The 56600-nt window shown below is 69.1% G+C and carries 50 protein-coding genes and 1 pseudogene (2 of these 51 cut by a window edge); 23 read left to right on the top strand and 28 right to left on the bottom strand.

Annotated elements, in window-relative coordinates; translation table 11 throughout:
• The 10 genes from BXA03_RS16515 to BXA03_RS16470 all read right to left on the bottom strand — a co-directional run.
• Positions 1-1013 carry the 5' portion of an MmgE/PrpD family protein gene (locus BXA03_RS16515; protein WP_076509764.1) on the bottom strand. 439 nt of this gene lie to the left of the window's left edge, so the window shows 1013 of its 1452 coding nt (coding positions 1-1013); the start codon lies at positions 1011-1013; its stop codon lies off the left edge, out of view.
• Positions 1010-2671 carry a 3-(methylthio)propionyl-CoA ligase gene (locus BXA03_RS16510; RefSeq protein ID WP_076509885.1) on the bottom strand — a complete coding sequence of 554 codons (1662 nt, stop codon included), beginning with the start codon at positions 2669-2671 and terminating at the stop codon, positions 1010-1012. Before BXA03_RS16510 ends, BXA03_RS16515 begins: the two co-directional genes overlap by 4 nt.
• 23 nt (positions 2672-2694) lie before the next feature.
• Positions 2695-3705, bottom strand: a complete 1011-nt coding sequence (locus tag BXA03_RS16505) for a Bug family tripartite tricarboxylate transporter substrate binding protein (RefSeq protein ID WP_159444727.1) — start codon at positions 3703-3705, stop codon at positions 2695-2697.
• Positions 3702-4436: a Sua5/YciO/YrdC/YwlC family protein gene (locus BXA03_RS16500; RefSeq protein WP_076509762.1), complete on the bottom strand. Its 735-nt coding sequence runs from the start codon at positions 4434-4436 to the stop codon at positions 3702-3704. The genes BXA03_RS16505 and BXA03_RS16500 overlap by 4 nt, the downstream gene beginning before the upstream one ends.
• Positions 4437-4482: 46 nt before the next feature.
• Positions 4483-5460, bottom strand: a complete 978-nt coding sequence (locus BXA03_RS16495) for a Bug family tripartite tricarboxylate transporter substrate binding protein (protein WP_076509760.1) — start codon at positions 5458-5460, stop codon at positions 4483-4485.
• Positions 5461-5505: 45 nt separating this feature from the next.
• Complete coding sequence (locus BXA03_RS16490; protein WP_076509758.1) at positions 5506-6681, bottom strand: 2-methylaconitate cis-trans isomerase PrpF family protein; 1176 nt, start codon at positions 6679-6681, stop codon at positions 5506-5508.
• A 22-nt stretch (positions 6682-6703) separates the two neighbouring features.
• Positions 6704-7693, bottom strand: coding sequence for a tripartite tricarboxylate transporter substrate binding protein (locus BXA03_RS16485; RefSeq protein ID WP_076509756.1), 990 nt, complete (start codon positions 7691-7693; stop codon positions 6704-6706).
• A 61-nt stretch (positions 7694-7754) separates the two neighbouring features.
• Positions 7755-8381 carry a 3-isopropylmalate dehydratase small subunit gene (leuD, locus tag BXA03_RS16480; protein WP_143476338.1) on the bottom strand — a complete coding sequence of 209 codons (627 nt, stop codon included), beginning with the start codon at positions 8379-8381 and terminating at the stop codon, positions 7755-7757.
• Positions 8378-9823 (bottom strand): 3-isopropylmalate dehydratase large subunit, encoded by a 1446-nt coding sequence (gene leuC / locus BXA03_RS16475; RefSeq protein ID WP_076509754.1) that lies wholly within the window; start codon positions 9821-9823, stop codon positions 8378-8380. The genes leuD and leuC overlap by 4 nt, the downstream gene beginning before the upstream one ends.
• 1 nt (position 9824) lies before the next feature.
• Positions 9825-10730: an isocitrate lyase/PEP mutase family protein gene (locus BXA03_RS16470; protein WP_076509752.1), complete on the bottom strand. Its 906-nt coding sequence runs from the start codon at positions 10728-10730 to the stop codon at positions 9825-9827.
• Positions 10731-10864: 134 nt separating this feature from the next.
• Here BXA03_RS16470 and BXA03_RS16465 point away from each other — a divergent pair, with 134 nt between their 5' ends.
• Positions 10865-11683 carry a GntR family transcriptional regulator gene (locus BXA03_RS16465; RefSeq protein ID WP_076509750.1) on the top strand — a complete coding sequence of 273 codons (819 nt, stop codon included), beginning with the start codon at positions 10865-10867 and terminating at the stop codon, positions 11681-11683.
• A 23-nt stretch (positions 11684-11706) separates the two neighbouring features.
• On the opposite strand, the gene BXA03_RS16460 is transcribed toward BXA03_RS16465, so the two are convergent.
• Positions 11707-12606, bottom strand: a complete 900-nt coding sequence (locus BXA03_RS16460) for a 5'-nucleotidase (protein ID WP_076509748.1) — start codon at positions 12604-12606, stop codon at positions 11707-11709.
• A 101-nt stretch (positions 12607-12707) separates the two neighbouring features.
• Between BXA03_RS16460 and BXA03_RS16455 the strand changes: the two genes are divergently transcribed.
• A complete protein-coding gene (locus tag BXA03_RS16455) occupies positions 12708-13667 on the top strand; it encodes a hypothetical protein (protein ID WP_076509746.1) in 960 nt (319 codons plus the stop codon).
• Between the two features lie 42 nt (positions 13668-13709).
• Positions 13710-14537, top strand: a complete 828-nt coding sequence (locus BXA03_RS16450) for an enoyl-CoA hydratase-related protein (RefSeq protein ID WP_076509745.1) — start codon at positions 13710-13712, stop codon at positions 14535-14537.
• Between the two features lie 46 nt (positions 14538-14583).
• Here the strand turns inward: BXA03_RS16450 and BXA03_RS16445 are convergent, their stop codons facing one another.
• A complete protein-coding gene (locus BXA03_RS16445) occupies positions 14584-15468 on the bottom strand; it encodes a LysR family transcriptional regulator (RefSeq protein WP_076509879.1) in 885 nt (294 codons plus the stop codon).
• Positions 15469-15657: 189 nt separating this feature from the next.
• Between BXA03_RS16445 and BXA03_RS16440 the strand changes: the two genes are divergently transcribed.
• Both BXA03_RS16440 and BXA03_RS16435 read left to right on the top strand, forming a co-directional pair.
• Positions 15658-16992 carry an amidohydrolase gene (locus tag BXA03_RS16440; protein WP_076509743.1) on the top strand — a complete coding sequence of 445 codons (1335 nt, stop codon included), beginning with the start codon at positions 15658-15660 and terminating at the stop codon, positions 16990-16992.
• A 10-nt stretch (positions 16993-17002) separates the two neighbouring features.
• Positions 17003-17269 (top strand): annotated as a pseudogene (locus BXA03_RS16435) (DUF4172 domain-containing protein); the annotation flags it as partial.
• Here BXA03_RS16435 and gspF read toward each other — a convergent pair.
• The 12 genes from gspF to gspG form a co-directional block, all read right to left on the bottom strand.
• A complete protein-coding gene (gene gspF, locus BXA03_RS16430) occupies positions 17250-18482 on the bottom strand; it encodes a type II secretion system inner membrane protein GspF (RefSeq protein WP_076509741.1) in 1233 nt (410 codons plus the stop codon). The pseudogene BXA03_RS16435 and the gene gspF sit on opposite strands and share 20 nt — an antisense overlap.
• Before the next feature lie 26 nt (positions 18483-18508).
• Positions 18509-18985, bottom strand: coding sequence for a hypothetical protein (locus BXA03_RS16425; protein WP_143476337.1), 477 nt, complete (start codon positions 18983-18985; stop codon positions 18509-18511).
• Between the two features lie 20 nt (positions 18986-19005).
• Positions 19006-20424 carry a type II secretion system ATPase GspE gene (gspE, locus tag BXA03_RS16420; RefSeq protein WP_076509877.1) on the bottom strand — a complete coding sequence of 473 codons (1419 nt, stop codon included), beginning with the start codon at positions 20422-20424 and terminating at the stop codon, positions 19006-19008.
• Between the two features lie 8 nt (positions 20425-20432).
• Positions 20433-22769: a type II secretion system secretin GspD gene (gene gspD / locus BXA03_RS16415; RefSeq protein WP_076509736.1), complete on the bottom strand. Its 2337-nt coding sequence runs from the start codon at positions 22767-22769 to the stop codon at positions 20433-20435.
• 2 nt (positions 22770-22771) lie between these two features.
• Entirely contained in the window at positions 22772-23578 is an 807-nt protein-coding gene (gspN, locus tag BXA03_RS16410; RefSeq protein WP_076509734.1) for a type II secretion system protein N, read from the bottom strand.
• A gap of 2 nt (positions 23579-23580) precedes the next feature.
• On the bottom strand, positions 23581-24141 hold the full coding sequence (gene gspM / locus BXA03_RS16405) for a type II secretion system protein GspM (RefSeq protein WP_076509732.1): 561 nt from the start codon (positions 24139-24141) through the stop codon (positions 23581-23583).
• A gap of 109 nt (positions 24142-24250) precedes the next feature.
• Positions 24251-25459: a type II secretion system protein GspL gene (gene gspL / locus BXA03_RS16400; RefSeq protein WP_076509730.1), complete on the bottom strand. Its 1209-nt coding sequence runs from the start codon at positions 25457-25459 to the stop codon at positions 24251-24253.
• Between the two features lie 173 nt (positions 25460-25632).
• The gene (gene gspK, locus BXA03_RS16395) at positions 25633-26754 is read right to left on the bottom strand and encodes a type II secretion system minor pseudopilin GspK (RefSeq protein ID WP_143476336.1); all 1122 of its coding nucleotides are present in this window, start codon (positions 26752-26754) and stop codon (positions 25633-25635) included.
• The gene (locus tag BXA03_RS16390) at positions 26751-27422 is read right to left on the bottom strand and encodes a PulJ/GspJ family protein (RefSeq protein ID WP_076509728.1); all 672 of its coding nucleotides are present in this window, start codon (positions 27420-27422) and stop codon (positions 26751-26753) included. The genes gspK and BXA03_RS16390 overlap by 4 nt, the downstream gene beginning before the upstream one ends.
• A complete protein-coding gene (gene gspI / locus BXA03_RS16385; RefSeq protein ID WP_076509726.1) occupies positions 27422-27856 on the bottom strand; it encodes a type II secretion system minor pseudopilin GspI in 435 nt (144 codons plus the stop codon). The genes BXA03_RS16390 and gspI overlap by 1 nt, the downstream gene beginning before the upstream one ends.
• Complete coding sequence (locus BXA03_RS16380) at positions 27853-28335, bottom strand: pilus assembly FimT family protein (RefSeq protein ID WP_076509724.1); 483 nt, start codon at positions 28333-28335, stop codon at positions 27853-27855. The genes gspI and BXA03_RS16380 overlap by 4 nt, the downstream gene beginning before the upstream one ends.
• Positions 28310-28753 carry a type II secretion system major pseudopilin GspG gene (gene gspG / locus BXA03_RS16375; protein WP_076509722.1) on the bottom strand — a complete coding sequence of 148 codons (444 nt, stop codon included), beginning with the start codon at positions 28751-28753 and terminating at the stop codon, positions 28310-28312. The genes BXA03_RS16380 and gspG overlap by 26 nt, the downstream gene beginning before the upstream one ends.
• Positions 28754-28814: 61 nt before the next feature.
• Here gspG and BXA03_RS16370 point away from each other — a divergent pair, with 61 nt between their 5' ends.
• Positions 28815-29264, top strand: coding sequence for a type II secretion system protein N (locus BXA03_RS16370; protein ID WP_159444726.1), 450 nt, complete (start codon positions 28815-28817; stop codon positions 29262-29264).
• Positions 29265-29276: 12 nt separating this feature from the next.
• On the opposite strand, the gene ilvA is transcribed toward BXA03_RS16370, so the two are convergent.
• Positions 29277-30833 (bottom strand): threonine ammonia-lyase, biosynthetic, encoded by a 1557-nt coding sequence (gene ilvA, locus BXA03_RS16365; protein ID WP_076509718.1) that lies wholly within the window; start codon positions 30831-30833, stop codon positions 29277-29279.
• Between the two features lie 326 nt (positions 30834-31159).
• On the opposite strand from ilvA, the gene BXA03_RS16360 reads away from it, so the two are divergent.
• Positions 31160-31621 (top strand): OsmC family protein, encoded by a 462-nt coding sequence (locus tag BXA03_RS16360; RefSeq protein ID WP_076509716.1) that lies wholly within the window; start codon positions 31160-31162, stop codon positions 31619-31621.
• 101 nt (positions 31622-31722) lie between these two features.
• On the opposite strand, the gene coq7 is transcribed toward BXA03_RS16360, so the two are convergent.
• Entirely contained in the window at positions 31723-32358 is a 636-nt protein-coding gene (gene coq7, locus BXA03_RS16355; RefSeq protein WP_076509714.1) for a 2-polyprenyl-3-methyl-6-methoxy-1,4-benzoquinone monooxygenase, read from the bottom strand.
• Between the two features lie 306 nt (positions 32359-32664).
• Between coq7 and BXA03_RS16350 the strand changes: the two genes are divergently transcribed.
• The 12 genes from BXA03_RS16350 (at position 32665) to BXA03_RS16295 (ending at position 49613) form a co-directional block, all read left to right on the top strand.
• The gene (locus BXA03_RS16350; protein ID WP_076509712.1) at positions 32665-33948 is read left to right on the top strand and encodes a porin; all 1284 of its coding nucleotides are present in this window, start codon (positions 32665-32667) and stop codon (positions 33946-33948) included.
• Positions 33949-34231: 283 nt separating this feature from the next.
• A complete protein-coding gene (locus BXA03_RS16345; protein ID WP_143476343.1) occupies positions 34232-35767 on the top strand; it encodes an ABC transporter substrate-binding protein in 1536 nt (511 codons plus the stop codon).
• A 252-nt stretch (positions 35768-36019) separates the two neighbouring features.
• Entirely contained in the window at positions 36020-37000 is a 981-nt protein-coding gene (locus BXA03_RS16340) for an ABC transporter permease (RefSeq protein ID WP_076509709.1), read from the top strand.
• A gap of 43 nt (positions 37001-37043) precedes the next feature.
• Positions 37044-38327 (top strand): M20 aminoacylase family protein, encoded by a 1284-nt coding sequence (locus BXA03_RS16335; protein ID WP_076509874.1) that lies wholly within the window; start codon positions 37044-37046, stop codon positions 38325-38327.
• 40 nt (positions 38328-38367) lie between these two features.
• Positions 38368-39942 carry an ABC transporter substrate-binding protein gene (locus BXA03_RS16330; protein WP_076509707.1) on the top strand — a complete coding sequence of 525 codons (1575 nt, stop codon included), beginning with the start codon at positions 38368-38370 and terminating at the stop codon, positions 39940-39942.
• A 145-nt stretch (positions 39943-40087) separates the two neighbouring features.
• Positions 40088-40999, top strand: coding sequence for an ABC transporter permease (locus tag BXA03_RS16325; RefSeq protein ID WP_076509705.1), 912 nt, complete (start codon positions 40088-40090; stop codon positions 40997-40999).
• A gap of 17 nt (positions 41000-41016) precedes the next feature.
• Positions 41017-42087, top strand: coding sequence for an ABC transporter ATP-binding protein (locus BXA03_RS16320; RefSeq protein WP_076509703.1), 1071 nt, complete (start codon positions 41017-41019; stop codon positions 42085-42087).
• Positions 42084-43124, top strand: coding sequence for an ABC transporter ATP-binding protein (locus tag BXA03_RS16315; protein WP_076509701.1), 1041 nt, complete (start codon positions 42084-42086; stop codon positions 43122-43124). Before BXA03_RS16320 ends, BXA03_RS16315 begins: the two co-directional genes overlap by 4 nt.
• Positions 43125-43241: 117 nt before the next feature.
• A complete protein-coding gene (locus tag BXA03_RS16310) occupies positions 43242-44273 on the top strand; it encodes an ABC transporter substrate-binding protein (RefSeq protein ID WP_076509699.1) in 1032 nt (343 codons plus the stop codon).
• The gene (locus tag BXA03_RS16305) at positions 44274-46472 is read left to right on the top strand and encodes an ABC transporter permease (protein WP_076509697.1); all 2199 of its coding nucleotides are present in this window, start codon (positions 44274-44276) and stop codon (positions 46470-46472) included.
• A 31-nt stretch (positions 46473-46503) separates the two neighbouring features.
• The gene (locus BXA03_RS16300; RefSeq protein ID WP_076509695.1) at positions 46504-47553 is read left to right on the top strand and encodes an ABC transporter ATP-binding protein; all 1050 of its coding nucleotides are present in this window, start codon (positions 46504-46506) and stop codon (positions 47551-47553) included.
• Positions 47554-47642: 89 nt separating this feature from the next.
• On the top strand, positions 47643-49613 hold the full coding sequence (locus BXA03_RS16295; protein ID WP_143476335.1) for a bifunctional metallophosphatase/5'-nucleotidase: 1971 nt from the start codon (positions 47643-47645) through the stop codon (positions 49611-49613).
• Positions 49614-49818: 205 nt separating this feature from the next.
• On the opposite strand, the gene zwf is transcribed toward BXA03_RS16295, so the two are convergent.
• A complete protein-coding gene (zwf, locus tag BXA03_RS16290) occupies positions 49819-51285 on the bottom strand; it encodes a glucose-6-phosphate dehydrogenase (protein ID WP_076509872.1) in 1467 nt (488 codons plus the stop codon).
• Between the two features lie 104 nt (positions 51286-51389).
• Here zwf and BXA03_RS16285 point away from each other — a divergent pair, with 104 nt between their 5' ends.
• The gene (locus BXA03_RS16285) at positions 51390-52028 is read left to right on the top strand and encodes an HAD family hydrolase (RefSeq protein WP_076509693.1); all 639 of its coding nucleotides are present in this window, start codon (positions 51390-51392) and stop codon (positions 52026-52028) included.
• A 19-nt stretch (positions 52029-52047) separates the two neighbouring features.
• Here BXA03_RS16285 and BXA03_RS16280 read toward each other — a convergent pair whose 3' ends face one another.
• Positions 52048-52728 carry a lipocalin family protein gene (locus tag BXA03_RS16280; RefSeq protein ID WP_076509691.1) on the bottom strand — a complete coding sequence of 227 codons (681 nt, stop codon included), beginning with the start codon at positions 52726-52728 and terminating at the stop codon, positions 52048-52050.
• A 129-nt stretch (positions 52729-52857) separates the two neighbouring features.
• On the opposite strand from BXA03_RS16280, the gene tal reads away from it, so the two are divergent.
• From tal to BXA03_RS16265, 3 genes are all read left to right on the top strand, one after another.
• Complete coding sequence (tal, locus tag BXA03_RS16275) at positions 52858-53811, top strand: transaldolase (protein ID WP_076509689.1); 954 nt, start codon at positions 52858-52860, stop codon at positions 53809-53811.
• The gene (gene pgi, locus BXA03_RS16270; RefSeq protein WP_076509687.1) at positions 53811-55361 is read left to right on the top strand and encodes a glucose-6-phosphate isomerase; all 1551 of its coding nucleotides are present in this window, start codon (positions 53811-53813) and stop codon (positions 55359-55361) included. The genes tal and pgi overlap by 1 nt, the downstream gene beginning before the upstream one ends.
• Positions 55362-55496: 135 nt before the next feature.
• Positions 55497-56600 carry the start of an NADP-dependent isocitrate dehydrogenase gene (locus BXA03_RS16265; protein WP_076509685.1) on the top strand. 1134 nt of this gene lie beyond the right edge of the window, so 1104 of the gene's 2238 nt are visible here — the first part of the coding sequence; it begins with the start codon at positions 55497-55499; the stop codon falls past the right edge of the window.

Here is a 56600-nt window from a genome sequence, read left to right as displayed (position 1 = left end):
CGCTGCGGCGTCCACCATCCGTGGTGGTAGACCGCATGCGACACGTCGCATTCGATGCGTGCAATCTCGCTGGCGCGCAGCGGACGTTGACGGCCGATGTCGAACAGTGCGTCGAGCGGCGAGTGGATGCCGCCCATCGCTGCATAGGGCTTGATGACGATGCGCTCCACCTCCCAGCGGGTGCCCAGGCCATCGGTGATCTGCGAGGCGTCGGGGTCATGCCCTTCGCCGAAAGTGGAGAGGAAACCGCCGTACTCCCGCTCGAACACCCGCTTGATGCCGGTGTAGCCGCCTTCGGCCAGCACCGCCGCATACAGGCCGTTGCGTGCGGAGAAGCCATGGTGCATGCGCTTGCACATTGCTTCGTACTGCGCGGCCATGAGCCCGGCAGACTGGGTCCCGGCCAGGCCCAGCGCGTCCTCGAAGCGGGCGGCGTCCAAGCCGAGCAGCTTGCCCACGGCCGCGGCGGCTGCATGCGTGCCGAAGACCGATCCCGAATGCCAGCCGCGCGACAGCATCTGCGCGCCGTGCAGTGCCATGCCGACGCGTGGTCCGACCTCGTAGCCGACCATCGCGGCCTCCAGGAATCGGCGTCCTGTGACGGGCGCCGTCGAGCTTTCCACAGCGGCCCACAATGCGGGCAGCACGATGGAGGCGCTGTGCAGCGGTCCCAGCGGGTGGTAGTCGTCCAGCTCGAAGCCCTGGATGAAGGTGCCGTTGAGCAGCGCCGCCGCAGGCGCATTGGTGCCTGCGCCCCAGCCGACGATCGTGTGCGTGCCGGCGCCTTCGAAACGGCGCACGATGTCGACCGCTGTGCGCGACCACGGAAGCTGGGCGCCCACGATTGCACAGGCGATGCCGTCGAGCGTGAGCATGCGCGCGCGCTCGCGGGCCGACTCGGGTGCATCGTCCAGCGTGAAGCCGGCGAGCCAATCGCACAGCAGGCCGGTGGGCGCGGCCGGGTCGGTGGGACGCGCCGGGGTGGCGCCGCCAGCAGGTCGGGTGTCGGTCATGGGTGCACCATCAGGCCCGGGCCGTCCCGGGCCGTCCCGGGCAGGGTATGGCCGCGCAGGTCCTCGCGCAGCCGGGTCTTGAGGATCTTGCCGGTGGCGCCGAGCGGAATGGCGTCCACGAAGACGACGTCGTCGGGCACCTGCCAGCGCGCCGTCTTGCCTTCGTAGAAGGCCAGCAGCTCCTCGCGTTCGAGGCGGGCGCCGGGCTTGCGGGCGACGACGACGATGGGGCGTTCGTCCCACTTCGGGTGAGGAATGCCGATGCAGGCCGCCAGCGCCACAGCCGGGTGCGCCATGGCGATGTTCTCGATGTCGATGGAGCTGATCCATTCGCCGCCCGATTTGATGACGTCCTTGCTGCGGTCGGTGATCTGCAGGTAACCCTCGGCGTCGAGGGTGGCCACATCGCCGGTGGGGAACCAGCCGTCTACCAGCGGGTTGCCGCCCTCGCCCTTGAAGTAGGCCCGCACGATCCACGGACCGCGCACCAGCAGGTCGCCGGCGGCGCGGCCGTCCCAGGGCAGGGCCCGGCCCTGTGCATCGACGATCTTCATGTCGACGCCGTAGACCGCGCGGCCCTGCTTCTCAAGCACACGAAGCTGCGCCTCGCGTGGCAAGCAGTCGTGGGCCTTCTTGAGCGAGCACACCGTGCCCAGCGGGCTCATCTCGGTCATGCCCCAGCCGTGGAGCACGCGCACATCATGCTGCTGCTCGAATTCGCGCAGCATCGCCGGCGGGCAGGCCGCGCCGCCGATCACCGTGCGACGCAGCGTGGAGAAGCCGAGATCGCCGGCCTGCGTGTGCGCCAGCAGCATCTGCCACACGGTGGGCACGCCGGCTGCGAAGCTGACCTTTTCGGCCTCGATGAGCTCGTAGACCGACTTGCCGTCGAGCGCCGGCCCCGGAAAGACGAGCTTGCAGCCCACCAGGGCCGCCGAGTACGGAATGCCCCAGGCATTGACGTGGAACATCGGCACCACAGGCAGCACCGAGTCGCGCGCCGACAGGGCCATCATGTCCGGCAGTACAGAGCCGTAGGCATGCAGCACGGTGGAGCGGTGGCTGTAGAGCGCGCCCTTGGGATTACCGGTGGTCCCGCTCGTGTAGCACAGGCTCGACGCCGCGTTCTCGTCGAACACCGGCCAGTCATAGGTGTTGGCCTGTCCGCCGATCCAGGCTTCATAGCTCGCCAGGCCGGGAACGCCGCTGTCGGCCGGCAGCCGGTCGATGTCGCACAGGGCGACCCACTTCCGGACCGTCGTGCACTTTGCATGCACCGCCTGCACCACCGGCAGGAAGCTCAGGTCGAAGCACAGCACCTGGTCTTCGGCATGGTTCACGATCCAGGCGATCTGGTCCGGGTGCAGCCGCGGGTTGATGGTGTGCAGCACGCGGCCCGAGCCGCTGACGCCGTAGTACAGCTCCAGGTGGCGGTAGCCGTTCCAGGCCAGCGTCGCGACGCGGTCGGAGACTTGCAGCTGCTCGTCATCGAGCGCGTTGGCCACCTGGCGGGCACGCCGTGCGCAAGCCGCCCAGGTGTAGCGGTGGATGTCGCCCTCCACGCGACGCGAGACGATCTCGGCATCGCCGTTGTGGCGCTCGACGAACTCGATCAGGTTGGAGATCAGCAGGGGGCGGTCCTGCATCAGGCCTTGCAACATGGCAGTTTCTTTCACACTTCTCAGCCTTCGATGACGAGCTTGCGTTCGGCGACGAGCTGCCTCCAGGTGGCGAGCTCCGCCGTGATCACGCCGCGCACGTCCTGGCCTGCGGGCGGCAGGGTCTGGCCCAGCGCTTCGAGCCGGCTGACGGTCGCAGGCGTGGCAAGCACTTGAGCCACCGAGCGGCGCAGGGTCGAGACGACCGGCTCGGGCAGCCCCGCGGGACCGACGAGCGCGAACCAGCCCGGCGCCTCGAAGCCGGGAGCGACCGACTCGGCGATGGTGGGTACCCCGGGCAGGGAAGCCACGCGGGAGCGCGAGCTCACGCCAAGCGGCTTCAGCTTGCCGGCCTGGATGAAGCCCTGCGTGGCCGTCGGCGTGAGGAAGGCGAACTGCACCTCGCCCGCGAGAAGGGCATTGATGGCGGGCGCGCCGCCGCGGTAGGGCACATGCAACGCATAGGTGCCGGTGCGCGACTTGAGCAGTTCGGTGGTGAGATGGCCGACGCTGCCCGCGCCGCCTGAGGCGTAGCTGAACTTCCCGGGCGCCTTGCGCATCGCCTCGATCAGCTCGCGCAGCGTGCCGACGCCGGCCGACGTCGACGCCACCAGCACCTGGGGCACATGCGACACCATGGTGATCGGCGTGAAGGCGGCGAGCGGGTCGTAGCCCGCATTGCGCAGCGCCGGCACGATGGTGAGCGGGGCGTTGTCGAGCAGGCCGAGCGTGTAGCCGTCGGGTGCGGCGCGCGCGACCTCCGCGCCGGCGATGGTGCCGCTGGCACCGGCCTTGTAGTCCACCACCAGCGGCTGGCCGAGCGCGGCCGTCAGCGGCACGGTGAGTTCGCGCGCGGTCGTGTCGGCGGAGCCGCCGGGCGTGTAGCCCAGCACCACGCGCAGCGGGCGGGTCGGCCAGGCCTGGGCGCGCGCCGGCAGCCCGAGCGCCCACGCACCTGCGGCACCGGCCAGGCGGCCCAGGCAGGCGCGACGGGCCAGGTCGGCGCCGGGGCAGGGTGTGCGGAGGCCGCTCATTGCACGCCCTGCAGTGCGAACTCGTTGAGGTGCCCCGAGGGCAGCGTCTCGACGCCCGGATCTTCGGGCAGGTCGACGTCGAACCATCGCTTGAGTACGCCGGAGATCAGCTCGTAGCACGCGCCCATGCGAATGACCTGCAGGGTGTCGAAGTTGATCAGCGTGCCTGCGCGGCGGTACACGTGATAGCGGCGCAGGCCGTAGTCGATGGTGATGTCGGCAATGGCGCGCAGCTCGGGCTGGATGTCCTCCACGCGAAAGCGCGTGCCGGTGCCCGTGAGGTTGGCCGACGAGCCGAAGAGCGGCACCACCTCTTCGCGGCTCAACCGGGTCAGTGCCTTGTGGAAGGGGCCGGCGTTGAGCAGGACGCCGATGGTGCCGACGGCCGAACTGGCGCGCACCGCTTCGTCGCCCAGTTGCCGCAGCAGCGGGTGGTCGGGCCGGAAGCTGCCGATCACGCCCAGCGGCAGGTCATGGTCGACAACCAGCGCCTCCACCATCGCCTGGGCGCGGGGGCTGAGCGTCTGCAGCTCGCGCTGGGTCTCCAGGTCGGCGGCCATGGCGTTGCGCTTGTGGCCGCCCCGCTGCTTGGTCGCGTAGATCTTCTGCAGCGGGTCCATCGAGCCGCCGCAGCAGGCGTAGCCCGTATCGTTGGGCACGATGGCGACGCCTCCGTTCTTGATGATGTCGAGGGTGCGGCGGGCGTCGCCGGCAATGTCGATGCTGGGCATGGGAATGTCTCCGGGTCGAGGGTGGAAGAGGAGGGGGCGCGTAGCGTCAATCCACCTGCACGCCGGCGTCGTTGACGGCCTGGCCCCACTTGCGGATTTCGCTCGCCAGGAAGCGGCCGAAGTCGGCCGGCGCGGTGATGGCCAGTTCGCTGCCCGTGGCGCGGATCGTCTCCTGGACTTCGGGACTGGCCGACGCGCGCTGGATGGCCGCGTGCAGCGCATTCACCGCGGCAGGCGGCGTGCCGGCGGGCGCCAGGAAGCCCACCCAGGAGCTGATGTCGAAGCCCTTGAGCCCCTGCTCGTCGGCGGTCGGCACGTCCGGCAGCTGCGGGTTGCGCTTGAGACTGGAGATGGCAAGCGGCTTCAGCTTGCCGCCCTTGACCTGCGGCAGCGTGGACGCCACCGCGTCGAACATGATCGGCACCTGCCCGGCCATCACGTCATTGACGGCGGCCGGCGAGCCCTTGTACGGAATGTGGTTGAGCTGCAGGCCGGCCTGGCGCTCGAGCACCACCATCGCGAGGTGCGCCGTGATGCCGTTGCCGCCCGAAGCGAAGTCCACCTTGCCCGGCCGCTGCTTTGCATAGGCGATCAGCTCCTTGAGGTTGTTGGGTCCGAAGGAGGGCGTCGCCACCAGCAGCAACGCACCAGTGCTGACCTGAGCGATGGGCGCGAAGTCCTTCAGCGTGTCGTAGGGCAGCTTCTTGTAGAGCGTGGGATTGATGGTCATCTGGCCCAGCGTGCCGAGCAGGATGGTGGTGCCGTCGGGCGCGCTTCGCTTCACCTCCTGGGCGCCCAGGCTGCCGTTGGCGCCGGGGCGGTTGTCGACGATCACCGGCTGGCCGAGCTCCTTGGTGAGCGCCGCCGCGAAGTTGCGTGCCACGATGTCCACGGTCTGGCCGGCCGGGTAGCCGACGACGATGCGCAGTGGCTTGGCGGGCAGGCCTTGCGCGAGTGCAGGGCCGGCGAATGCCAGGCCGGCGAGGGCGGCCATGGCATGGCGGCGCGAAGGGAGGATGGGCATGGGTGTCGTCTCCGTCGTTCTCGGTAAGCGGAATTTCAGTGCGCTTCAGAGCGCGTCGCGCGGCACGTACACCGTGCCGGCCATCAGGCGGCGGGCCGTGCGTTGCAGGCCCAGCGCATCGAAGCGCGTGTCGGCCGGCGTGGCGCCGGGTCGGGCGACGACCTTGACGGTCATCACGCCCAGCGGATGGCCGATGCGCAGCGTGTCGGTGCCGGCGCGCTCGCCCACCGCTGCGCTCACCAGCGAGCCGGGCACGCGCGATGCGGCGGCCGTGCACATCGAGCCGGTGCCCGCCATGCTGTCGTGGCACTTGCCCAGGAAGACGAGCCGCGCCCGCAGGTCGCAGTCGCCGGCGCTCACCGCCTGGCCGTTGGTGTCGGTGTAGTCGGCCGGGGGGGCCACCAGCACGGCAAGCGGCAGGCCAGGCAGATGCACGTCCTGCCAGTGCTTGTACAGCCCGATGCGCTCGCCGGCTTTGGACTGCAGCTCGCCGATGGCCTCGATCAGTGCGCGGTCGGCGCTGATGTCGGGCGGCAGCTCGCTGCCCGTGAGGCCCAGCGAGCTCGCGGCGATGAACACGCAGGGCGTGGCCGCATCGACGATGGAGACCTCGACGCGGCGGCCGTCCTGCAGCGCGAGGCTGTCGATCGCACGGCCGGTGGGCAGCAGCCGCCCGGTCTTGGCGCCCAGCGTGTCGGTGTAGTCCATCAGGATCTCGGCGCCCGTCCCCGGCACGCCGGCGATGGCGCAGTCGCCCTGCACGCGCGCCCTGCCGTTGCGCACCTGCACCTTCGACACGAACACCGTCCCGGTATTGGTGTTGTGGATGCGCACGGTGGTCAGCGGCTCCAGCGCCTGCACGAGGCCTTCGTCGATGGCGAAGGGCGCCACGGCCGAGGAGATGTTGCCGCAGTTGGCGTCGTAGCCGATCAGGTCGCGCTCGACGTCGGCCTGCGCGAAGGTGTAGTCGACGTCGGCGTCGGACCGCTGCGAACGCTTGATGATCGCGATCTTGGACGTGACCAGGCGTGAGCCGCCCATGCCGTCGATCTGCAGCACGTCGGGTGTGCCCATGGCGCGCTTGAGCAGCCGGTCGCGCGCCGGGCCGGGCGGCGGCACGTCCGCCTCATGGAAGAACAGGGCCTTGCTCGTGCCGCCGCGCATCAGCACGCAGCGCAGTTCGAGCTGTTCGCCCTCGGCGGGAAGCGTCGTGGGATTCATGGGGGGCTCCGGTTCTCGCGTGTCATTCCAGCGGGTAGCGCTTGACCAGCGCGCCCAGGCGCTCGTCCTCTTCGCGCACCTGGGCCGCGAACACAGCAGGTTCGTTCACGACCGGCTCGGCACCGGCGGCACTGATCGCCTGGCGCACGTCGGCGTCCTTCACCGCCTCCCGCAGCGCTGCCACGATGCCCTGCTGCACCGGCGCCGGCGTGCCCTTGGGCGCGAAGAGGCCGAACCAGGTGGTCGACTGGAACTGCGGGAAGCCGGCCTCGGCGGTGGTCGGCACGTCCGGCAGCACGGCAGCGCGTGTGCGGCCTTGTGTGGCCAGGATGCGCAAGGTGCCGGCCCGGTGGTGCGGCAGCGCGGCCGTGATGCCGGTGAAGGCGAAGTTCACGTTGTTGGCGATCATGTCCGTCACGATGGCGCCCGTGCCGCGGTAGTTGACGGTGATGAGGCCCGGCAGCGGCACCTCGGCCGCGATCTGCTTGGCGCTCACCCTCGCCAGCGTCTCGCCACTGGCGATCGAGCAGGGCTGCGGCGCCTTCTGGCAGTACTGGAAGAGCTCGGGCAGTGTCTTCACCGGCAGTCGGGCGCTGGCCACGATGGCGGCGGGCGATTGGGAGACGGCCGTCACCGGCGCGAGCTGCGCCAGCGGATCGATGCCCTTGAGACCTGGCGTGTACTTGGTCAGCACGATGGCCGGCACCTGCAGCAGCAGGGTGTAGCCGTCGGGCCTGGCTTCCATTGCGCGGCGGGTGCCGATCAGACCGTCGGCGCCCGGCAGGTTCTCGACCACCACCGGCTGCTTCCACAGCACGCCGAGTTGCCTGGCCACGGCGCGTGCGGTCGCATCCGTGCCTCCGCCCGCGGCGTAGGGGACGATCAGCGTCACCTGGCGCTCGGGGTGCCAGGGCGCGGGTTGCGCGGTCGCGACACTGGTGGTCAGAAGCACGGTGGCTGCGGCCAGCAGTGCGCGCGCGGCGGGTCGATTCCGCTTGGATCGAGATGGCATGTCGTCTCCGTGGGCAGTGCCCGTCTTGTTTGTCGTTGTTGCTGCGGTGGGAACCCGTGGGCTAGGGGCGCGAGCGGGCGGCAGGCCAGGCCCACGGGCGCCGCAGCCGGTCGGCGGCCTGCCAGTCGCGGATCAGCGCGTCGTCCTTGAGGGTGAGGCCGATGTCGTCGAGCCCGTGCAGCAGCGCCTCGCGGCGCAGCGGGTCGATCGCGAAGGGGATGAGCTGGCCATCCGGCGCCGCCACGCTGCAGGTCTGCAGGTCCACCGTCACGGACGCGCCGCCCTCGCACTGAATGGCCAGCGACTGCACCTGGCCGATCGGCAGCGTGATCGGCAACACGCCGTTCTGGAAGCAGTTGCTCCAGAAGATGTCGCCGTAGCTCGGCGCGATGACGCAGCGCACGCCGATGCCCTGCAGCGCCCACACGGCGCCCTCGCGCGACGAGCCGCAGCCGAAGTTCTCGGCGGCCAGCAGCAGCGGCGCCTGGCGAAAGCGGGGTGCGTTCAGGACGCAGTCGGCGTCCTCGCTGCCGTCGGGTCGGCGGCGCAGGGCCTCGAAGGCATAGGGACCCAGCGCGTCCTTGCCCAGCGTGGTCAGGCGTTCGATGCGGATGATGACGTCGGTGTCGACGTTGGCCCTCATCAGCGGCACGGCGGGGCCGGTGAGGGTGGTGAAAGGGTGGTTCACGCCAGGCTCCTCACGTCGGTGATGCGGCCGGTGACCGCCGCGGCGGCGGCCATCGCCGGGCTGGCCAGGTGGGTGCGGGCGCCCGGCCCCTGGCGTCCGACGAAATTGCGGTTGGAGGTCGAGACCGAGCGCTTTTGCGGCGGCACCTGCTCCCCGTTGGCGGCCACGCACATGCTGCAGCCGGGCTCGCGCCACTCGAAGCCGGCGGCGACGAACAGCGCGTGCAGGCCTTCGGCCTCGGCGGCGCGCTTGACGTTCTCGGAGCCTGGCACGACCCAGGCGCGCACGCCGTCGGCCACGCGGCGGCCGCGCGCCACCTCTGCGGCTGCGCGCAGGTCCGCCAGGCGCGAGTTGGCACAGGAGCCGATGAACACCCAGTCGACGGTCGTGCCGGCGATGGGTGCATTGGCCTGCAGCCCCATGTAGTCGAGCGCGGCGTTCCAGGCCTCGCGCTCGGTGGCCGAGGCGGCATGCGCCGGGTCGGGCACCGCGCCGTCGATGGCGATCGCATGCTCGGGGCTGGTGCCCCAGGTGATGGTCGGCGCGACGGCACCGGCGTCGAGGGTCTCCTCGCGGTCGAACACCGCATCGGCATCGCTGGCCAGCGTGCGCCAGTAGGCGGCGGCAGCCTCGAAGGCCTCGCCCTGCGGCGCGTACGAGCGGCCGCGCAGCCAGTCGATGGTGGTCTCGTCGGGTGCGACCATGCCGAAGCGCGCCCCCAACTCCACGCTGAGGTTGCACAGCGTGAGGCGGCCTTCCACGTCCAGTGCCTCGACAGCCGGGCCGGCGAACTCGATCGCGTAGCCTACGCCTGCGGCGGCCCCCAGGCGACCGATGAGGTGCAGCGCGAGGTCCTTGGCCGTCACGCCCGCCGCCAGCCGCCCTTCGCAGCGGATGCGCATGCGGCGCGGCTTCTGCTGGCGCAGCGTCTGTGTGGCCAGCGCATGGGTGCTTTCGGACGAGCCCACGCCGAAGGCCATCGCGCCCAGTCCGCCGTTGGTGCAGGTGTGGCTGTCGCCGCAGATCACCGTGAGGCCGGGCAGCACGATGCCCATCTCGGGGCCCATCACATGCACGATGCCCTGGCCGGGCTCACCGAGGTCGAACAGCTGCACGCCCATGGCACCGGTGAGCTGCTTCAGGCCCGCATGCAGCCGCCCGCCCAGCGGGAAGGTGGTGGCCACCCGCCCGGGCTGGCTGGACACGGCGTGATCGGGCGTGGCGAAGACCAGTTCCGGGTCGTGCAGCGGCAGCCCGCGCGTGCGCACGTCGTTCAACGCAGGCGGGCCCGACAGGTCGTGGAGCAGGTGGCGGTCGATGTGCAGCAGGGCCCAACCGTCGCCCAGTTCGCGGATGACGTGGGCGTCCCACAGCTTGTCGAAGAGGGTGCGTGGCCCTTCGGGCCGCGGCGCTGCGCGAAGCGATGAGTGCGGAGCCTGCATGTCAGGCGGCCTTCTTCGGCGCTTCCATCGTCGCGCCGGCGTTGAAGCGGGTGCGCAGGGCGTCCCACTCGTCGGCCCCGAAACGCCGGAAGGTCTGGGCTACGGTGGCGCTGGTGGTGGGCGCCCGCATCGTGGCCTTGACCTCGGCGAGGGCGGCATCGCCGGCCTCGATGGTCGCCTTCAACATCAGGCCGGGGAGGATCGCAAGCTTGTAGCCCATCTCCTCGGCCTGGCGCAGGTCGTGCACCGGCGTGCGGCCGCCCGGCACCACATTCAGCAGGCACATGCCCTTGATGCGGCGCGGTACGAGCGCGGCCTCTTCGACCGACTGCGTGGCCTCGACGAAGGCCACGTCGGCGCCCGCATCGAGGGCCGCCTCGGCGCGCCAGAGGGCCTCCTCCAGGCCGAGCATGGCGCGCGCATCGGTGCGCGCGATGAGCAGGAAATCGGGTGTGCGCCGCGCTTCCACCGCGGCCCGGATCTTCGAGACGAATTCTTCGCGCGAGATCACTTCCTTGCCATCCAGGTGCCCGCAGCGCTTGGGCGAGACCTGGTCCTCGAGGTGGATCGCCGCCACGCCGCGTGCCTCGTATTCACGCACGGTGCGGGTGACGTTCAACTCGTTGCCATAGCCCGTGTCGGCATCGGCGATCAGGGGGATCTGCACCGACCGGGCCATCACGGCGGCGTTCTCCACCATCTCGCTCAGGGTCAGCAGGCCGAAATCCGGAAAGCCCCGCGCGGCCGACGTGCCGGCGCCGGTCATGTAGCAGGCGCCGAAGCCGGCCTGTTCGATCAGGCGGGCGCCGATGCCGTCGTAGGCGCCGGGGGCGATGCGCATGCCCGGGGCGGCAAGTTGCTGACGCAGTTGGGCTGCAGCGCTGAAGGGGGTGGGTGTCGGATCCATGAGAAGGCCTTTCCTGGTGCTGCCGGGGCGGACCGGGCGGCGTTGTCTGAATATGTTGTCTTATTATTATGACAACATTAACACAAGTCAACGACTATGCTCGGCCCGGTGTATTGCCCTCACCCCCGACCCGCATGAAGTCCGCTTCCGCACCGACCGCGTCCGACACCGCTGCTGTCGCCCGCACGCCCGGCACCTCCCTGCATCGGCAACTCTTCATGGTGTTGCGCGACGAGATCGTGCGGGGCGAGTACGCCTCGGGCCTGCTCCCCAAGGAGGAGGCGCTGTGCGAGCGCTTCGGCGTCTCGCGCATCACGGTGCGGCGCGCGTTGGCCGATCTGGCGGCGCAGGGGCTGGTCGAGCGCAGGCATGGCCGGGGCACTTTCGTGCGCAATGACCGGCTGCCGCTGGCGCGTGCGCGGCCCAGCCTCAGCCTCATCGACAGCCTGCGTCAGGCAGCGATCGATACCCAGGTGCAGGTGCTGCGCGTCGAGCAGGCCGAGCCACCGCTGGACGTGGCCGCGCTGCTGCAGCTGGAGCCGGGCGAGAGGGCCGTGCATGCGCTGCGCCTGCGCAGCATCGACGGCACGCCGGTGATGCTGACCGACGCCTGGGTGCCTGCGCGCCTGGGCAAGCATGTGACCGCCGTCACACTGCGCAAGCAGGCGCTCTACGAGATTCTTCTTGCGCAGGGCGTGAAGTTCGGCCGTGTGATCCAGGAGATCACTGCGGAAGTGAGCGACCCGGCGCGCGCCCGTCTCCTGCAGACCGAGGTCGGCATGCCGCTATTGAAGATCGTGCGCGTGATCCACGACCCGCAGGCCCGGCCCGTGCAGTACATCACCGTGTCGATGACGCCCGAGCGCAGCCGCATCCTCATGGACATCCCGGGCGAGACGGTGAACACACTCAGCGCTGGCCATTTCGTGCACGAAGTGCCGCCGGCGAGCTGAGGCGGCCTGGCCGGCGCGGAGGATCAGCGCGGGTTGCTGATGCCGCTGGCCACATGCCCGGCCGGCACATGGCGCGCGGCCGAGCGCACATGGCCGGTCTGGTCGTCGAAGAAGAAGTCGGGCTCGAACTCGCGCAGGAAGCCACCCTTGTCCAGCCCGGCCAGGAACATCGCCTCGTCCACGCGGATGTTCCAGCTCATCAGCGTCTGGATGGCGCGGCGGTGGGCCGGAGCCCCGCGGGCCGTGACCAGCGCCGTGCGGATGCGCATGCCGGTGCTGGCGGCCTGCTGCAGCCGATGGAGCGCCACCAGGAAGGGCGCGAGCGGTCCGGCGCCCAGCGGCACGGCGGCCTTGTCCGCCTCGTGCGCCTGGAAGGCGGCCAGGCCCTGCTGCTGGTAGATGCGCTCGGCCTCGTCGGAGAACAGCACGGCGTCGCCGTCGAAGGCGATGCGCACTTCGTCCGGATGCTGGTTGCCGGCCAGCGCCGATTCCACGCTCACATGCGCCGCCGCAAAGCCCGCGCCCAGCGCCTCGCGCACATCGTCGGCGTTGGCCGAGAGGAAGAGGTCGGCCCGCAGCGGCGTGAGGTAGCGGAAGGGCGGCCGGCCCTGGGTGAACACGCCGCGCTCGATGGCGAGTTCCGCCGCCGCGCCGGAGTTGAAGATGCGCATGCCCGAGACCGGATCGTTGCGCGACAGGATCACCACCTCCACCCGCTGCACGCCATCGGCATTGAAGCGCAGCAGCTTGCGCACCAGCGAATAGGCGATGCCGGGCTGCGCCGGCACCTCCAGCCGCTCCAGCTGCAGCCGCATGTAGCCGGCCGGATCGCCGGCGTCGAACAGGCGGTTTTCCTCCTCGAGGTTGAACAGGGCACGCGAGGAGATCGCGACCACGAGCTTGTCGTCCAGGGTGACCGGCATGGGCAGTGAGCGGAGGGAGAGATGCGGAGCGGGCATTGTGCGGCCGCCCGCAGTGACACAGGTGACAGCCACCGCCCCGGCCTTGCGCCACCATCGCCGTCATGAGCCTGCCCACCGCCGACACCCCCTTCGCCACACCGCTGGCCCTGTCCGGCCCGCTGCGCCAGCCGCGCCAGATGCTGGCCGACCAGACGTATGACGGCCACAAGTCCATCCACGACGACGCCACGGCCGGCGATCTCGGCCTGCGCGCCGGTCCCATCGAAGGGCCCACGCACTTCAGCCAGTTCGACCCCCTGCTGGCCCACCTGTTCGGCCGCCAGTGGTTCGAAACCGGCTGCATCAGCGCCCACTACCAGACCATGGTGGTGGAAGGTGAATCGGTGCGCGCCTTCGTCGACCTGCCCGCGCCGGGCGCTCCTTTCGTGCGCATCCGCGCCGAGAAGGCCGACGGCACGCCGGTGCTCACCGGCACGGCCTCGGTCGGCGAGCCCGGCCAGCCGCACGAACTGGAACAGCGCATGGCCAGGCTGCGTCCGGCCACCGGCCTGGTCATCAATCGCGACCTGAAGGTGGGCCAGCGCGGCGCCGTGCCCGAAACGATCCGCATGGGCTTCGACCAGCACATGGGCGACCACTATCCCTTCACCCTGCGCGACAAGCTGGCGGCCATCACCGAACCCTGCGACTGGTACACGCCCGAAGGCGGGGCGCGCTCGCCCTGGGGCCGGCCCATCATCCCGATGGAGATGATCAGCGTGCTGCTGGGCAGCACCATCGCCGACGCGCAGCTGGGCGGTCGCAAGCCAGCGGTGGGGCTGTTCGGGGGCCAGCAGATCCGCCTCGTCCGCGGCCCGCTCTTCGTCGACCAGGACTATGCGCTGGAGCGCGAGATCGTGGCCCTGAGCGAAAGCGCCCGCACCGAGTCCACCTGGGTGCGCACCCGCGTGTTCGAGCTGCCCAGGCGCACGCTGGTGGCCGAGATGATCCTCAACGGTGCGGTGATGAAGGCCTCTTACCCGCACTACGAGCGCGAGGCGCGCGAACTCGGCCTCGCCTGAGGGCCGGCACCATCCCCTTCCACGACAACGACGGAGACTCCCATGACCGCATCCACGATCGACACCGGCACGCCGGACCTGCTGGCGCAGCTTGACGCCGGTGTGCTGACCCTGACGCTCAACCGGCCGCAGGCGCGCAACGCCATGACCCGCGCCATGAACGAGGCCCTGGCCCGCGAGCTGGCGCGTGCCGAGCTGGACCCCGAGGTCCGCTGCGTGGTGCTGACCGGCGCGGGCGGTGCCTTCTGTGCTGGCGGCGACGTGAAGAACATGGCGGCTGCGGGCGACGGCACCGTCGGCGCGCTCACCATCGACCAGGCCATCCATCGCCAGCGCGTCAACCAGCGCGAGACGGCCGGGCGCCTGTTCAAGATGCCCAAACCCACGCTGGCCGTGCTGCCGGGCCCCGCCGCGGGCGCCGGCCTCGCGCTGGCGCTGGCCTGTGACCTTCGCCTGATGGCCGGCAACGCCATCATGACCACCGCCTTCGCCCGCGTGGGCTTCTCAGGCGACTACGGCGGCAGCTACTTCATGACCCAGCTCGTCGGCGCGGCCAAGGCGCGCGAGCTGTATCTGCTCTCCGACCGCGTGCCGGCCGACGAGGCGTTGCGGCTGGGCCTGGCCAACTGGGTCTGCCCGCCGGAGCAACTGGCCGCGCGTGCCCAGGAGATCGCGACCCGGCTCGCCAACGGCCCTGCCGTGGCCTACCGCTACATGAAGGAGAACCTCAACCGCGCGATGGCCGGCGAGGTGGACGAGTGCCTGGACCTGGAGGCCACGCACCACATCCACTGCGGCCAGACCGAGGACCACCGCGCGGCGGCCCAGGCCTTCGTGGAGAAGCGCGAGCCGGTGTTCAAGGGGCGCTGAGGCCGCCGACGCGTAGTGCGCGCCCGCCATCGGCGATGCAGCGTCTTCAGTCGTGCAGGTGTGCGGCGATCACCTCACGCAGCAGCGGAAGGGCGGGCGCCTGCTGCCGCCGGGCCTGCGTCACCAGCCCGAAGCGGGCGCCGCCCTCGATCTGCGGCTGAACGGGCAGCTCGACGAGATCGGGCGCTGCGGCGCGGATCGCCAGGAGGACCGCATCGCTGTGCCGGGTCAGCTCGACCAGCCGCGTGAGCTCGTTGCAGCGCAGGCGCACGCACACGTCCGGATGCCCCTGGGGCCCATAGGCTGCCACCATGCCCCGGCCCACGTGGTCGCCGAGAGGGGTCGAGGCGATGGGGTACTTCTGCAGGTCGTCGAAGCCCAGCGTCCGGCGGCGGCGCGTGAGCGGATGCCCGGGCCGGCACAGGAAGGCGCCGCGCATCTGCACCAGCGGCTCGATGCGCAGGCCCGCATCGGCGGTGAATGAGCGCATCTCGATCACCACGGCGTCGAGCAGGCGGCGTTGCAGTGCCTCGATCAGCCGCTCGTTGTCGCTGTGCAGGATCTCGACGCGCACCCGCGTGTCGGGCGCGCTGGCCCGCAGCAGCAGGGGTGTGCTCAGCAAGGCGCCCGGACCCGAACCCAGGCCCACGCGCAGCGTCGACGCGTGGCCGGCGCGAAGCCGTTCGCCGGTCAGCGCAAGCTGACCGGCCTCGTGCACCAGGTGTCGGGCCTGCTCCAGCAGTTCGCGGCCGAAGTGTGTGAGCTCGCTGCGGCGACCCACCCGATCGAACAAGGCGCCGCCCAGCGCGGCCTCGAGCGCGCGGATGCTGCGGCTGAGCGCCGGCTGGGTCAGGTGCAGCGCCTGCGCCGAACGGGTGAAAGAGCCCGTGTCGGCCAGCGACAGGAAGTGCCGGAGCTGGACCAGCGTCATGGCATCGGGCGGCCTGCCACCGCCTGCAAGGCATGAGTCGAATGCATGCGCCAGCATAGAACAATGCATTGGACGCCTGGCACGCGATTGCCTAGATTGCGCGGGCTGCGTCGGACCGGAGGGGCTGCGCAGCCGGGCCACCGTGTCCGCCCTGCACACATCCAAACCTACGCACCCACGCGCCACATCATGTTTTCGTCGTTCTCGATCCGCCAGCTTTCATTGGCCGTCCTCGCCGCATGCGCCATCGTGCCCGCCGGTGCGCAGACCGTGTCGCCCGAGAAGATCCAGCCGCTCGTCAACGGCATGTACGGCCAGCTCGATGCGCTCTACAAGGACCTGCATGCCAACCCGGAGTTGGGCTTCCAGGAGGTGCGAACCGCTGGCAAGCTGGCCGCCGAGCTGCGCGCGCTGGGCTTCGAGGTGACCGAGAAGGTCGGCCGCACCGGGCTGGTGGCGCTCTATCGCAACGGCGCCGGCCCGACGGTGATGGTGCGCACCGAGCTCGACGCGCTGCCCATGGAAGAGAAGACCGGTCTGCCCTACGCCAGCCGAGCCAAGACCCAATGGAACGGCCGTGAGACCTTCGTCGCCCACAGCTGTGGCCACGACATCCACATGGCCAGCTGGGTGGGCACGGCCCGCACGCTGCTGGCGCTGAAGGACCAGTGGAAGGGCACGCTGATGTTCATCGCCCAGCCTTCCGAAGAGACGGTCAGCGGCGCCAAGGCCATGGTGGAAGACGGCCTGTTCACCCGCTTCCCCAAGCCGGACTTCGCTTTCGCGCTGCACACCAGTCCCTCGCCCTACGGCTTCGTCGGCTACCGCGCGGGGCCGGTCACCTCGGCGTCCGACAGCCTGGAGATCACCTTCAAGGGCCGCGGGGGCCATGGTTCGGCACCGCATGCCACCCTCGACCCGATCGCCATGGGCGCGCATTTCGTCAGCGATGTGCAGACCGTCGTCAGCCGCGAGAAGGACCCGGCCGAATTCGGCGTGGTCACCATCGGCGCCTTCCAGGCCGGCACGGCGGGCAACATCATCCCGGACGCCGCAAGGCTGAGCGGCACCGTCCGCAGCTACAAGCCGCAGGTGCGCGAGAAGCTGCTCGACGGCATCCGCCGCACGGCACTGGCCTCGGCCGCCATGGCCGGCGCGCCCGAGCCCGAGGTGCGCCTGGGCGCCGACAGCAGCACCGGCGCGGTGGTCAACGACCAGGCCGTGGTGGACCGCACCGTCGCCGCCCTGCGCAGCCAATTCGGCGAGGCGCGGGTGGTGCAGGTCATGCCCATCACCGCCAGCGAGGACTTCTCGGTCTTCACCGACGCCGGCATCCCGTCGATGTTCTTCTTCGTGGGTGTGACCGACCCCAAGGACGTGGCGGAGTCGATGAAGAAGGGCGGCAAGCCGCTGCCCTTCAACCATTCGCCCTTTTTCGCGCCGGTGCCCGAGCCGTCGATCAAGATCGGCGTGCAGGCGATGACCTCGGCGGTGCTGACCGCCATGAACACGCCGGCACGCTGAGCGCGGCCCGCTGAACAAGGCGCGCTTCCGGCAACGCTGGGCGGGCCCGGCCTTCAACGAGCGGCAGGCCAAGTTGCTCAATTGCCTGCTCGACGGCTTCGAGGGCAAGCTCACCAGCAGCAAGTGGGCAGCCATCGCCAAATGCTCGGCCGACACGGCGCTGCGCGACATCACGACGCTGCTGGTGCTCGGCGTGCTGCGCAAGTCGCCGGCCGGCGGCCGCAGCAGCGCCTACGAGCTGTCGCTGCCTGAGGCGCCTACTTCACGAACTGGTTGAGCTGGATGATCGGCAGCAGCACCGCCAGCACGATCAGCATGACGATGCCGCCCATGCCCACGATCAGCAGCGGCTCCAGGATGGTGGCCAGGTGCATGGCGCGGCGCTGCACCTCGGCCGACAGCTGCTTGGCGGCGCGTTGCAGCATCACGGGCAGTTCGCCCGTCTGCTCTCCGAGGCGGGCGAACATGGGCACGATGCCGGGGAAGCGCTTCTTCTGCGCCAGGGCCGAGGCCAGCGGCGCGCCCTCGCGCACGAGCGTCAGCGCGTCGAGCGCGTCGGCGCGCATGGCCCGGTTGTGGAGCGTCTCGGCCGCGGCCTGCAGCGCCCGCAGGATGGGCACGCCGGCCGCCGCCAGCATGGCCAGCGTGCCGGCAAAGCGCGCGGCGTTGTAGCCGCGGGCCAGCTTGCCCACCAGCGGCAGCCGCAGCCAGAAGGCATCGAAGCGCTCGCGCAATGCATCGCGCGCCAGCGCCGCCTTGCCGCCGACGACGGCCACCGCCAGCACGCCCAGCATCAGCCAGCCCCAACTGCGCACGAAGGCCGACAGGCCCAGCATGGCCTGCGTCAGCAGCGGCAGCGCCCGCTTGGTGCCGGCGAACACGCTCGCCACCTGCGGCACCACATAGCTCACCAGGAAGATCACGATCACCACCGCGATCACCGTGACGATGGCGGGATACAGCGTGGCGCCGATCAGCTTCTGCCGCAGCGCCTGCTGCTCTTCCAGGTCGTCGGCCAGCCGTTCGAGCACCAGGCCCAGCTGACCGCTGTGCTCGCCGGCACCGATGACCGCGGTGTAGATGGACGAGAACTCCCGCGGATGCTGCGCCAGTGCGCGCGCAAAGCTGCTGCCGCCGTTGACCTCGGAGCGCAGCGAGGCCACCAGCTGCCGTTGCGGCTCGCTCTCGGCCTCGTCGGTCAGCGCGGTCAGGGCCCGCTCCAGCGGCAGGCCCGAGGCCACCAGGCCGGCCAGCTGGCGGGTCCACACGCCCAGCGCCGTGGAATTGAACACGCGCCCGCCAATGCGCCGACGCCAGAAGGGTGTCGCCTCGCCGCCGGCCTCGGCGCCGCCGGCCACGCCCTCGACGGACAGCGGGATCAGCGCCTGGGCCCGCAACATGCTGCGGGCCGCGCGGGCGGTGTCGGCTTCCAGCACGCCCTTGCGGGGGCGTCCGTCGGCGTCGATGGCTTCGAAGGCGTAGGCGGGCATGTGGGCGGGGCTCGGAGGGAAGGCAGTCAGCGCTGGAGGATGCCGGAGATCTCGTTGCCGTCGGCCTTCACGGCGGCCGTGGCGCTGCGCAGCCGCAGCGAGGCATGGCCGTGCGCTTCGCTGGTGAGGAGCCGGCCTTCGTAGCGGCCATTGACGCGCGGATCGCTGCAGGTGTCTACCTGCAACGCCAGCTGCGCGTGGGCATTGCTGCGGTAGGGCGTCGCGTTGCCCTGGATGTTGCAACTGGCTCGCGTCATCTGGCCGGACACCTGGCCATCGCTGCCGATGCGCAGCCGCAGGTCCGAGGCCAGCCGGCGGCCGACCTGGAAGCCATCGGCACCCAGCTCGAAGACCATCACGCTGCCCCGCCAGTCACCGCGATAGTCGGTGTAGCCCTGCGCGCCTGCCAGGGTCGTCCACAGCAGTGCCCCCAGGCCCAGCACGACGGCGCGGCACGGGCGGGATCTCGCGCGGGCTGGTGACATAACGTGGAAGCCGGGCATGGGGGCAGGAGCGCAGGCGCTCAGTCCCGCGTCACGCGCAGCAACTCGGCGCGCGAGGTGATGCCCGCCGCGACCAGCCGCTCGCCGTCGGCACGCATGGAGCGCAGGCCGCCGCGTGTGCCTGCGGCGAGCAGCTCGCTCTCGGGCGCGCGGTTGTGCACCAGCGCGCGCACGGCGTCGTCGGCCACCAGCAGCTCGAAGATGCCGGTGCGGCCCTGGTAGCCGGTGTGGCCGCAGGCTTCGCAGCCCACCGGCTGCATCTGGCCATCGGAGCCGGGCGCCGCGCAGTGCGTGCACAGGCGGCGCACCAGCCGCTGGGCCAGCACGCCCAGCAGCGAGCTGGACAGCAGGAAGGGCTCGACGCCCATGTCGGTGAGGCGGGTGACGGCGCTCACGGCATCGTTGGTGTGCAGCGTGGCCAGCACCAGGTGGCCGGTGAGCGAGGCCTGGATGGCGATCTGCGCGGTCTCGAAGTCGCGGATCTCGCCGATCATGATCACGTCCGGGTCCTGCCGCAGGATAGCGCGCAGGGCCTTGGCGAAGGTGAGTTCGATGCGGGCGTTGACCTGCGTCTGTCCCACGCCGGGCAGCTCGTATTCGATGGGGTCTTCCACCGTCATGATGTTGCTGCTGCCGGCATCGAGCCGCGACAGCGCCGCATAGAGCGTGGTGGTCTTGCCCGAACCCGTGGGGCCGGTCACCAGGATGATGCCGTGCGGCTGCTGGATCAGCGTTTCGAAGCGCTGCAGCGTGTCGCCCAGCATGCCCACCGATTCGAGGCTGAGCTTGCTCTCGCTCTTGTCCAGCAGGCGCAGCACGGCGCGCTCGCCGTGGGCCGAGGGCAGGGTGGAGACGCGCACGTCCACCGCCCGCGTGCCGATGCGCAGCGAGATGCGGCCGTCCTGTGGCAGGCGCTTCTCGGCGATGTCGAGGTCGGCCATGATCTTCAGGCGCGAGATCAGCGCCGCATGCAAGGCGCGGTTGGGTTGCACCACCTCGCGCAGCGTGCCGTCGATGCGAAAGCGCACGGCCGAGGTGCGCTCGTAGGGCTCGATGTGGATGTCGCTGGCGCCGTCGCGCGCGGCCTGCGTGAGCAGCGCGTTGAGCATGCGGATGATGGGTGCGTCGCCAGCGGATTCCAGCAGGTCTTCCACCGCGGGCAGCTCCTGCATCATGCGCGAGAGGTCGGCATCGGTCTCCACCTCGCTCACGATGGCGGCGGCATTGGACTCGCCCTGCGCATAGGCTGCGCTGATGCGCTGCGCCAGCTGGTCGGCCGGCAGCAGTTCGACCTGCGCGGCCGGGTACTTGCGGATCACCTCGCCCACGGCGCTGGCCGGGGCGCCGACCGGCATCCACAGCGTCAGCCGGCCGCCGTCGTCTTCTTCCAGCAGCAGCTGCTGTCCGCGCGCGAAGCCATAGGGCAGCGGATGTCGCAGGCCGGGCATCAGGGCATCTCGCGGCGCGAGGCCGGGTCATCGGTGGGCGGCAGCGCGCCCCTGAGCGGCGCGCGGCTCAGCGCGTCGGGCGAGAGCGGGCCGGGCACGGCGGGCGGCATGGGCGGCGGGATCAGCCGCGTGCCGTCGATGCGGCGGCTCTCGTCGCCCACGCCCTGCACGGCCGGCAGGGGCGGCAACACGAAGGAGTCGCGCACGTTGTTGAGCATGGGGTTGTCGGTCGGCGGCTGGCTGGCCTGTTGCAGGGCACGCAGGGTGTCGTAGCGGTCGGCCGTGATGGCGTCGCTGGAGAGCTGGTCGCGCACGATGGTCGGCCGCAGGAAGACCATCAGGTTGGTCTTGTTGCGCCGGCGCGTCTCGCTCTTGAACAGGTTGCCCATGATGGGCACGTCGCCCAGGCCCGGCACCTTCTCCTGGGAGGCCGAATATTCGTCCGACAGCAGGCCGCCCAGCAGCACGATGCCGCCTTGGTCGACCAGCACGCTGGACTCGATGGCGCGCTTGCTGGTGGTCGGGCCATTGACGTTGTTGACGGACGACGCCACCACCGCCGAGACCTCCTGGAAGATGGTCATCTTGACGGTGCCGGTCTCGCTGATCTGCGGCCGCACCCGCAGGGTCAGGCCCACATCCTTGCGTTCGATGGTCTGGAAGGGATTGACCTGCGTGGTCGCGCTGCCGGTGTTGGTGTACTGGCCGGTGACGAAGGGCACGTTCTGGCCGACGACGATCCTGGCCTCCTCGTTGTCCAGCGTCAGCAGATTGGGCGTGGACAGCACGTTGCCCTCGCCGTTGGAGGCCAGGAACCGGGCCAGGAAGCCCAGCACATAGTTGTCGCCGTACTTGTGACCGATGCCGAAGTTGAAGCCGGTCGAGGGCAGCGTGGTGGCGGTCTTGGTCGCCAGGCCGACGGCCAGGTTGATGATGTTGGCGCCGGCCAGGCTGGAGTTGGTGCCGACCACGCCGACGTTGCTGCTGCCGCTGTTGCCCAGCGCGCTCTGCCACTGCACACCGAATTCGGCCGCCTTGTCGGCATTGACCTCGACGATCAGCGTCTCGATCAGCACCTGGGCACGGCGGCTGTCGAGCTTGTCGATGACCGCCCGCAACTGGCGGTACTGCGGCTCGGCCGCCGTGATGATGAGCGAGTTGGTCGACGGGTCGGCCTGGATCTGCCCGCCAGTGGACGGCTGGTTGGCGTTGTTGACCGGCGTGCTGGCGGCGCTGCTCGTGAGGCTGGAGAGTCCGGACTGCAGGCTGTTGGGCAAGGTCTGCGGGATTGCCGCCGCACCCGCCGCGCCCCCGGAGGCTGGCACGGCCCCGCCCGCATTGGCGTTGTTGACCTGGCCGGCGGCCATGGCGGCGCGCAGCGTGGCCGCCAGGCGCACCGCATCGGCGTTCTTGAGATAGACGACGTAGATGTTGCCGGCCGCGCCGTTGCCGGTGTCCGCAGCGGGGCGGTCGAGCTTGTCGACCAGCGAGCGGATCAGCTGCAGCCGTGCTGGCGTGGCGGCGCGCACGATCAGCGCGTTGCTGCGCGGATCGGCCAGCAGCGCGGTGCGAAAGCCCGACTCCGCGCCGCCCGCGGGCGCGCCGCCCGCCACGCCCCCGGCCAGGCCGCCGCCACCGCCGCCGCCGTCGACCAGGCGCTGCACCAGCGGCACCATGTCCGAGGCGATGGAATAGCGCAGCGGGATCACCTCGATGTCGGAGGCGCTGGGCACGTCCAGCGCCGCGATGATGCGGGCCAGCCGGCGCATGTTGTCCGCATAGTCGGTGATGACCAGCGAGTTGTTGCCCGGGTTGGCGTTGATGGTGTTGTTGGGCGGGATGAGCGGCCGCAGCACCGGCAGCAGGTTGTTGGCCGACTCATGGTTGAGCCGGAACACCTGCGTGATCATCTGGCTGCCGCTCACGTTGCCCGCACCGCCCACGGAGGTGGTGACGGTGTTGCTCTGCAGCTTGGCATCGGCCTCGGGCAGCACCTTGAACAGGCCGTCCGATTGCACGATCGAGAAGCCCTGCAGCCGCAGCGCGGCGGCGAACTGGTCGAAGGCTGCCGCCGGCGACAGCGGCCGGTCGGTCTGCAGCGTGATGGTGCCCTTGACGCGCGGATCGACCACCACGTCGCGGCCGGTGATCACGCCCATGGTGCGGGCCACGGCCTCGATATCGGCATTGGCGAAGTTGAGCGTGATGGGCTCGCCGCGGCGCACGGCCGGCACGGCGGCATCCTGCGCCATCGCGGCGGGCGCGACCGCCTGCAGCGCGAGCACGGCAAGCAGGGCACGGGCAGCGCGCGCGCCCAGGGTGAGGGAAGGCTTCATGGTCAACCGAGATTGATGATGGAGCGCGCGCCTTCGCGACGCCCCATGATGTTCAGGAGATTGGCGAGGGCGTCCTCGCTGCCGGGCGCGGCGCTGGCCTCGCCCCCGAAACGCATGGCATTGCCGCTCCAGCGGCCGCTGCCCGACAGACGCAGCGCACCGTCGGTGGTGGTCAGCAGCAGGCTGGGTGCGGGTCCGCCGTCCAGCACCAGCCGGTAGCTGCCCATGGGACGCAGCGTGCTGAGGCTGGAACTGAGGTCCGTGGCGTCGAGTACGGCCCGACCGTCCATCGCCAGACGCCCCTGCGACCAGCGCAGAGCGAAGGCTTCGGTTCGCAGGTCGAGGGTGCCGTCCAGCCGCAAGGTGTTCCAGGGAGCGCCCAGGCCCGCGAGCATCGTGGCCGGCCAGCGGCTGCGGCCGTCGTCCCAGGCCAGGCGCAGGCCCGCACTGCCCGCGGGCGCGGCCGCGAAGCCGAGCGGGCCCTGGGTGCAACAGGCGAGCTCGATCTGGCCGCGCACGCCCAGCCAGGCCGGGCGCAGTTGCCACTGCATGCGGCCCGGCAGCGCGATGCGATCTGCGCCGCCCGCGCCACTGGCGAGCACGATGGCAGCGCTGCCCTGCCAGACCGTGCCGCGGGCATCGCGCAGTTGCAACTGGCCGCCGGTGGCCGCATGCAAACCCTGCGCCAGCCAGCGGGCGGGCGCCCACACGAGTGTGGCCAGCAGCGCGCCGAGCACGGCGCCAGCCATGGCCCAGCGCCAGGGCGCACGTGGCTCTCGTCGGACGGCGGCGGCGGTGCGAAGGGCCATGGTCAGCGCGCGGCCGGCAGGCCCATGACGAAGGTGCCCTGCCAGGAAGGTTGCACCACGCCAGGGACGGCGGTCGCATTGGCGGTGGCGCCCGGGCTTGCGGGCGCTGCCGTCTGGGCACGTGTCAGGTGCGCCTCGCGCGGAACGGCGCGGGCGTTGGCGCGGACCTGCGCCAGCCACTCGGCCAACTGGTCGGCCGGCACGCTGCGCAGGCCGACGGCCACGGCGTCGCCCCCCGCGGCACGCACCTGGGCGTCGGGTCCGAGGCCTCGGCTGGTGGTGGACTCGATGCCGCGCAGGGCATCTTCACGGCTGGGTTTCGGTTGACCCTGCAGCGCGCGGGCCTGGGCCTGCAGCGTGGCCATCTGCTGCAGTTGGGCGTCCAGCGCCGCATGGGCCGCCGGCGCGGCGGACAGGGTGCGCAGCGCGGGCGCCAGGGCCACCCACCAGAGCAGCGCGACGGCGACGAGCGTGGCTGCGATGGCGGCCAGGCGACGCTCGCGCGGGGCGAGGGTGGCCCACCATGCCTGCAGGCGGGCCTGGGATGCGGGGCGGCGGTTCACGGGCGCGTTCTTTCGAAAAGGTTCACCGCTTCGGCGGCGTCGGTCCTGTGCGTCAGCGGCCTGGAACAAAGGGGCGGTCGGCAGGCTGGCGCAGTGGCGGCTCGTCCCGTCATCGCGTGGTCTCCGCCTGCACCAGCAGCAGGTCGCCTTCGCCGCGGGCGTTGTAGCCGCGGTTGCGCAGACCGGTCTGCACGGACTCCATCTCCGCCGGCGACAGCGTCACGCCGCGCAGGCGCAACTGGCCGCCGCTGTAGTCGATGGCCGAAGGGACGCGGCCGGCCGGCAGGCTGCCGGCCAGGGCGGCGAGCATCGGCTCGAAGTCGGCCGCCGTGAGGCCACCGGTGGCTGCCTGCAGTGCGGCCACTTCGCGCGACATCTGCAGCGGCGCGTCCAGCACCACGGACACGTTCGGGAACGTCTGGGTGAGCACCTGCCGCACCTGCTGGCGCTTGGATTCCAGCGCCTGCCGCTCCTTGAAGGCCCAGGCGTTCAGGCCCACGAGTTGCGTGACGATCAGCAGCGCGACACCCCATCGTGCGGCGCGCCAGCGGGGGGCGCGCCACACGGCGGTCATCAGCGCACCGGCCTGCTTGCGGGCGCGGGCGCTGCCCGTGGTGGCGAATTCGAACTGCGCCAGGTCCCAGCCCGACTGGCTGGCCTGCAGCCAGCGCTCGGCGGTGGGGAGCAGGGGCAGGGGACGGCCGATCAGCTGCTCGGCCAGTGCGGCGACGGCCGGCTCGGCGGCAGCGTCGCCGGCTTCCGAGTGCGCCATCGCAAGCGCCGCGGTACTGGCCGACAGGGGGAGCCGCAGCACGCCCTGCGCATTGCACAGGGTCAGCCAGGGTGCGTGCGCATCTCCTGTCACGAAGACCGTGGTGGGTTGGCCTTCGGCCTGCGGTGCGAATTCGGGAACGAGCCGGCTGACGCGCCGGCCCGTGGCCTCGAGGGCCTGCAGCGTGGTCTGCAGCCAGTCGCGGCGGCAGGTCGCCACCCAGGCGGGGGCCCCGGCCTGTGCGCCGGGGGAGAGCGCGAAATGAAGCTGCTCGGAATCGTCCAGCAGCCGGTCTTCGAGCAGCCCGGACAGCACGTTGCGCAGGCGCGCGGCGTTCTGAAGGCTGCCCGGCGGCAGCGTCACCGGGTGCCATGACAAGGCGGCCGCCGGCACGATCAGCACCAGATCGTGCTGGCCCGGCAACAGGGAGACGGGCGACTCGCCCTGGCCGACCAGTTGTCGGCCGTCGGCAGACCATTGCGCCCACGCCACCGAGCCGAAGCCGGGCGCGGACGGAGGCGGCGGCTGGACGAGGATCAGAGCCATGGGGCGTGTCGCGGGAAGGTTTTCATTCTAGGCAGCAGGGTCGTTCAGCACGGCCTGCGCCAGACGGCGGAGGCGGCATTGTGACGGTGGAGGAAGGCGGATCCGTGACAGGGGCCCGCAGGACGTCGAGGCAGGCAGGAAAGCGGCGGCTCACGGAAAGATTTTTCCGACTTTCAGCCCGCCCCGCCAGCCGGTTGAACCCCTGCACTGCGCTGGCGCCAGACGATGTTGACGACGTTGCTCACCCGGTTCAGCAGCGAGGTTTCCTCGACCCAGTAGTGGTCCATGCGCAGGCGCCCGCGCACTTCGAAATAGCTGGTCGAGAAGCCGACTTCGCCGGGCGTGATCTGCACATTGGTGGCCGAGGCCAGCTGTTGCGACACGTCTTCCGACTTGGAGAAGTACTGCCGCCGACGCACTTCGACCAGCTTGCGGGCGCTGGCCATGTCGAGCTGTGCGATGGCCGCGAAGATCACCTCGGCGCTGGCGGTGTTGAGATTGACCGCCGTGCTCTGCGGCAGCAGCGTCACGTAGGGCGCGATGGCCGCCACGGTGTCGGCCGGCAGTCCCAGCCAGCCGAGTTGTTCGACCCGCTGGGGCATGAGTGGTGCGCCGCTGGCGGCGCCATCGTCGGTGGACGAGGCGGTGGATTGGGCGGGTACTTGGCTCTGCGCCGCCGCCGGTGAAGTGGCGGGCGTCGACGCGGGGGCGGACGTGGCGTCCGTCGTTGCGCCGCTGCCGTCGATCGGTGGCTGCGTCACGCTGCCGCCGGCCAGCAGGGCGCGGCGCATCTGCTGCACGAGGGTGTCCACCTGGGCCGGCGGCAGGTCGAGCAGATCGAAGAGCTTGCGCGTGGCCGCCACGGCACTCTGGACCGGCCGCCCGCCGGAGTCGACCAGGTTGCGCAGGTTGAGCCGCGACTGCGCATCGGTGATCGAGCCCGACAGGAAGGCATCGGGCAGGCCTTCGAGTGCATCGCTCGCGACGTTCTTGTCGGCGGCCAGGAAGCTCGTGAGCTTGGCTTCGGCCAGGGGAACCGCCCAGGGTTCGGCCAGATGGTCGACGCTGCCGGTGCGCCCGTCCTCGGACAAGATGAGTCGCGACCAGTCCAACGCGCCGGACAGCAACAGCGAGGCCTGCAGGCGGGAGCGCTCGGCAGCCTCCACCTCGGTGGCGCGCCACTGGCGCCACAAGGCCGCGGCCGCCAGCGTGGCCACCAGCGTCACGGTGATCAGGGCCGTGAGCAGGGCAGCGCCGCGCTGACGCCCCCGAAGGGCAGGGAGCGTTGTCATCATCTGTTGGCGGCGCTCCAGTTGGGCCGCAGCCAGTCGCGCGTGATGAGGCCTGAAAGCCCCGGTCCGGGCGGCAACTGCAGCTGCAGCCGCACGCCATCCGGCAACGTGGCCGTGCCCAGCGCCTGCGCCTGTACGGCAACGGCCCATGCGCCGTTGCGGAAGTAGCCGACGTTCCAGCCCGTCGCCGGCAGCACGCGCGTGGCGGCGGCGTCGGTCCCGGGCGCCGCGGAATCGGCCCAGGCCGCCGCGGCACCCCATGCCTGGGTCCAATCCGCACGGCTGGCCAGGGGCGGCGACTGCCAGCGCAACCAACTGCTGCCGCCTTCGGCTGTGAGGCCCACGGTCCATGCGATCACGCGGGCGGCGGGGCTGCCTTGCGCGTCGGTGCCCTGCCGGGTGATGCGCAACACGCGGCCGTTCCAGTCCAGCGCGGGCGTGTTGCCGAAGTTGGCGGCGGCATCGAGGTCCGCGCCCCATTGCGCGAGGGCCGTCTGCAGCACCAGCACGGCCTCGTCGCGCGCGCCATGCTGGGATTGGGCGCGGGCCATGCTTTCGAGTCCCCGCCAACTGATCAGCGCCAGCAGGGCCATCGCCGCCAGCGCGACGAGCAGCTCGACCAGCGTGAAGCCGCGCAGGCGTGCCCTGCGTGCCGCTTGGGGGCGGGCCATCAGTAGCGTCCGATCACGGTCGACAGCCGCAGCAGCGGCCACTGCTGCGCATCGCGCACCTGCACGTCGACGCGGTTGAAGTTCGGGTTCAGCGTCGGCGTGGTCGACACCGCCACGTCCAGCTGCACGCCGGCCTGCTGGCAGCCCCGGCTGCTTTCGCCCACGGGCGGCATCTGCGGCGACAGGCGCAGTTCGATCAGCTGGTTCTGGGCACACAGCTGAGCCAGCACCATGTCGGACTGTCGCTGGGCATTGCGCGTGAGCGCGTTGGTGGCCTGGGCTCCGGCCGCCAGCGCGATGGCCACGATGGCCAGCGCCACCAGCACCTCGACCAGCGTGAAGCCGTGGTGGGGTGCCGAAGCGAGTCTGCGTGGCGCGCGTTCGGATCCGTCTGCGGTATGCCCACGGCGGGCGGCAACCGTCCGGGCACTCATGGCGCGCCTGGGTCGACGACGGCGAAAGGCCGCAGTCCATCGGTGGCCAGTCGCAGAACCTGGGCGGGCGGACCTTCGCTGCGGATGAGCACCTGCTGCGCCCCGATGATCGGCTCGGGGCCGAGCAGCAGGGCCGTCACCGGCCGACCGGCTTCGTCCAGCGGCTGCGCACTGACGCCAGCCATTTGCCAGCCTTGAGGGAGGGCCCCGGGCGGCACTCCGTCGAAGACAAATCCCTGCGCCGTGACGCGCCACCGAACCGACGCGCCGCTGGCCCGGGCCTGCGCGCGACCCGCTTCGAGCAGGGCCACCAGACGCTCGGCCTCGCGGTCCAGGCTGGCGCGAGCCGTATCGCGCAAGGCGAATCCCACGCCGGCAGTGGCGAAGGCGATGATCGCCACCACCACCAGCAGCTCGATCAGCGTGAAGCCGGCGGCCGGGCGGTGCAGGTGGCTATTGCCAGCTGCCGACGTCCGCATCGTTGCCCTCGCCCCCGGGCTGACCGTCGGCGCCGAGCGAAAGAACATCCACCTCGCCCTTGATGCCCGGGTTCACGTACTGGTACGGCCGGCCCCACGGATCGTTGGGCAGCTTGTCGATATAGGGCTTCCAGTTGGGTGCGGCGGGGCCGGTCGTCGGCCGCGCGACCAGGGCCTGCAGACCTTGCTCCCCCGTGGGGTAACGCTGGTTGTCCAGGCGGTACATCTTCAGCGCGTTCATCAGGTTGTTGACGTCCGTGCGGGCGGCGGTCACGCGCGCATCGTCCGCGCGGCCGATCACGTTGGGCACGATCAGGGCCGCGAGCACCCCGATGATCACCAGCACGACCATCAGTTCGATGAGGGTGAAGCCTCGTTGGAGAGGGCTCTGCCGGGTGCGTTTGAAGGAAGCTGTCATGGGCGGCGCATCATAATGCCCGCATATGACGAGTGCGTTGCCCGTACCTTCCCGATGGCCCGTGGCGGTGATCACTGCCGTGCTCTGGGCCGCTGCCGCTGCCAGCGCGGTCTATTGGGGTCTGCGAGTGGCTGCGCCCGCCGGGTCCGGATTGCCGCCGCCCGTGGCCATGAAGACGCTGGGTGTGGAGACTGCCGATGTGGCGCGGGCCTTCGGTGCGTTGAAGGTGGCCGCCGTCGCGCCGGTGGCGCCCGATGCTGCCAGCCGGTTCCGCCTGCTGGGGGTGGCGGCCGATCGGGACGGCAGCGGCGCTGCGCTGATGTCGGTGGACGGCAAACCGCCACGTGCGTATCGCACGGGCGCAGCCTTCGAGGGTCAACTCGTGCTGCAGTCCATCGATGCAACGGGCGTCCACATCGCTCCGGTTGCGGGCGGAGCGGGGCTGCGGTTGATGGTGCCCTCGCGGCCCTTGGCGGTGAATGGGCCGCCAAGGGCAATTACGCTTCCCTGACGCCGCAGGCTTTCAGGCCTGCAGGAAGATGCGGTAGGCCGGATTGGCGGTCTCTTCGATGAAGGGATAGCCCAGTTCCTCAAGGAAAGACTGAAAGATGGCATCCTCCGCGGCCGGCACCTGGAGGCCCACGAGGATGCGCCCGTAATCGGCACCCTGGTTGCGGTAGTGGAAGAGGCTGATGTTCCAGTTCGGCTTCATCAGACTCAGGAACTTCAGCAGGGCCCCGGGCCGCTCCGGGAAGACGAAGCGCAGCAGCCGCTCGTCGCTCGCGAGGCCGCTGCGCCCGCCCACCATGTAGCGCACATGCTCCTTGGCGAGTTCATCGTGCGTGAGGTCGACGGCGCCGAACCCGTGGCTGCGGAACAGCTCCGCGATGCTGGCCGATTCGCCACGCTGCTGTGTCGTCAGGCCCACGAACACATGGGCCTGCTGCGCATCGCTGATGCGGTAGTTGAACTCGGTGACGTTGCGCGGACCGCCGGGCAACTGGCCCACCAGTTCGCAGAAGCGGCGGAAGCTGCCCCGTTCTTCTGGAATGGTGATCGCGAAGAGGGCCTCGCGTTCCTCACCCACCTCGGCACGCTCGGCCACGAAGCGCAGGCGGTCGAAGTTCATGTTGGCGCCGCAGAGGATCGCTGCGTAGGTCTCGCCCCGCTTTCCGTGCGTCTGCACGTACTGCTTGATGGCTGCGACGGCGAGCGCGCCGGCCGGCTCGACGATGCTGCGGGTGTCGATGAAGATGTCCTTGATGCCGGCGCAGACGGCGTCGGTGTCCACCGTGATGAATTCATCGACGAGGTCACTGGCAACGCGGAAGGTTTCTTCACCCACCAGCTTGACGGCAGTGCCGTCGGAGAAGAGGCCCACATCGGGCAGCGTCACCCGTTGCCCGGCCGCGACGGACTGCATCATGGCGTCCGAGTCGTTCATCTGCACACCGACGACGCGGATGTCGGGACGCACCGCCTTGATGTAGTTGGCCACGCCGGCGATCAACCCGCCGCCGCCGATGGCGACGAAGATGGCGTCGAGCCGGCCCTGGTGCTGACGCAGGATCTCCATCGCGATCGTGCCTTGGCCGGCGATGACCTCCGGATCGTCGAAGGGATGGACGAAGGTCAGGCCTTCGCGTTCCTGCAGCGTGAGCGCGTGTTGGTAGGCGTCCGAGTAGCTGTCGCCATGCAGGTGGACTTCGCCGCCCAGGCTGCGGACCGCATCGATCTTGAGTTGCGGGGTGGTGACGGGCATGACGACGACTGCCCTTGTGCCCAACTTGCGCGCACCCAAGGCGACGCCTTGCGCATGATTGCCTGCTGATGCGCAGATGACGCCGCGAGCCAACTGCTCGGTCGACAGGCTGGCCATCTTGTTGTAGGCACCGCGCAGCTTGAAGCTGAAAACGGGCTGCTGGTCTTCCCGTTTGAGCAACACCGTATTGCCAACTCTGTCGCTCAAGGTCCGGGCGGGTTCCAGCGCCGATTCGACTGCCACGTCGTACACGCGGGCGGTGAGGATCTTCTTGAGATAGTCGGCGGGCGTCAGCGCCGGTCCCTGGCTGGTAGGCATGGCGAAAGGGAGACCAATGAGAGCAACGTTTGATGATACGCGGCGCCCGCTTGGTACCCATGAGCGACACAGGCGGAGAGTCGCCTCTCGCATGAGCGAGCCCAGCAGAGGTGCGGCAAGAAAAAAGCCCCCGAGTCTTGCGACTCGGGGGCCAAATCCACCAATTGGGAGGGTGGAGGAGACAACTGGGGCATACCCGAAGGCATGCGATGGAATAAAGTATAGCGCTCGCATGCTGCATTGCAACAAGTGTGTGATGCGAACGCGCAACAATTCAACATTCAGACCTTGTGTCGTGAACTATTTCACGGCATCGAACGCTCACTATGGAATGCACAGTCAGCTGGACCGGCCAAGCCGGCACCCGATCCGCCATGGGTTTTGTTGCAGAAACGGGAAGCGGTCATGTGCTGACCATGGACGGCGCGCCTGACCCCGCCAAACCTGCCAACGGTGGGCAGAACCTTGCGCCTCGCCCCATGGAAACCGTATTGGCGGGCACCGGTGGGTGCACGGCCTACGACGTGGTCATGATCCTCAAGCGCGGTAGGCACGAGGTCGAGGGTTGCAGTGTTCGCCTGACGAGCGAGAGGGCGGAAAAAGATCCCAAGGTGTTCACCAAGATCCACATGCATTTCACTGTCACGGGCCGAGGCATTCCTGCGGCGGCGGTGGAACGCGCGATCGCGCTGAGTCACGACACCTACTGCTCGGCCAGCATCATGCTTGCCAAGACGGCCGATATCACCACCAGCTACGAACTGATCGACCGCAGCAGCGGTCATTGATCACGCGCCGCCGTTTGCCTTGACGGCAGTGCGGCGCTCACGTCCGTCAAGGGTGAGCAGCCTTGATCGCGCCGCGTGCGCGAACGGAACGGCGTTTCAGATCAGATTCGGTACGCCACCGTCGTCATGACGCGTGCGGCCATCCTCATGAGTGTGGAGACGCCAGGCGGCAGTGGCCGCGCGCCGGCCTCTTGGGCCCAGGCGGCATGCGCCGCCTCGTCGGCCTTCATGCGCTCCACGACTGCGCGAGACGCGACGTCCGCCGGGGGCAGCCGATCCAGATGGCCGTCCAGGTGCGCCTCGACTTGGCGCTCCGTCTCCCGGACGAAACCCAGGCTCCAGGCGTCTCCCATGCGGCCCGCCAGAAGCCCCAATGTGAACGCCCCGCCGTACCACAGCGGGTTCAGCAATGACGGCCGGGCGCCCAGACTGTCCAGCCTGTCGCGCGTCCAACGCAGATGGTCGGTCTCCTCTTCGGCGGCGCGCAGCATCTGGCTTCTGAGTGCTGGATCCGATGTGGTCAGCGCCTGCGCGTTGTAGAGGCCCTGAGCGCACACCTCGCCCACGTGATTGACTCTCATCAATGCCCCTGATCGGCTACGGTCTGCGGCTGACAGAGCGGACTCAGCGCCCGGCGCGGACTTTGCGGGAGAGTCGAGGCGCGCCGCGGGATTGCCCCAGATGGTGCGCAGAGCGCTGTCGGCTGCTTCTAGCAGGGTGTCGAGAGAGTTCGGCATAGGTCGGATTGGACCTCAGTTCGTCAACTCCCTGCATCTGTCCAAGATCCAGCCCGTTTCATATCGTGAAGTCGCATGAGAGGCGAGGCTGGGGTCGGTCCTGCTGCCATGTTGTGCGTGTGCAACGAATCGCGGAGGCCCCTCCAGATTTGGCCCAATTTGCTTTGCCGTGGCGACGGGGCTCTGGTGCAATAGCGACAACTTCCCAAAAGGAGGTTGGCCCGGGGCCCGGCGGGAGCACAGCATGTGCCAGCGCGGTGAACCCTTCGCACCGGCGCCCTATGTTTAACCTTGGAGAAACTTGCAATGAAAAAATCTCTAGTTGCTCTGGCTGCCCTGGCTGTCGCCGGTGTGGCCTCGGCCCAATCGTCGGTGACCCTGTTCGGTATCGTTGACGCTTCCGTGAGCGGCGTGTCGAACAAGAGCGAACTGGTGACGAACCCCGCGGTTCTGCTGGCCAACCCGTTTGCCTACGCCCTGCTGCCCCAGTCGACGACCTCCAGCCGTACCGGCATCAGCAACTCGGCCAACAGCTCCAGCCGTCTGGGCTTCCGCGGCGTGGAAGACCTGGGTGGCGGCCTGGCTGCCAGCTTCTGGCTCGAAGGCGCGCTGAACAACGACGACGGCACCGGTGCAGCCACCGGCGGCGGCCTGAACTTCCAGCGTCGTTCCACCGTGAGCCTGTCGGGCCCCTTCGGTGAAGTGCGTCTGGGTCGTGACTACAAGCCGACGTTCTGGAACCTGACCGTGTTCGATCCGTTCGGCACGAACGGCGCCGGCACCGCTCTGGTCCAACGCGCCATCGGCGGCAGCACCGCTGTGCCCGCCATCGAAGGCTCGAACGTTCGCGCCAGCAACAGCATCGGCTACTTCCTGCCCCCGAACCTGGGCGGCTTCTATGGCCAAGCCATGTACGGCTTCAGCGAGCAAGCCAAGTACGACAACTTCCTGCAGGGCAGCCTGAACAACGGCAGCCGTACCGGCCGTTATTGGGGTGGTCGCTTCGGCTACGCCAACGGTCCTCTGGACGTTGCGCTGGCCTACGGCGAGCAAGTCAACGCTTCGAACTTCAACATCGGTACCAACAACCTGTCGAAGAACTTCAACGTTGGCGGTAGCTACGACTTCGGCGTCGTGAAGCTGTTCGCTCAGTACGTGAACGTCAAGGGCACGGTCGACTACTCGGGCAACAACCAGCCCCTGTTCAACCCCGACACCAAGCTCGACGGCGCTCTGCTGGGCGTGACGGTGCCGGTCGGCGCTGGTCAGATCAAGGCCACCTACGGCAAGGTCAAGACCCGCGTGGACCAGAACCCCCTGGTGTACCTGACGAACCCCTTCTTCCAGTACAACGCCCCCAAGGCTGACCAACTGGCTCTGGGCTACGTCCACAACCTGAGCAAGCGTACCGCCCTGTACGCCACCGTGGCCTACATCAAGAACAAGAACGGCGCCGACTACCAAGCCAACTCCAATGGCCTGGCTACCCCGTACGTCGCCACGTTCCAGCCGGCTGGCACCGCTCTGACCGGCGCCTACCTGCCGAAGAGCTCGGTCGGCTACGACTTCGGTATCCGTCACTCGTTCTAATCCGACGCTGGCTTCGGCCAGCTGAAGACCAAGATCGTCAAAGCCACCCGGCGCAAGCCGGGTGGCTTTTTTCATTGCCTGATTGCGCCCGGGCCGGTGGTTTTTTGCGGCGCGGCGCTGACCGGTGGCTCTCGTGGCCGTCGTCCTCCGCAATGCCCCTGCATGGCGGAGGCGCCCGATTGCAGGACGCCACCAGGATTGCAATAGTCGGCCCTCCAAAACATACGAGGGGTTGCCTGTGAATTTCAAACGTCTGTGCGCGCCGCTGGCCGTGGCGCTGGTCATGGGGGTCGCCTGGCCCGTGCATGCCAAGACCTTCCGTTGGTCGAGCGCGAGTGACATTCCGACGATGGACATCCACTCCCAGAACAACGCGCTGGGCAACGGGGTGCATGCGGCGATCTACGACTCGCTCGTCTACTACAACAGCAAGACCTTCAAGGCGGAGCCGCAGCTCGCAACCGGCTGGAAGAACATCTCGCCCACCCAGGTACGCATCACCCTGCGCAGCGGCGTGAAGTTCAGCGACGGCTCTGCGCTCACGGCCGACGATGTGGTCTATTCGTTGACCCGCGCCATGGCCAAGACCTCCAACTACGCGGTCTATGCGCAGGGCATCGACAAGGTCGTGAAGGTGGACGACAGCAACGTCGACATCATGCTCAAGGCGCCGACGCCCACGCTCATCAACCAGCTGACCGAGCTGCGCATCATGAGCCGCGCCTGGGCCGAGAAGAACCGCTCTCTCGAGCCCAAGGACATCAAGACGCAGGAAGAGACCTTCGCCCACCGCAATGCGATGGGCACGGGGCCGTACATGGTCAAGGAATGGCAGCCTGACCAGCGCCTGGTGCTGGTCGCCAACCCGAACTACTGGGGCAAGAACCCCACCAACGTCACCGAGATCGTCTACACGCCCATCAAATCGCAGGCCACGCGCCTGGCGGCGCTGCTTTCGAACGAGACGGACTTCGTGCTCGACCCCAGCCCGCAGGACCTGGGGCGTCTGCGCAACAACACCGACATCAAGGTGATCGACGGCGTCGAGAGCCGCACCATCTTCCTGGGCATGGACCAGTTCCGCGACGAGCTGCCCGGCTCCAACATCAAGGGCAAGAACCCGCTCAAGGACGTTCGGGTCCGGAAGGCGCTCTACCAGGCCATCGACATCAATGCCATCCACCGCGTGACCATGCGTGGCCTGTCGCAGAACACCGGCACGGTGATCGCGCCACAGGTCAACGGATGGACCAAGAAGGCCGACGCGCGTTGGCCCTATGACGTGGCGGCAGCGCAGAAGCTGCTGGCCGAAGCGGGCTATCCCCAGGGCTTCGAGGTCGACTTCGCCTGCTCCAACAATCGCTACATCAACGACGAGGCCATCTGCCAGGCGGTGACTGCCATGTGGGCGCGTATCGGGGTGAAGGCCAAGCTGCGCACGCTGCCGCTGGTCACCTACTTCCCGATGATCCAGCGCTACGAGGCCAGCATCTACATGCTTGGCTGGGGCGTGCCCACCTTCGACGCGCTCTACAGCCTGCAGTCGCTCCTGCGCACCGTGGGCGCCGGCGGCGACGGCAACTACAACGTGGGCCGCTATTCCAACCCGCAGATGGATGCACTCGTGGAGCGGGTGAAGGTGGAGACGGACCTGAAGGTGCGCAACGAGCTGCTCGAGAAGGCGCTGCTGCTGTCGCACGAGGACGTGGCCTACCTGCCGCTGCACAACCAGGTGATCCCGTGGGCCATGCGCAAGAACATCGAGGTGATCCACCGCGCCGACAACCGCATCGACTGGCGCAGCGTGAAAGTGAACTGAGGCAGCGGGCGCCAGCCTTCTGAAGCCTGGCCTGGCCTGGCCTGCCCGCCCCGCTCGCAGGGCAGGGTGGCCAGCCTTCGGCGCCCGCTTCGTGCCGCCATGGAGCACCGCCTTCGACGGCGTGCTCCTAGTGCTTTCCATGAACCAAAACGGGGCAGGCTTCGTCCATTTGGTCTTATGCTCGCGCGGGCCGGGTATGCAGCCTGGGCATGTCCTTTGCTCTGCATCCTGCTTCGAGGAATTTCCCCACGCATGCTCGCCTTCGTTCTGCGCCGCCTGATCCAGGCCGTCATCGTCATGGTGGCGGTGGCCTTCATCGCCTTCCTGCTCTTCCAGTACGTGGGCGACCCGGTGGTCTTCCTTCTGGGGCAGGATGCAACGCCCGACCAGATCCGCGAGCTGCGCTCCGCGCTCGGCCTCGACAAGCCCTTCTTCGTCCAGTACTGGCACTTCCTGCTCAATGCCGCGCAGGGTGAGTTCGGCCTGAGCCTGCGCCAGGGGGCCAAGGTTTCCAGCCTGATTGCGGAGCGCTTTCCTGCCACGCTCGAGCTGGCGATCGTGGCGGCAGGTCTTGCGTTGCTGCTGGGCATTCCGATGGGTGTCTATGCAGCCCTGCGGCGGGGCAGCTTCATGAGCCAGCTGTTCATGACGTTGTCGCTGCTGGGTGTGTCGCTGCCCACCTTCCTGATCGGCATCCTGCTGATCCTGGTGTTCGCGGTGCACCTGGGCTGGTTCCCCAGCTTCGGCCGCGGCGACATCGTGCAGATCGGCTGGTGGCGCACCGGGTTGCTCACGCTGGACGGCTGGCACCACCTGGTGCTGCCGGCCGTCACGCTGGCCATCTTCCAGTTGACGCTGATCATGCGGTTGGTGCGCGCCGAGATGCTCGAGGTGCTGCGCACCGACTACATCAAGTTCGCGCGGGCACGGGGCCTGTCCAACCGCGCGATCCACTTCGGCCACGCGCTCAAGAACACGCTGGTGCCGGTGATGACCATCACCGGGCTGCAGCTGGGCGGCCTGATCGCCTTCGCCATCATCACCGAGACCGTGTTCCAGTGGCCCGGCATGGGCCTGCTCTTCATCCAGGCCGTGACTTTCGCCGACATTCCGGTGATGGCGGCCTACCTGTGCCTGATCGCGTTGATCTTCGTCGTGATCAACCTGGTCGTGGACCTGCTTTATTTCGCCGTCGATCCGCGGCTGCGTGTAGGCAAGGCGGGCGGCCACTGATCGAGCCGCGCGAACCCTTTTGCCGCGCAGCGATCCCTCAGCCATGAACACACAACGTCTGTACGCGAACGGCCGCGCCTTCGAGCACATCGCCCGTTTCCATCCCGAACTCACTGTCCTGCGACGCGACCTGCATGCGAACCCGGAACTGGGCTTCGAAGAGGTCTACACCGCCGGACGGGTCAAGGCCGCGCTGCAGGCCTGCGGTGTGGACGAGATCCACACGGGCATCGGCAAGACTGGCGTGGTCGGGATCATCCGCGGTCGTTCCACCGCCAGTCGCCGCATGATCGGCCTGCGCGCCGACATGGACGCGCTGCCGATCAAGGAGGACAACGAGCTGCCCTGGTGCTCCGCGAAGTCGGGCCTGATGCACGGCTGCGGTCACGACGGCCATACGGCCATGCTGGTTGGCGCGGCCCGCTACCTCGCCGAGACGCGCAACTTCGACGGCACTGCAGTGCTGATCTTCCAGCCCGGTGAAGAGGGCTTCGCCGGCGCCCGCGTGATGATCGAGGACGGCCTGTTCGATCGCTTTCCCGTCGATGCCGTCTACGCCATGCACAACTGGCCGGCGCTGCCCGCCGGCACCATCGGCATCAACCGCGGCGCCATGATGGCGGCGGCCGACCGCATCACGATCCGCATCACGGGCAAGGGCGGCCATGGCGCGCATGCCTACCTGACGGTCGATCCGGTGGTGGTGGCTGCGCACATCATCACGGCCGCGCAGACCATCGCGTCCCGCACCGTCCGTCCCATCGACGCCGCCGTGGTCAGCCTGTGCGCCGTGCAGGCGGGCGACCTCGACGCCTTCAGCGTCATCCCCGGAACCGCCACGCTGGTGGGCACGGTGCGCACCTTCAACTCGCGCGTGCAGGTCCAGGTCGAGCAGCGCCTGCGCGAGCTTTGCACGCAGGTGGCCGCCGCCTTCGGTGCCACGGCGGAACTCAGCTACGAGCGCATCTACCCCGCAACCATCAACACTGCGCCCGAGGCCCAGTTCGCCGCCGACGTGGCGGCTGCCATCGTGGGCGAGGGCAATGTGGATCGTCACCTCGAGCCGAGCATGGGTGCCGAGGACTTCTCCTTCATGTTGCAGAAGAAGGCGGGTGCCTACCTGCGCATCGGCCAGGATGCGCGCGGCGGCGCCTTCCTGCACAACAGCCGTTACGACTTCAACGATGACATCCTGCCGCTGGGCGCCGCGTTGCACGCGGGCCTGGTGGAGCAGGGCATGCCCCTGGCCGGTGAAGCCGGCCCGGGCGCCGAGGTCGGTGCCACCCGCGCCGCCTCATCCCACGGGGCCGCCACCGCGGCGCCATGACCGATCGTCCCGAGCCTTGACCAACCCGAGGAGAGATTCCATGAGCTTCAAGAAAAAAGCCGCCGTCGCGGCCGTGCTGGCTGCGGCCAGTCTGATCGCCAGTGCCCAGACGGTGCGCATCGCCAACCAGGGCGACGCGCTGTCGCTGGACCCGCATTCGCTCAATGAATCGCTTCAGCTGTCGGTGGACCTGAACGTCTATGAAGGTCTGACCGACCGCAACAAGGACCTGAGCCTGGCGCCGGCGCTGGCCACCTCGTGGAAGCAGACCGCGCCCGATACCTGGCGATTCGAACTGCGCAAGGGCGTCACCTTCCATGACGGCACGCCCTTCACCGCCGACGACGTGATCTTCAGCATCGCCCGCGCTGGGGGCGACGGCTCCGACGTGAAGGCCAAGGTCAACGACATCCAGGAGGTGCGCAAGGTCAACGACCACACGATCGACATCGTCACCAAGGGCCCGTTCCCCATCCTGCCGGACGTGCTGTCCGACCTCGCCATCATGAGCAAGAAGTGGTGCGAGGAGAACAAGGCCGAGAAGCCCGTCGATCGACGAAAGGGCATCGAGAACACGGCCTCGTTCAAGGCCAACGGCACCGGCCCCTTCCGCGTGCGCGAGCGCCAGCCCAACGTGCGAACGGTGTTCGTGCGCAACATGAACTACTGGGGCAAGATCGAAGGCAATGCGCAGGAGGTGATCTTCACGCCCATCGCCAACCCCGCCACGCGCGTCGCAGCGCTGGTCTCGGGCGAGGTCGACGTGATGGAGCCGGTGCCCGTCCAGGACATCGCCCGCATCAACGCGAGCCCGAGTGCGCGCGTGGTGGTCGGCCCCGAGCTTCGCACCATCTTCCTGGGCATGGACCAGAAGCGCGACGAACTGCTGTACTCCAGCGTGAAGGGCAAGAACCCCTTCAAGGACAAGCGCGTGCGCCAGGCCTTCTACCAGGCCATCGACATCAACGGCATCCAGCGCACGGTGATGCGTGGCGCCTCCCGGCCCACGGCGCTGATGGTCGGCCCCGGCATCAACGGCTGGACCGAAGCGCAGGACAAGCGACTGCCCTACGACGCCGACGCCGCCAAGAAGCTGCTGGCAGATGCCGGCTATCCGAGCGGCTTCGAAGTGACCATGAACTGCCCCAATGACCGCTACGTCAACGACGCGCAGGTCTGCCAGGCGGTGGCGGCCAATCTGGCGCGCATCGGCGTCAAGGTCAACCTCGCGGCCGAGACCAAGGGCACCTACTTCCCCAAGATCCTGCGCCGCGACACCAGCTTCTACCTGCTGGGCTGGACGCCCACCACCTACGATGCGCACAACGCGCTGGATGCGCTGATGCGTTGCCCCAACGACAAGGACGGCAGCGGCCAGTTCAACCTGGGTGCCTACTGCAACCCCAAGCTCGACGAACTGATCGGCCAGATCAAGTCGGAGACCGACAAGGGCAAGCGCCAGGGCTTGATCGAGCAAGCCTTCAAGATCCACACCGACGACATCGGCCACCTGCCGCTGCATCAGCAGTCGCTGGCCTGGGGCGTGAGCAAGAAGGTGTCGCTGACGCAGCGTGCCGACAACTTCATGCCCTTCAAGTGGATCAGCATCAAGTGACCCACCGGGCGTGAGCACGGCAATCGCGCCGAGTGCCATGCCCACGCCGTCCTTGGCCGCGCACCTCGGCGGCCGGGGCGGCATGCGTTTCGCTTCGCATGCGTCCGGGTGCCGTGTCGAACGGCGCCCATAACCTGTGTCCCCGATGAAGAACACGCTCCTCCGTTGGCTCGACAGCGATGTCGGCCACAGTTTCAGGACCTCGCCCGTGGCCGTCACGGCGGCGGTGATCGCCTTTGTCTGCATCTTCTGCTCGGTGTTCGCCGGCTGGGTGGCGCCGCACAACCCCTTCGATCTCGCCTCGCTCGAGCTGGGTGATGCGCGCCTGCCGCCGGCCTGGAGCGAAGGCGGCACCGGCAAGTACCTGCTGGGCACCGACGACCAGGGCCGGGACATCCTTTCGGCGCTGATCTACGGCGCGCGCATTTCGCTGGTGGTGGGCGTCGTCTCCGTCATCCTGTCCGTGGTGGTGGGCGTGCTGATGGGCCTGCTCGCTGGCTTCCTCGGTGGCTGGCTCGACGCCTTCCTGATGCGGCTGTGCGACGTGATGCTGTCCTTTCCGCCCATCCTGGTCGCGTTGCTGATCGCGGGCGTGGGCCGCGCGCTCTTTCCCAATGCGCACGAGTCGCTGGCCTTCGGCGTGCTCATCATCTCGATCTCGCTCACGGGCTGGGTGCAATACGCGCGCACGGTGCGCGGCTCCACGCTGGTGGAGCGCAGCAAGGAATACGTACAGGCCGCACGCGTCACCGGCGTGGCGCCGCTGCGCATCATGCTGCGCCATGTGCTGCCCAACGTGACCGGGCCGGTGCTGGTGCTGGCCACCATCCAGGTGGCCACGGCCATCATCACCGAGGCCACGCTGAGCTTTCTGGGCGTGGGCGTGCCGCCCACCTCGCCGTCGCTGGGCACGCTGATCCGTGTGGGCAACGACTACCTGTTCTCGGGTGAGTGGTGGATCACCGTCTTTCCGGGCGCCATGCTGGTGCTGATCGCGCTGTCGGTGAACCTGCTGGGCGATTGGCTGCGCGACGCGCTCAACCCCCGACTGCGATGAGAGAAGGACATATCGCCATGAGCCTTCTTCAGGTCAAGAACCTCGTCGTCGAATTCCCCGGCCGCCGCGGCACGCTGCGGGCGCTGGACGACATCTCCTTCGACATCGCGCCCGGTGAGATCCTGGGCGTGGTGGGCGAGTCGGGCGCCGGCAAGTCGCTCACCGGCGCAGCCATCATCGGTTTGCTGGAGCCACCGGGCCGCGTCGCCAGTGGGCAGATCCTGCTGCAGGGGCAGCGCATCGACAACCTCGGCTACGAGAAGATGCGCCACATCCGTGGCCGGAAGATCGGTGCGATCTTCCAGGACCCGCTCACCTCGCTGAACCCGCTCTACACCGTGGGCCGCCAGCTCATCGAGACCATCCGCGCGCACCTGCCCGTCAACGAGGCCGAGGCTCGGCGGCGCGCCATCGCGCTGCTGCAGGACACGGGCATCCCGGCGGCCGAGCAGCGCATCGACCACTACCCGCACCAGTTCTCCGGCGGCATGCGCCAGCGGGTGGTGATCGCCCTGGCCTTGGCGGCCGAGCCGCAGCTGATCGTGGCCGACGAGCCCACCACCGCGCTGGATGTGTCGATCCAGGCGCAGATCATCCAGCTGCTCAAGCGCCTGTGCCGCGAGCGCGGCGCGGCCGTGATGCTCATCACCCACGACATGGGCGTGATCGCCGAGACCTGCGATCGCGTGGCCGTGATGTACGCCGGCCGCATCGCCGAGATCGGGCCGGTGCACGAGGTGATCCACCAGCCCGCGCATCCCTACACGGGTGGGCTGATGGCGTCGATCCCTGAAATGGACAGCGACCGCGAGCGCCTGAACCAGATCAACGGCGCGATGCCGCGCCTCAATGCCATTCCCAAGGGTTGTGCCTACAACCCGCGCTGCCCGCGCGTGTTCGACCGCTGCCTGCAGGAACGGCCCGAACTGATGCCCGCTGGCGCCACGCGTGCCGCCTGCTGGCTGCACGACGCAGCCGATCCGCACCGCGGCCACGACCGCCTGGCCGCCGAACATGCCGCCGCGATGGCGCAAGGCGAACGTGCGGGGCCCGACGCCGCCACGCCTGTCCAGGAGATCGACGAATGAGTGCCGTGCCGGCTTCTTCTGGCCCCCAAGGAGCGACAGCGGCGACGGCGCCGCTGGTCGTCGCCCATGACCTGGCCCGCACCTTCGACGTGTCGGCACCCTGGCTCAACCGCGTGCTGGAGCGCAAGCCCCGCACCCTGCTGCACGCCGTGGACGGCGTGAGCTTCGAGATCGAGCGCGGCAAGACGCTGGCGCTGGTGGGCGAATCGGGCTGCGGCAAGAGCACCGTGGCGCGCCTGCTGGTGGGCTTGTATGAGCCCACGCGCGGGGGCATGAGCTTCGACGGCCAGGATGCGCATGCGGCCTACCGCACGGCTGCCGGCCGGCAGCTGCGCCGGCGCATCCAGATGATCTTCCAAGACCCGTACGCCAGCCTCAATCCGCGCTGGGTGGTCGAGGACATCATTGCCGAGCCGCTGCGCGAGCACGGCATCCTGCGCGAGAAGGCGGGGGTGCGCGAGCGCGTGGGCGAGCTGCTGCGTTCGGTGGGCCTGTCGCCGCTCGACATGGTCAAGTACCCGCACCAGTTCTCGGGCGGGCAACGCCAGCGCATCTCCATCGCACGGGCGCTGGCCACGGCGCCCGAGTTCCTGGTCTGCGACGAGCCCACCTCGGCCCTGGACGTGAGCGTGCAGGCCCAGGTGCTCAACATCATGAAGGACCTGCAGCGCGAGCGCGGGCTGACCTACCTGTTCATCTCGCACAACCTCGCGGTGGTGCGGCATGTGAGCGACCAGGTGGGCGTGATGTACCTGGGCCGGCTGGTCGAGCTGGCGGACAAGGCGCAGCTCTTCGCGCAGCCGCGCCATCCCTACACGCGCATGCTGCTGGACGCGATCCCGCAGATGCATGCCACCGGTCGCTCGCGCACGCCGGTGCAGGGCGAGGTGCCCAACCCGCTCAATCCGCCCACGGGCTGCGCCTTCCATCCGCGCTGCCCGCACGCCAACGCGCGCTGCTCGGCCGAGCGGCCGGCGCTGCTGTCCATCGGCGGCGTGCGCGTGGCCTGCCACGCGGTCGAAGAGGGGCGCATCTGATCCGTTGAGAGCGGGGCACCGCGCCAGCGGTAGTTCCACCGATGACGGCGGCAGGTCGGGGGCGTATGGTCGGCGACCGGTCCGGCGACGCCGGGCCCCTCTCTTTCCGGAATCAAGATGCCCCGACAACAACAGATCCTTCGCCGCGCCGTCCTGGCGGCGGCCCTCGCCACGGCCGCGTCGGCCGCCAGTGCCCAGCAGGTCAATGTCATCTGCTCCGTTCAGGCCGACTGGTGCAACATGATCGCCACCGTCTATGCGCGCACCACGGGCGTGAAGATCAACCTGGCGCTCAAGGGCTCAGGCGAGGCGCTGGCCCAGTTGATCGCCGAGCGCGACAACCCCAAGACCGACGTCTGGTTCGGCGGCACGGGCGATCCGCACCTGCAGGCCGCCGAGCAGAACCTCACGCTGGAATACAAGTCGCCCACGCTCACGCAGCTGTATCCCTGGGCGCAGCAGCAGGCACAGCAGTCGGGCTACCGCACGGTGGGCATCTATTCGGGCCCGCTGGGCTTCGGCTACAACACCGAGCTGCTGGCCAAGAAGAAGCTGCCAGTGCCGCGCAGCTGGGCCGACCTGCTCAAGCCCGAGTACAAGGGCGACATCCAGGTGGCCAACCCGGCGTCGAGCGGCACGGCCTACACCATGATCGCCACGCTGGTGCAGCTCATGGGCGAGGACAAGGCCTTCGAGTACCTCAAGGGCCTGCACAAGAACGTGTCGACCTACACCCGCTCGGGCACCGGCCCCATCAAGGCGGTGGCGCGCGGCGAGACGGCGGTGTCGATCAGCTTCGTGCACGACGCGCCGCAAGAGAAGATGCAGGGCTTCCCGGTCGAGACGGTGACGCCTTCCGAAGGCACCGGCGCCGAGATCGGCTCCATGAGCATCGTGAAGGGCGCCCGCAACCTGGAGCAGGCCAAGAAGTTCTACGAATGGGCGCTGACGCCCCAGGCGCAGGCCTTTGGCGCGGCGGCCAAGCAGTACCAGTTGCCGTCGAACAAGGCCACGGTGGTCGACCCGAACGTGCCCGACTTCAAGAAGATCAAGCTGATCAACTACGACTACAAGACCTACGGCGCCAGCGCCGAGCGGCGACGCCTGATCGCCCGCTGGGAAAAAGAAGTCAACTCGCTGCCCCGCTGAGTGCGCGCGCTCCGTTCGAACGCGGCGGCCTGGTCGTGCATCGCGATCGGGCTCGTCGCCTATGCGCTTCTGCCCTGGTATGCGATCCAGGACACCAGCTGGTGGCAGGCGCTGCCCGGCATCTGGCGTGAAGGCGATGCGGCCAACGGCCTGATGCAGGCGGCCATGCAGGGCCGGCCGTGGCTCTTCGCTGGCCTGGCAGGACTGGCGCTCTGCATGGTCGGCACGAGCCTGGCGCCCGGTCGCGCGCAGGGCCGCTGGTGGCTGGTGGGCGGCGGTCTTGGCGCGTTGGCGCTCGCCGTGTCCGGCCTTGCCATCGGCGCGCGCGGCTGGAGCTTCGCCGCACTCAACACCCTGCTCGGCGAGTTGCAGGTCAACCAGTTCGGCATCGGCATCGGCGGCTTCGTCGTCTTCGCGATGCTCGTCGTGCTGGCCGCCTTCGGCCTGGCGCGTCTGGGTTTCTTCCGCGGCGACCTGTTCGTGTCCGCGGCCGTGGTCGGCTGTGGGCTGGTGCTGCTCATGTTCATCGGCTGGCCAGTGGGCAAGGCGCTGTCGGCGGCCTTCTTCGACGAGGACGGCCATGCTTCACTCGCCGCCTTCGGCACGCGGGTGTTCACCGAGCGCATCTGGGGCCTGGGCTGCGTCGGCGGCGGCACGAGCTGCGGCGTGGCCTGGAACACGCTGCTGCTGGCCCTGCTCACGGCGGCCGGCACCACCTTCCTCGGCACGCTGATCGCGCTGATGGCCGAGCGTGGCGCGCGCCGGTTGCAGGCGCCGCTGAAGGTGGTGGCCCTGCTGCCCATCATCACGCCGCCCTTCGTCGTCGGGCTCGGGCTGATCCTGCTCTTCGGCCGCGCGGGCGTGGTCAACCAGGCGCTCGAAGCCTGGTTCGGCATTCCGGCCACGCGCTGGTTCTACGGCCTGCCGGGCATCCTGACGGCGCAGCTCTTCGCCTTCACGCCCATCGCCTTCATGATCATGCGCGGCGTGGTGCAGGGCATCGCGCCCAGCCTGGAAGAGGCGGCGCTGATGCTGCGGGCCGACCGCTGGCACACCTTCCGCACCGTGACGCTGCCGCTGCTCAAGCCGGGGCTGGCCAATGCCTTCCTGGTGGGCTTCATCGAGAGCATCGCGGACTTCGGCAACCCGGTGGTGGTCGGTGGGCAGTATTCGGTGCTGTCCACCGACATCTTCTTCGCCATCGTGGGCGCGCAGTACGACCAGGGTCGTGCCGCGTCGCTGGCGTGGGTGCTGACCATCTTTGCCCTGTTGGTGTTCGCAGTGCAGCGCGGCCTGCTGGGCCGGCAGAACTTCACCACCGTCAGCGGCAAGGGCGACGCTGGCGTGCCCATGCCGCTGCCCACGGGCGTGCTGCGCACCGTGCAGTGCGTGGCGCTGCCATGGATCGGCTTCACCGTCGTGGTGTACCTGTTCGCTTTCGCGGGTGGCTTCGTGCAGACCTGGGGGCGCGACTACACGCTCACCCTGCAACACTTCCGCGCGGCCTTCTTGCTGGAGTGGGGCCAGTTCGGTCTGGTGTGGGCCGGCACCGCCTGGAACTCGCTGTGGACCACGCTCAAGCTGGCGGGCCTGTCGGCGCCGCTCACCGCGGGGCTGGGCCTGCTGATCGCCTGGCTGCTGGCGCGCAACGAATTCAAGGGGCAGGGCGCCTTCGAGTTCGCCGCGTTGCTGGCCTTTGCGATTCCGGGCACGGTGCTGGGCGTGAGCTACATCCTGGCCTTCAACGTGCCGCCGCTGGAGCTGACGGGCACGGGCCTGGTGATCGTGCTGTGCTTCATGTTCCGCAACCTGCCCGTGGGCGTGCGGGCGGGCACGGCGGCCTTCAAGCAGCTCGACCGTTCGCTGGACGAGGCCTCGCTCATGCTGCGCGCCTCCACCGCGCAGACGCTCATGCGCGTGGTGCTGCCGCTGCTCAAGCCGGCGCTGGTGGCCGCGCTCGTCTACAGCTTCGTGCGGGCCATGACCACGGTGAGCGCGGTGATCTTCCTGGTCACGGCCGAGAACGAACTGGCCACCACCTACATCATCGGCCGCGTGGGCAACGGCGACTACGGCGTGGCGCTGGCGTACTGCACGGTGCTGATCGTGCTGATGTCGCTGGCCATTGCGCTGATCCAGCTGCTGGTCGGCGAGCGCCGCCTGGGGCGCCGCAAGGTGGCCAAACCTGTCGCCGCATGAAGCGCGCAAGAGAAACACGGAAGACGCACAGATGAGCGACGGCATCGAATTTCGCAACGTCACCAAGCGCTACGGCAGCGACGCCGGCGCGCCGCTGGCGGTCAAGGGCATCAGCTTCGAGGTGCCCAAGGGCACGTTGACCACCATCCTCGGCCCCTCGGGCTGCGGCAAGACCACCACGCTGCGCATGATCGCGGGCCTGGAGTCGCCCACCTCGGGCCAGATCCTCATGGGTGGTCGCGATGTCACCACGCTCGGCCCGGCCGAGCGCAACGTGTCGATGATGTTCCAGAGCTACGCGCTCTTTCCGCACATGAACGTCATCGAGAACGTGGCCTACGGCCTGCGCATGAGCCGCGTCGCCAAGGCCGAGGCGGCCGCGCGCGCCCGCGAGGCGCTGCGCGGCGTCGGGCTGGTGGGCTTCGACGAACGCCTGCCCAGCGAGTTGTCCGGCGGCCAGCAGCAGCGTGTGGCCCTGGCGCGCGCGCTGGTGCTGGAGCCGGCGGTGCTGCTCTTCGACGAGCCGCTGTCCAACCTGGATGCGCGCCTGCGCCGCGAGATGCGCGAGGAGATCCGTGCCATCCAGCAGCGGCTGCAGCTCACGGTGGCCTATGTGACCCACGACCAGGGCGAGGCGCTGGCGGTGAGCGACCAGATCATCGTGATGGACCATGGCGTGATCGCCCAGCGCGGCACGCCGCAGGCGCTCTACAACCAGCCCGAGAGCGAATTCGTGGCCGGCTTCATGGGCGAGGCCATGGTCTTTGCCGCCGAGGTCGAGGCCGATGGCCGGGTTCGCCTGGGCCCGCTCGCCCTGGTGCCGCCGCGTCCGCTGGCGCCCGGCCCGGTCAAGGTCGCCGTGCGGCCCGAGGCATGGCGCATCGGCGCGGCCGACGGGCTGCCCGCCACCTGCACCAAGGCGGCCTACCTGGGTCATGGCTACGACTACGGCTTCAAGACCGAGCTCGGCGAACTGTTCGTCGTCTCGAATGACGCGTTGCAGCCGCTGCGCCCCGGGGACACCACCGTGCTGTCGCTGGGGATGCAGGGCGTCTCCGTCGTACAAGCTCGCGCCGGCTAAACGGCGTCCTTCCTTCCGCTTCTTCATCGCTTCGTCATCCGGGCCGGCCAGCATGCGCGGTTCCGTACAACGAAGCATTGGGAAGCGCCATGGATCGACACGTGATCGGCACACTCGCGGCCGCCCTCTGCCTGGGCCTGTCGGCCTGCGGCGGCGGCTCGTCCACCCTGCAGGTGGGCAGCGCCACGCCGGCGTCGGCTGCACCGGCACTTGCGCCATCGCTCGCGCCTGCACCGGCAGCCAGCCCCGCGCCAGCGCCGCTGGAGCTGACGCTGCTGCACATCAACGACAGCCATTCCCACCTGGCCGCCAAGACGCGCACCCTGCAACTGCAGGCGGGCGACACCACGCGCAGCACGGTGAGCGTGGAGGCCGCCGGTTTTCCGCGGGTGACGGCCGCCATCGACCAACTGGCTGCCGGCAAGGCCAACGTGCTCAAGCTGCATGCGGGCGATGCGCTCACCGGCACGCTGTTCTTCAACCGCGCCGGCGCCGACGGCGAGGCCGACGCGGCGCTGATGAACACCGTCTGCTTCGACGCCTTCACGCTCGGCAACCACGAGTTCGACAAGGGCGACACCGGCCTCAGGAACTTCCTGGACCTGCTGCGCCAGGGCAACTGCAAGACGCCCGCGCTGAGCGCCAATGTCGTCTTCGGCGCCGGCTCCGCACTCAACCCGGCGCGCGCACCGGGCGCCGTGCAGCGCTCCACCGTGGTCGAGCGCGCTGGCCAGAAGATCGGCATCGTCGGCCTGACCATCGCGGGCAAGACCAAGGCGTCCTCCAGCCCCGACGCCGACACCACCTTCGAGGACGAGACCATTGCCGCCCAGCGCGAGATCGACCGCCTGCGCGCCCAGGGCATCGACAAGATCGTGCTGATGAGCCACATCGGCTACGAATATGACCTGCAGGTGGCCAAGGCCCTGTCGGGCGTGGACGTGGTGGTGGGTGGCGATTCGCACACGCTGCTCGGCCCGGCCGCTCTCTCGACGCTGGGCGTGGGCTCGCCGGCCGGCGCCTATCCGACGCAAGTCACCAACAAGGACGGCAAGCGGGTCTGCGTGGTGCAGGCCTGGGAATACGCGCAGGTGGTGGGCGAGCTCAAGGTCAGCTTCGACGCCAACGGCGACGTCACGGCCTGCAGCGGCACGCCGCACGTGCTGGTGGGCGACAACTACACGCTGGGCGGCAAGGCGCCCACCGATGCGCAGCTCAAGGCCATCCAGGCCGATGTGGCGGCCACCAACGGGCTGCTTTACACCGTGGCGCCCGATGCCAACGCCAGCGCGGTGCTCAAGCCCTTCGCCGACCGCGTCGAGGTCTTCAACAGGACGGACGTCGCCGTGGCCGTCGAAGAGCTGTGCTCGCGCCGCGTGCCGGGCGGCGCCGGCACCGTGGACTACTCGCGCTCCAGCACTGGCTGCAACACGCTGGGCAGCGTGGCGCTGCGCGGCGGCGACATCCAGCAGCTGGTGGCCCAGGCCTACCTGGAGGTGGCGCAGAAGAAGTACGGCGGTGCCGACATCTCGCTGCAGAGCGGCGGCGGCGTGCGCATTCCGCTGGTGCCTGGCAAGGTGACGGCGGCGCAGGTGATCCAGGTGCTGCCCTTCGGCAACATGCTGTTCCGCCTGGACATCACCGGCGCCGAGGTGAAGGCCATGCTGGAGGACGGCCTTGACGCCGTCTATGGCACGGGCGGCACCACCGGCCCTTATCCCTACACCGGCGGCCTGCGCTTCGACGTCGATGCACGTCTGGCCAAGGGCGCCCGCGCCAGCAACATCGAGGTGCGCGATGCGAAGACCGGCGCCTGGGCCACGCTGGATGCCGGCAAGACCTACAAGCTCTTCGTGCTGAGCTTCAACGCCAACGGCGGCGACGGCTACAAGACCCTGGCCGCCGTGCTGGCTGCGGGCCGGCTGGACATCGGCGTGCTCGATGCCGACGTGTTCATGGACTACATCCAGTCGCAGACCAAGGACGCGACCACCGGCCTGCCAGCGCTCAAGAAGCTGCCGACGGATCTCTACAGCACCAAGAGCTACCAGTCCCCCTAAAAAGGGAAGCACTCCCCATGCCGCTTCGCGGCTCCCCCGCCCTGGCGCTTCCGGCTTGGAGGGGGGGCGCACCCGGAGGCCTGGCAAAGCCAGTTCCTCGGGTGCCCTGGCATGGCCTGCTCCGCGGCCATTGGATCTTTGATGAAGGAAGAAGGCCCGGCGCTCGATGCGGCCGGGCCTTCTTCTTTGTACGAACGAGGGGAGCCTACTGCTCTTCGCTCCAGGCCAGCCCGTCGCGCGCGATCATGGCGCTGCTCGCGCTCGGGCCCCAGGTGCCGGCGGCGTAGGGGCGGGGGCCGCTGTCGTTCTGCCAGGCTTCGATCAGCGGTTCCACCCAGCGCCAGGCCTCTTCCTGCTCATCGCTGCGCACGAAGAGGTTGAGTCGGCCATCGATCACGTCCAGCAGCAGCCGCTCGTAGGCGCCCACGCGCTCGGTGCCGAAGCGCTGGCCGAAGTCGAGGTCCAGCTGCACGGTGGCCAGCGGCTGGGTGCCGTCGCCGCTGCGCTTGCGGCTGTTCTGGGCCTGCGCCAGCAGGTGCAGCTCCAGCCCGTCCTTGGGTTGCAGGTTGATCACCAGCTTGTTGGCACTGGCCCCGGCCGGCGCGCGGAAGATGGCATGCGGCGTGGGCTTGAAGTTGACCTCGATGCGCGCATCGCGCGAAGCCAGGCGCTTGCCGGTGCGGATGTAGAAGGGCACGCCGGCCCAGCGCCAGTTGGCGATCTCGGCGCGCAGGGCGACGAAGGTCTCGGTGCGGCTCGCGGGGTCGATGCCCGGCTCCTGCAGGTAGCCCTGCACCCGTTCTCCGTAGGCCGTGCCCGCGGTGTACTGGCCACGCACCGCATGCAGGCCGATGGACTCGGGCGTCCAGGCTTTCAGCGATCGCAGCACCTTCAGCTTCTCGTCGCGCAGCGCATCGGCATGGGCATTGATGGGCGGCTCCATCGCCACGGCGCACAGCAGCTGCAGCGCATGGTTCTGCACCATGTCGCGCAGGGCGCCGGTCTGGTCGTAGAAGGCGCCGCGTTTTTCGACGCCCAGGTCCTCGGCGATGGTGATCTCGATGCTGGCGATGTACTCGCGGCGCCATAGCGGCTCGAACAGCGCGTTTCCGAAGCGCATGGCGAACAGGTTCTGCACCGAGGGCTTGCCCAGGTAGTGGTCGATGCGGAAGACCTGCTCTTCCTTCAGCACGCGGCCCACGGCAGCGTTGATGGCGCGGTTGGAGGCCAGGTCGTGGCCCAGCGGCTTCTCGAGCACCACGCGGGTCTTGGGGCCACCCAGGCCGGCGGCGGCAATGCGCTCGACGGTCTGCGTGAACAGCGAGGGCGCGGTCGCCAGGTACATCACCACCGTGTCGGCATCGCGCTGCTGCAGCGTCTGCGCAAGCCGCTCGTAGTCCGCTGGCTTGGACAGGTCCATGCGCAGGTAGTGCAGCAGGTCGGCGAACTTCTCGAACTCCTCTTCGCTGGGCCGCTTGGCGCCTTCGACGGCCTTGAAGCGGGACCGGATCAGCTCGCGGTATTGCGCATCCGACAGGTCGTCGCGCGCCACGCCGATGATGCGGCCACCGGCCGGCAGGCTGCCGTGGCGGAAGGCCTGGAAGAGAGCGGGCATCAGCTTGCGCCAGGCCAGATCGCCGGTGCCGCCGAAAAGAACGAGGTCGAAACTCATGGGGCAGAACATGCGCGCCGCGCGCGCGGTGGATGGATTCGGGGCCCCGACTGTAAGCGTAGGGTAGTGGGCGCGGGACGGCGCATGCCAGAGACAATCGCCGCATGAACGTGGTTTTCGATCTGGGTGGCGTGCTCATCGACTGGCGACCCGCCGACCTGCTCAAGGAGCACTTTCCGCAGCGCGCCGTCGATGATGCCTCGGCCCATGCGCTGAGTCGCGCTTTCTTCCACCACCAGGACTGGCTGGATTTCGATGGCGGCCTGCGCGAGGCCGAGGACGTGGCAGCCCGCACCGCGCAGCGGCTGCAACTGCCCGCTGCAGCCGTGCGCGATTTCATCGTTCCCCTGGGTGAGTACCTGCAGCCGCTTCCGGTCACGGTGGACACGCTGGCGGGGCTGGCCGAGTTGCGCGATGAAGGCGCCCCGTTGAAGCTCTGTTACCTGTCGAACATGCCCTTGCCCTATGCGCGTGCGCTCGAGCGGCGCCTCCCTGGCCTGTTCGCGCGCTTCGACGGGGGCGTGTTCTCAGGCGACGTCAAGCGCATCAAGCCGAATACGGAGATCTACGAACTGCTGGCGTGGCGGCAGGGCCTGGTGCCGGGCGATACGCTGTTCATCGACGACTCGGTTCCGAACGTGGAGTCGGCGATGGCCCTCGGCTGGCAGGCGCTGCATTGCACCTCACCAGCCGCGCTTGCCGCGCGACTGCCCCGGATGGTGACCCAGGCGCTCCGTCTCTGAGCGCTCTGCGGGCGCCCTCTCAGGCGGGCGAGTCCTGCGCGCCGCTGCGCACGACCTGGTCGATGTCGAAGCCCAACGTGCGCGCGTAATCCAGTTCGGTGGCCAAGCTGGCCTCGTCCAGATGCTGCACGCGCGAAAGCACCCAGAGGTAGTCGCGCTTGGGCGTGCCCACCAGCGCCACCTGGTAGTCGCGGTCGAGCTTGAGGATCCAGTAGTCGCCCCACACCAGAGGCAACCAGCGCAGCCAGGCGGGGGCGAAACTGACCGCCAGACGGCCAGCACCAGGAAGGCCCGCGACGCGCACGGCGTGGGCGATGCCCACCGACTCGTCCAGTTGTCCGTCCTGTCGGACGCATCGGTTGCGCACCTCGACCGTGCCGTCCGGCAACGGCGTGTATTCGGCCGATACCGCGCCGCCGCAGGCCTTCTCGAAACGGTTGGGCAGACGAGCCTGCTCGTACCAGACGCCGGCATAGCGCTTCAGGTCGACCGGCGCCACCACCTGCAGCGGCGCGCGCATCAGTGGCGCACCGTCGGCCGGCCCGGCAGGTGCCCGTTGGCGACGCGCCCACCGGATCCCCGCCATGGCAGCGATGCCACCAACGCAGAAGGCTGCGGCCAGCAATGCGATGCGGTGGCTGTTGGCGTGGTCGTCGTCGAGAGCCTGGGTCTCGCTGAGCTCGGGGTCGGTTCGGCGCATGGGATCTTCCGCTGAATGGATCAGAACATCTAGGACCTTAATTCCGGGCGCTTCAGCCGCCTGTCAGCCACCAGCCAAAAGCGACGTGCGCCCTCGAACGTGCCACAAGCGCGCGACATAATCGTTTGCATGAACCAACTCGACGCCCTCCGCCAATGGACCACCGTGGTCGCCGACACCGGTGACTTCCGCCAGCTCGCCCAGTTCAAGCCGCAGGACGCGACCACCAACCCCTCGCTGATCCTCAAGGCGGTGCAGAAGCCCGAGTACCGCCCGCTGCTCAACGAGGCCCTGTCGCGCCACGCCGGCCGGCCGCTGGACGAGATCGTCGACCGGCTCCTGGTGCGCTTTGGCTGCGAGATCCTGGCGCTGGTGCCGGGCCGGGTGTCCACCGAGGTGGATGCGCGGCTGTCCTTCGACACCACGGCCACCGTGGCCCGTGCGCTGCGACTGGTCGATCTGTACAAGGCCGAGGGCATCGACATCGAAAAGCGCCTGCTGATCAAGATCGCCGCCACCTGGGAAGGCATAGAGGCCGCGCGCGAACTGGAAGCCCGGGGCATCCACACCAACCTGACGCTGCTGTTCTCCTTCGCCCAGGCCGTGGCCTGCGGCGCGGCGGGCGTGAAGCTCATCTCGCCCTTCGTGGGCCGCATCTACGACTGGTACAAGAAGAGCGCCGGCAGCAGCTGGGAGGAGGCGGCCAGTTCCGGCGTCAACGATCCCGGCGTGAAGTCGGTGCGCCGCATCTTCGACTACTACAAGCGCCACGGCATCGCCACCGAGGTGATGGGCGCGAGCTTCCGCAACGTGGGCCAGATCGGTGCCCTGGCTGGCTGCGACCTGCTGACCATCAGCCCCGAGCTGCTGGCTGAACTCGCCGCCAGCGAAGCACCGCTGGCGCTGGCGCTGGATGCCGCCGCGGCACGTGACCGCGCCGACATCCCCAAGGTCACGCTCGACGAGCCGGCATTCCGCTTCGCGCTCAACGAGGACGCCATGGCCACCGAGAAGCTGGCCGAAGGCATCCGCGGCTTCGCCGCCGATGCCATTAAGCTCGACAAGCTGATGGGAGCCGCCTGATGCCCGTGCGCTGCGAACAGACCGCCGCCTGGGCCCGCCTGCAGCAGTTGGAGGCCGCTCGGCAGGGTTTCGACCTGCGGAAGGCCTTCGCCGGAGATGCCGGCCGCGCCGCCGGCCTGAGCCAGGAGGCGCCGTACGTCTTCGCCGACCTGTCCAAGAACCTGATCGACGCCGAAGTGGAGCAGGCCCTGCTGCAGCTGGCTGCCGACTGCGGCCTGGAAGCGAAGCGGGCCGCGCTCTTCGCCGGCGAGCCGATCAACAGCACCGAAGGCCGCGCCGTCATGCACTGGCTGCTGCGCACGCCCGCCGGTGCCTCGGGTCTGGCCCCGGCCGCCGCGGCCGAGCTGCCGGCGGTGCACCAGACGCTGGACGCCATGCTGGCCTACGCCGAGAAGGTGCGGGCCGACCACACCATCACCGACGTGGTCAACATCGGCATTGGCGGCTCGGACCTGGGTCCGCAGATGGCCGTGCTGGCGCTTGCCGAGCAGGTGGCGCCGGGCAAGCATTTCCACTTCGTCTCCAACGTGGACGGGCATGAGCTGGCCGGCGTGCTCAAGGGACTGGCGCCGGAGCACACGCTGTTCCTGATCGCTTCCAAGACCTTCACCACGGCCGAGACCATGGCCAACGCCCAGTCGGCCAAGCGCTGGTACGAGCAGTCTGGCGGCACCGACATCGCCGGCCACTTCGCCGCCCTTACCACCAACGTCGAGGCGGCGCGCGCCTTCGGCATCGACACCACCTTCGGCTTCTGGGACTGGGTGGGCGGCCGCTATTCGATGTGGTCGGCCATCGGCCTACCCGTTGCGCTGGCCGTGGGGGCCGAGGGCTTTCGCCGCCTGCTGGCGGGCGCCCATGCCATGGACGAGCATTTCCGTACCGCGCCGCTGGCCCACAACCTGCCGGTGCGCCTGGGCCTGCTGGACGTCTGGTACCGCAACTTCCTGGGCTACACCAGCCGCTGCATCGCGCCCTACCACAGTGCGCTGCGCCGGGTGCCGGCCTACCTGCAGCAGCTGGAGATGGAAAGCAACGGCAAGCAGGTCGACCTGGACGGCCGGCCGCTCGCCGTGGGCAGCTCGCCGGTGTTGTGGGGCGAGCCGGGCACCAACGGCCAGCACGCCTACTTCCAGATGCTGCACCAGGGCACGGACGTGGTGCCGCTCGAATTCGTGGCCGTGCGCCAGCCCGCGCATTCACTCGAAGGCCACCATGCCAAGCTGCTGGCCAACGCCCTCGCGCAGGCACAGGCACTGATGGTGGGCAAGGCCGACGCGGGTGGGCATCGCAACTTCCCCGGCAACCGGCCCAGCAGCTTCTTCGTGCTGGATGAACTCACGCCCGAATCGCTGGGCGCCTTCATCGCGATGTACGAGCACCGCGTGTTCGTCAGCGGGGCCATCTGGGGCATCAACAGCTTCGACCAGTGGGGCGTGGAGCTGGGCAAGGTATTGGCCAAGGACCTGGAGCCGCGCCTCGCCAGCGGCGACGGGCAGGGGCTGGATGCCTCCACCGCCCAGTTGCTGGGCCGGCTGAAACAGGGCTGATCCCGCTGCTTTCCCCACTGTCGGCCCGGGCCTTGCGTCCGGGCCGATGTCCGTCTGGCGACGCCGCGTCGATCGGAGCGAAAATGCCCGGCGGACCCGATTCCGACCATCTTCTCCCAAGGACTTCCCAGCGCCATGAGCACGACGTCTCCGACCATCATCTACACCCTGACCGACGAAGCGCCCGCGCTCGCCACCGCCTCGTTCCTGCCCATCGTCCGCACCTTCGCGCAGGCCGCGGGCGTCAACGTCCAGACCAGCGACATCTCGGTGGCCGGCCGCATCCTCGGCCAGTTCCCGGAGTGCCTGACCGAAGAGCAGCGCGTGCCGGACAACCTCGCCGCGCTCGGCAAGCTCACGCTCAAGCCCGAAGCCAACATCATCAAGCTGCCCAACATCAGTGCGTCGGTGGCCCAGCTCAAGGCTGCCATCAAGGAACTGCAGGACAAGGGCTACAAGATCCCCGACTTCCCCGAGAACCCGCAGACCGACGAAGAGAAGGACATCCGCGCGCGCTACAACAAGTGCACCGGCTCGGCCGTCAACCCCGTGCTGCGCGAAGGCAACTCCGACCGCCGCGCGCCCAAGGCCGTCAAGGAATACGCCCGCAAGAACCCGCACAGCATGGCGCCCTGGAGCCAGGCCTCGCGCTCGCACGTGTCGCACATGCACGCTGGCGACTTCTACCACGGCGAAAAGTCGATGACGCTGGACCGCGCCCGTGACGTCAAGATGGAGCTGATCACCAAGAGTGGCAAGACCATCGTGCTCAAGCCCAAGGTCTCGCTGCTCGACCGCGAGGTGATCGACTCGATGTTCATGAGCAAGAAGGCCCTGCTGGCCTTCTACGAGAAGGAGATCGAGGACGCCCGCGAGACCGGCGTGATGTTCTCGCTGCACGTCAAGGCCACCATGATGAAGGTCTCGCACCCCATCGTGTTCGGCCACTGCGTGAAGATCTTCTACAAGGACGCCTTCGAGAAGCACGGCAAGCTCTTCGACGAGCTGGGCGTGAACGTCAACAACGGCATGGTCGACCTGTACAACAAGATCGCCACGCTGCCCACCGCCAAGCAGGACGAGATCAAGCGCGACCTGCATGCCTGCCACGAGCACCGGCCCGAGCTGGCCATGGTGGACTCGGCCAAGGGCATCACCAACTTCCACTCGCCCAACGACATCATCGTGGATGCGTCCATGCCCGCGATGATCCGCAACGGCGGCAAGATGTGGGACGCC

Source organism: Pseudacidovorax sp. RU35E (assembly GCF_900156165.1).
Taxonomy (GTDB): Bacteria; Pseudomonadota; Gammaproteobacteria; order Burkholderiales; family Burkholderiaceae_C; genus Xenophilus.
The sequence above is the reverse complement of the archived record's forward strand: the minus strand, read 5'-3'. Positions and strand labels throughout refer to the sequence as shown.

Coding starts and splice junctions, on each gene's coding strand:
- gspI (WP_076509726.1), bottom strand. CDS start 27,856: ATGAGTGCCCGGACGGTTGCCGCCCGCCGTGGGCATACCGCAGACGGA.
- BXA03_RS16460 (WP_076509748.1), bottom strand. CDS start 12,606: ATGCCGGTCACCCTGGACGACAAGCTCGTGGTCGCGATCTCCTCGCGT.
- pgi (WP_076509687.1), top strand. CDS start 53,811: ATGCCCGTGCGCTGCGAACAGACCGCCGCCTGGGCCCGCCTGCAGCAG.
- BXA03_RS16285 (WP_076509693.1), top strand. CDS start 51,390: ATGAACGTGGTTTTCGATCTGGGTGGCGTGCTCATCGACTGGCGACCC.
- BXA03_RS16340 (WP_076509709.1), top strand. CDS start 36,020: ATGCTCGCCTTCGTTCTGCGCCGCCTGATCCAGGCCGTCATCGTCATG.
- BXA03_RS16335 (WP_076509874.1), top strand. CDS start 37,044: ATGAACACACAACGTCTGTACGCGAACGGCCGCGCCTTCGAGCACATC.
- BXA03_RS16280 (WP_076509691.1), bottom strand. CDS start 52,728: ATGCGCCGAACCGACCCCGAGCTCAGCGAGACCCAGGCTCTCGACGAC.
- BXA03_RS16465 (WP_076509750.1), top strand. CDS start 10,865: ATGAAGTCCGCTTCCGCACCGACCGCGTCCGACACCGCTGCTGTCGCC.
- BXA03_RS16310 (WP_076509699.1), top strand. CDS start 43,242: ATGCCCCGACAACAACAGATCCTTCGCCGCGCCGTCCTGGCGGCGGCC.
- BXA03_RS16490 (WP_076509758.1), bottom strand. CDS start 6,681: ATGAATCCCACGACGCTTCCCGCCGAGGGCGAACAGCTCGAACTGCGC.
- BXA03_RS16295 (WP_143476335.1), top strand. CDS start 47,643: ATGGATCGACACGTGATCGGCACACTCGCGGCCGCCCTCTGCCTGGGC.
- BXA03_RS16300 (WP_076509695.1), top strand. CDS start 46,504: ATGAGCGACGGCATCGAATTTCGCAACGTCACCAAGCGCTACGGCAGC.
- zwf (WP_076509872.1), bottom strand. CDS start 51,285: ATGAGTTTCGACCTCGTTCTTTTCGGCGGCACCGGCGATCTGGCCTGG.
- BXA03_RS16500 (WP_076509762.1), bottom strand. CDS start 4,436: ATGCCCAGCATCGACATTGCCGGCGACGCCCGCCGCACCCTCGACATC.
- BXA03_RS16360 (WP_076509716.1), top strand. CDS start 31,160: ATGGAATGCACAGTCAGCTGGACCGGCCAAGCCGGCACCCGATCCGCC.
- BXA03_RS16325 (WP_076509705.1), top strand. CDS start 40,088: ATGAAGAACACGCTCCTCCGTTGGCTCGACAGCGATGTCGGCCACAGT.
- BXA03_RS16505 (WP_159444727.1), bottom strand. CDS start 3,705: ATGAGCGGCCTCCGCACACCCTGCCCCGGCGCCGACCTGGCCCGTCGC.
- BXA03_RS16470 (WP_076509752.1), bottom strand. CDS start 10,730: ATGGATCCGACACCCACCCCCTTCAGCGCTGCAGCCCAACTGCGTCAG.
- BXA03_RS16320 (WP_076509703.1), top strand. CDS start 41,017: ATGAGCCTTCTTCAGGTCAAGAACCTCGTCGTCGAATTCCCCGGCCGC.
- BXA03_RS16455 (WP_076509746.1), top strand. CDS start 12,708: ATGAGCCTGCCCACCGCCGACACCCCCTTCGCCACACCGCTGGCCCTG.
- BXA03_RS16425 (WP_143476337.1), bottom strand. CDS start 18,985: ATGCCCGGCTTCCACGTTATGTCACCAGCCCGCGCGAGATCCCGCCCG.
- coq7 (WP_076509714.1), bottom strand. CDS start 32,358: ATGCCGAACTCTCTCGACACCCTGCTAGAAGCAGCCGACAGCGCTCTG.
- BXA03_RS16315 (WP_076509701.1), top strand. CDS start 42,084: ATGAGTGCCGTGCCGGCTTCTTCTGGCCCCCAAGGAGCGACAGCGGCG.
- ilvA (WP_076509718.1), bottom strand. CDS start 30,833: ATGCCTACCAGCCAGGGACCGGCGCTGACGCCCGCCGACTATCTCAAG.
- gspG (WP_076509722.1), bottom strand. CDS start 28,753: ATGACAGCTTCCTTCAAACGCACCCGGCAGAGCCCTCTCCAACGAGGC.
- leuC (WP_076509754.1), bottom strand. CDS start 9,823: ATGCAGGCTCCGCACTCATCGCTTCGCGCAGCGCCGCGGCCCGAAGGG.
- BXA03_RS16330 (WP_076509707.1), top strand. CDS start 38,368: ATGAGCTTCAAGAAAAAAGCCGCCGTCGCGGCCGTGCTGGCTGCGGCC.
- gspK (WP_143476336.1), bottom strand. CDS start 26,754: ATGATGACAACGCTCCCTGCCCTTCGGGGGCGTCAGCGCGGCGCTGCC.
- BXA03_RS16440 (WP_076509743.1), top strand. CDS start 15,658: ATGTTTTCGTCGTTCTCGATCCGCCAGCTTTCATTGGCCGTCCTCGCC.
- BXA03_RS16345 (WP_143476343.1), top strand. CDS start 34,232: ATGGGGGTCGCCTGGCCCGTGCATGCCAAGACCTTCCGTTGGTCGAGC.
- BXA03_RS16390 (WP_076509728.1), bottom strand. CDS start 27,422: ATGGCCCGCCCCCAAGCGGCACGCAGGGCACGCCTGCGCGGCTTCACG.
- gspF (WP_076509741.1), bottom strand. CDS start 18,482: ATGCCCGCCTACGCCTTCGAAGCCATCGACGCCGACGGACGCCCCCGC.
- gspN (WP_076509734.1), bottom strand. CDS start 23,578: ATGGCCCTTCGCACCGCCGCCGCCGTCCGACGAGAGCCACGTGCGCCC.
- BXA03_RS16485 (WP_076509756.1), bottom strand. CDS start 7,693: ATGCCATCTCGATCCAAGCGGAATCGACCCGCCGCGCGCGCACTGCTG.
- tal (WP_076509689.1), top strand. CDS start 52,858: ATGAACCAACTCGACGCCCTCCGCCAATGGACCACCGTGGTCGCCGAC.
- gspL (WP_076509730.1), bottom strand. CDS start 25,459: ATGGCTCTGATCCTCGTCCAGCCGCCGCCTCCGTCCGCGCCCGGCTTC.
- BXA03_RS16495 (WP_076509760.1), bottom strand. CDS start 5,460: ATGCCCATCCTCCCTTCGCGCCGCCATGCCATGGCCGCCCTCGCCGGC.
- BXA03_RS16445 (WP_076509879.1), bottom strand. CDS start 15,468: ATGACGCTGGTCCAGCTCCGGCACTTCCTGTCGCTGGCCGACACGGGC.
- BXA03_RS16350 (WP_076509712.1), top strand. CDS start 32,665: ATGAAAAAATCTCTAGTTGCTCTGGCTGCCCTGGCTGTCGCCGGTGTG.
- BXA03_RS16380 (WP_076509724.1), bottom strand. CDS start 28,335: ATGCGGACGTCGGCAGCTGGCAATAGCCACCTGCACCGCCCGGCCGCC.
- BXA03_RS16450 (WP_076509745.1), top strand. CDS start 13,710: ATGACCGCATCCACGATCGACACCGGCACGCCGGACCTGCTGGCGCAG.
- gspD (WP_076509736.1), bottom strand. CDS start 22,769: ATGAAGCCTTCCCTCACCCTGGGCGCGCGCGCTGCCCGTGCCCTGCTT.